Genomic DNA, 57,671 nt, shown 5'->3' with positions numbered 1-57,671 from the left:
TTGCCTGCGGATACACCTCTGTGACGGGCCGGCTCGGCGGTTTGTGACATGAGCGAGGGCGACATGGGCGAATGTGACGCGCGTCTCGGACCCGGAGCGTTCGGCAGCCAGCTCCTAGCGCCCCGCCGCCCCGTCGAGCCTCGCCAAGTCGGCCGGTGTCAGTGCCAGGTCCGCCGCCCCCGCGGAGTCCCGGATCGTCTCCGGGCGGCTGGCGCCCGGGATCGGGAGCACGGTCGGTGAGGTGGCCAGCAGCCAGGCCAGGCAGATTTGTTGGGGGGTGACGCCGTAGGCGCGGGCCAGTTCGTGGAAGGCGTTGAAGCGGGGATCGGGCTCCGGCTCGGACGGGCCGTCCAGGGAGCTGCGGGAGATGCCGCCGAGGGGGCTCCAGGGCAGGAAGGCGATGCCGAGGTCGGCGCAGAGGCGGAGTTCGGGGGTGCTGTCGCGGACGGCGGGGGAGTACTGGTTCTGGACCGAGGCCAGGCGGTCGCCGAGGATCGCGTGGGCCTGCTGGATCTGGGCGACGGTCGTGTTGGAGATTCCGGCGAGGCGGATCTTGCCCTCGTCGAGGAGTTCGCGCAGGGCGCCGAGCGAGTCCTCGAAGGGGACGGCCGGGTCGGGCTTGTGGAGTTGGTAGAGGCCGATCGCCTCCACGCCGAGTCGCTTGAGGGATGCCTCCGCGGCCGACTTGAGGTGGCGCGGGGAACCCGTCACCGTCCAGCTTCCGTCGGCCGGTCTGCCGCGCCCGCCCTTCGTGGTCACCAGTAGGTCGGCCGTGTCGCCGCCGTACGTCGCCAGCGCGCGGGCGACGAGCCGTTCGTTGTGGCCGGGCTCCTCGCCGGGCAGGTGGTAGGAGTCCGCCGTGTCCAGCAGCGTGACGCCCGCGTCGAGGGCGGCGTGCACGGTGGCGACGGCACGCGCCTCGTCCGGGCGGCCCTCGATGGACAGCGGCATCGCACCGAGGCCGATCGCGCCGACGCGGAGGTCTCCAAGAAGCCTGTAGTGCACGTCAGTTGTCCTTTCCGAGTGTTTCGGCGACCGCCCGCGGCAGCCATTCCCGCGCCTCGCCGAAGGTGAAACCGAGCTTCGTCGCACGGGAGTTGTCCATCCCGTACGACCGCGCGAACGAGAACGGCGAGACGTCCCCCACCTCGACACTCCGGAAGACCGTCCTGCCCTCCGGGAGGTGGACGGCCACCGCCGCGCACAACTCCTCGGTGGTGAGCACCCCGTGGGAGGCGGCGTTCACCGGACCGGTGAATTCGGCGCCCGCAGTCCAGGTGAGGAAGTCCGCGATCTCCTCTACGTGAATGTAGGTGGCGGGGTGGTTCGCGGCGGGTACGGCGATCGGCTCGCCGGTGCGGATGCGGTCGGTGTAGTGGTCCAGGCGGCCGGTGAAGTCGTCGTCTCCGCCCAGGACATGGGCGACGCGCACGGCCACGTACGGAAACCCGGGGCCGGCGGCCGCGAGGACCGCCTCGGCCTGCCGCTTGCCCTCGCCGTAGTGCGTGTCGAGGAACTCCGGTTCGTCCCAGGGGAGTTCGAGGTCGACGGCGACCGTACGAGGGTCCACGGCATCCTCGGACACGAGGGCCGCCGAGTCCTCGTACTCGTACACCTCGACGGTGGACGTCATGACGTACCGCCGCGTGCGGCCCGCGAACACGCGTCGCGCGATCTCGGCCTGCCTGGGTGTGTAGCAGACCTGGTCGATGACGACATCGAACGCACGCGAACCCAGCGCGCTTTCCAGGGACTTCTCGTCATTGCGGTCGGCGACGAGGTGAATTGCCCCCGGGGGCGGCGGCGACGAACCGCGGTTGATGACGGTGACCCGGTCTCCGGCGGCAATCAGCCGGGCGATCACCCGCTTTCCGAAATACCGGTTTCCGCCAATGACGCATACCTCGCGCACGCTGTGCCTCCCCGCAAAACAATCCCTGAGCTGTTGTGGTCATAATTCTCCCGAGGTGACAGTGAGGTCTGAAGGGGGAGTCATGGGAGTTCCGGCCGCGGCACCGAAGGAACCACGGCATCTGCGCGCCGCCGCCAACGAAACGTCGGCGGCCTTCGATGCGCTGGACCGGCAGATCCTGGAACTGCTGCAGAGCGACGGCCGGATCAAGCTCAGTGAGCTGGGCCGCCGTGTCCGGCTGAGCCCGGCTGCCGTCGCCGAACGCGTCCGGCGCCTGGAGTCGACGGGCGCCGTCACCGGCTACGGCGCCCACGTCTCGCCGCCCCGCCTCGGCTACGGCATCCAGGCATTCATCCGCGTCAACCCGCACGGCGGCTACACCCTGAAGCACCCCAGGACCCTCGAACTCCTCGCCCGCCCGGAGGTCGTCGAGGTCCACCACGTCGTCGGTGAGGACTGCTGGATCCTCAAGGTCGTGGTCGAGGACACCATCCACCTGGAGGACGTCCTGGAGCAGACCTCCGCCCTCGGCCGCACGACGACATCGATCGTCCTGTCGTCCCCGGTGGAACGGAAGCCGCTGCTGCCGCCCGCCCACGGGACACCCCCGACAACATCCTTGCCTTGACGTCGGCGTCAAGGATTACCGTCGCGGTATGCGAATCGGCGAGCTGGCCGCGCGGGCCGGGACCTCCACGCGGACTCTGCGGTACTACGAGTCGCGGGGGCTGCTGCCCGCGCGGCGGGGCGAGAACGGGTACCGGACGTACGACGAGGGCGATCTGCGGCTGCTGCAGCAGATCAGGACCTTGCAGGACTTCGGGTTCGACCTGGAGGAGACGCGGCCCTTCGTGGAGTGTCTGCGGGCCGGGCACCCGGAGGGCGACTCGTGCCCCGCGTCGCTCGAGGTCTACCGGCGCAAGCTCGGTGAACTCGACGCGGTGATCGACGAGTTGGTGGCGGTACGCGCGACGGTCGGCGAGCAGTTGGCGCGGGCGGAGCGGGCGCGTGACGAGCTGGCGGCCGACGCAGGGGTTCCGGGTGGCCCGGAACCCGTATGCGAACTGGGAGGGCGGACGCGGTGATCAAGGCAGCGGGTGTGGCCGAGGTGACGGACGCGGACTTCGAGGCGGAGGTGATCGGGGCGGAGCTGCCCGTGCTGGTGGAGTTCACGGCCGACTGGTGCCCGCCGTGCCGGCAGATGGCGCCGGTGCTGAGCGCCCTCGCCGCCGAGGAGGGCGACCGGCTCAAGGTCGTACAGCTGGATGTGGACAGGAATCCGGGGACCACGCTGGCGTACGGCGTCCTGTCGATGCCCACGTTCATGGTGTTCCGGGGTGGTGAGCCGGTGAAGTCGATGGTGGGGTCCAGGCCGAAGCGGCGGCTTCTGGAGGAGCTGTCCGAGGTGATGTGAGTCCGCCCGGCGGACCCGGCCGCGCAAAAGAAATCCCCCGAGCAATTGCGCTCGGGGGATTTCCTTGCGTATATTTAATGGTTCGCGACTTCAAGGGGATTGAATCGCGGAGAAGTTCACTGAGCAGAGTATATCGGGCCGGGAGTGGAATTGTCAAACAGAGGCTCAAACACAGACTCCACCACAGGATTCACCGACGACGAATTGCGGATCGAGCAGGAATTCATCGACGGGCTGTACACACGCGTGGACGCGCTGCGCGGTGTCACGGAGGCCTCCGTCGTGGACGCGCTCGGGCAGGGCAACACGCCCATGCAGGCGCGCCTTGAGCGGGACGTGCTCGTCGCCGAACGCTCGGGGCTGCTGGCCGCGCTGAACGCCGTGGACGGTTCGCTCTGCTTCGGCCGTATCGACCTCACCTCCGGCGTCAGCCACCACATCGGCCGTCTCGGCATCCGCGCCGACGACACCGAGCACACCCCGATCCTCATCGACTGGCGGGCCCCGGTCGCCCGCCCCTTCTACCTGGCCACCGGACACACCCCGATGGGCCTGCGCCGACGCCGGCACATCACCACCGACGGGCGGCAGGTCACCGACCTGCACGACGAGATCCTCGACCTCGGCGACCACGAGCGCACCGGGCACGAGGACCCGAGCGGCGACGCGGTGCTCCTCGCCGCGCTGAACTCGGCGCGCACCGGGCGCATGAGCGACATCGTGCAGACCATCCAGGCCGAGCAGGACCAGATCATCCGCGCGCCGTACCAGGGTGTGCTGGTGGTCGAGGGCGGTCCCGGCACCGGCAAGACGGCCGTCGCGCTGCACCGTGCCGCCTATCTGCTGTACGAGTACCGGGAGTTGCTCGCCAAGCGTGCCGTCCTGATCGTCGGTCCGAACCCCGCCTTCCTCGGCTACATCGGCGAGGTGCTGCCCTCGCTCGGCGAGACGGGTGTGCTCCTCGCGACGATCGGGGAACTCTTCCCCGGCGTGAAGGCGACCGCCACGGACACCTCCGAAGCGGCTGCCGTGAAGGGGCGCGCAGACATGGCCGAGGTGCTCGCCGCCGTCGTACGGGACCGGCAGGCCCTTCCCGACCCCGTCATCGCCATCGAGCACGACCGGGACATCCTCATGCTCGACGCCGGGCTCGTACGGGTCGCCCGCGAGCGCACCCGCGAGGCCCAACTGCCGCACAACGTCGCGCGTGAGCACTTCGAGGGCCACATCCTCAACACCCTCACCGACATGCTGGCCGAACGCATCGGCACGGATCCCTTCGACGGCTCGAACCTCCTCGACGCGAGCGACATCACGCAGATCCGTGACGAGCTGGCCGAGAACCCCGAAGTCTGGGACGCGATCGAGCAGTTGTGGCCGCGGCTGACTCCGCAGCGAGTGGTCGCCGACTTCCTCGCCGAGCCCGACGGTTATCTGCCGGACGGGGACGCGGACGCCGTTCGACGGGAGGTCACGCGCGCGTGGACCACCGCGGACGTTCCGCTGCTGGACGAGGCGGCGGAGCTGCTGGGCGAGGACGACCGGGTGGCCCGGGCCCTCGCCGACCAGGAACGGCGTAGTCAAATCGCTTACGCGCAAGGCGTGTTGGACGTCTCCTACGCCTCCCGTACGTACGAGTTCGAGGACAAGGACGAGGAGGACTCCGAGGTCCTCTCCGCGCACAACATCATCGACGCCGAGCGGATGGCCGAGCGCCACGAGGAGGACGACCACCGCAGCGCCGCCGAGCGGGCTGCCGGCGACCGGACCTGGGCGTTCGGGCACATCATCGTGGACGAGGCCCAGGAACTGTCGCCCATGGCCTGGCGGCTGCTGATGCGGCGGAGTCCTACGCGGTCGATGACGCTCGTCGGCGACCCCGCGCAGACCTCCGAAGCGGGTGGGGTCGGATCCTGGGAGGGGATCCTCTCTCCCTACGTCGGGGACCGGTGGGAGCACGTCCGGCTCGCCGTCAACTACCGGACTCCGTCCGAGATCATGGACCTTGCGGCGGGGGTGCTGCGGGCGGAGCATCCTGGGTTCGAGCCGCCTCGGTCCGTGCGGAGTACTGGCGTACGGCCGTGGGTGCGCGGCGTTTCTGATGACCTCCCGGGCGCTGTCGCCAAGGCTGTTGCCGAGTTGGCGCCTGCGGAGGGGCGGCTTGCGGTGATTGCGCCGCGGGGGCTGCACGGGGTCCTTGCCGGGGGGCTGGACGGGGTGACGGTGGGGGAGTCGCCCGATCTCACTCGTGCGGTCGTGCTTCTTGATCCTCGGCAGGCCAAGGGGTTGGAGTTCGACTCGGTGTTGGTGGTTGAGCCCGGGGGGTTCGGGACGAGTGATCTGTATGTGGCGCTGACTCGGGCTACGCAGGTGGTGGGGGTGCTTTATCGCGGGGAGCTGCCTGGGGTGTTGAGGGGGGCCGGGGTGGCGTAAGGGGTTTTTCGCCCCCTCCGCCCCTACCCGTCCCGTTTCTGGGGGCTGCCGCCCCCAGACCCCCGCTTTCGGCCTGGACGGCCTCGTCCTCAAACGCCGGACGGGCTAAATCCAGCCCCTCCGGCGTTTGAGGAGCGGGGGTTTGGGGGCGGAGCCCCCAAGGAACGGGAATGGGTAGGGGCGGAGGGGGCGAAAGAATGCCCTACGCGGGGCGGAGCCAGATCGTTGCCAGTGGGGGCAGGGCCAGTTGGATGCTGGCGGGGCGGCCGTGGGCGGGGTGGGGTTCGGGTTTGACCGGGTCGGGGTTGGTGACGTCGCTGCCGCCGTATTGGGCGGTGTCGGTGTTGAGGATTTCGTGCCAGGCGGGGATGTCTTCGGGGATGCCGAAGCGGTAGCCGTGGCGGACCACCGGGGAGAAGTGGGACACCGCCAGCAGAGGTGTGCCGTCGGCGTCGTGGCGGAGGAAGGCGAAGACGTTGTCGTCGGCGGCGTCGCCGGCGATCCAGGTGAACCCTGCCGGGTCGGTGTCGCGTTGCCAGAGGGCGGGTTCGTGCTGGTAGGTGGTGTTGAGGTCGCGGACGAGGTCGCGGACGCCGCGGTGGTCGGGTTCGGCGGGGTAGGCGGGGTCCAGGAGCCACCAGTCGGGTCCGTGGGCTTCGGACCATTCGGCGCCTTGGGCGAATTCCTGTCCCATGAAGAGGAGTTGTTTGCCGGGGTGGGCCCACATGAAGGCCAGATAGGCGCGGAGGGTGGCGCGTTGCTGCCACCAGTCGCCGGGCATCTTGGAGACGAGTGAGCGTTTGCCGTGGACGACTTCGTCGTGGGAGATGGGCAGGACGTAGTTCTCGCTGTAGGCGTACACCATCGAGAAGGTCATCTCGTTGTGGTGGTACTTGCGGTGGATCGGCTCGTGGGAGACGTAGTCGAGCGAGTCGTGCATCCAGCCCATGTTCCATTTCAGGCCGAAGCCCAGGCCGCCGAATCCGCCGGGGCCGATGTGATGGGTGGCCCGGGTGACGCCGTCCCAGGCGGTGGATTCCTCGGCGATGGTGACGATGCCGGGGTTGCGGCGGTAGACGGTGGCGTTCATTTCCTGGAGGAAGGCGACGGCGTCGAGGTTTTCGCGGCCGCCATGTTCGTTGGGGGTCCACTGGCCGGGTTCGCGGGAGTAGTCGAGGTAGAGCATGGAGGCGACGGCGTCGACGCGGAGGCCGTCGATGTGGAATTCCTCGCACCAGTAGACGGCGTTGGCGACGAGGAAGTTGCGGACCTCGCGGCGTCCGTAGTCGAACTCCAGGGTGCCCCAGTCGGGGTGGGCGGCCCGCAGCGGGTCCTCGTGCTCGTAGAGGGGGCGTCCGTCGAATTCGGCGAGTGCCCAGTCGTCGCGGGGGAAGTGGGCGGGGACCCAGTCCATGAGGACGCCGATGCCGGCCTGGTGCAGCGCGTCGACGAGGTGTCGGAAGTCGTCCGGGGTGCCCAGGCGGGCGGTGGGGGCGTAGAAGCCGGTGACCTGGTAGCCCCACGACCCGCCGAAGGGATGCTCGGCCACCGGCATCAGCTCTACATGCGTGAAGCCCAAGTCGGAGACGTACGCGGGGAGTTGCTCGGCGAGTTGGCGGTAGGTCAGGCCCGGCCGCCAGGACGCCAGATGGACTTCGTACACGGAGAAGGGTGCTTCGTGCGGCGCCCTGAGACCCCGCTCGGCCATCCACGCCTCGTCGCTCCACTCATGGTGGGACGCGGTGACGATCGACGACGTGTTGGGCGGCACCTCGGTGCGCCGGGCCATCGGATCCGCCCGCAGGGTCCGGGAACCGTCGGAGCGGGTGATGTCGAACTTGTAGAGCTCGCCCTCGCCGATCGTGGGCACGAACAGTTCCCACACCCCGGATGAGCCGAGTGACCGCATCGGATATCCCGTGCCGTCCCAGAAGTTGAAGGTGCCGGCCACCCGGACGCCGCGCGCGTTCGGCGCCCACACCGTGAAGCGGGTGCCGGTCACGCCCTGGTGCACCATCGGCTCCGCGCCGAGCGCCCGCCACAGCTGCTCGTGGCGGCCCTCGCCGAACAGATGCAGATCGAACTCGCCGATCGCGGGCAGGAAACGGTACGGGTCCTCGGTCTCCTGGACCGTCCCCTCGTACGCCACGAGCAGGCGGTACGAGGACGGTACGGCGCGCAGCGGCAGCAGGCCCGAGAAGAAACCGTCCCCGTCGTCGTGCAGTTCGGCCCGCAGCTCGTCCGTCACGACGGTCACCGTCAGCGCGTACGGGCGGAAGGCCCGGAAAGCCACACCGCCCGGCACGGGATGCGCCCCGAGCACCCCGTGCGGATCGTGATGCGTGCCGCCGAGCAGCCGCTCGCGGTCGCCGGGGTGCACACCGGCGAACACGGGAGTGCCCACCTCGACCGACTCCGGAGCGCTCACCTCGACCGACTCTGGAGCGTCTACCTCAGCTGACTCCGGAGCGCTCACCTCAACCGCCTCCGGAGCACCTGCCTCGACCGCCTCCGGAGCACCTGCCTCGACCGTCTCCGGAACGCCCACCTCAACCGACTCCGGAACGGACCCCGGTGTCTTCTTCGATGCCTTCACGGTCGCCTTGCCCCCAGCCTTCTTGTCGCCGGCCGCCTTCGTCTTCTTGGCCGTGGGCTTCCCCTCGGCGGAGGCGGCTTCCTTCGCGGGAGTCGCCGTCTTCTTCAAGGCATCCGACTTCTTCGCGCCGGTCTTCTCCGCACCGGGCTTCTTCGCGCTGGTCTTCTTCGGGCTGTCGTCGGACGGGGGGCGGGGCGTCACGGGCAGGGCCTCCTCGGGAGGTTGAAGGGCGGGGGCGGTCAGGGGGCGGTGGCGTCCGCCGCGAGCCTGCGCACCGCCGACAGCGGTACCGGGAGCCAGTCGGGGCGGTGCCGGGCCTCGTACAGGACTTCGTACACCGCCTTGTCCGTCTCGTAGGCGCGCAGGAGTACGGGGTCGGTGCGCGGGTCGAGCCCGGCGACCTCGGCGTAACCGGTGCAGTACGCGGCCCGGCAGGTGTCGGCCCAGCCGGGGACCAGGGGGCGGTGCGAGTGGGCCGCGTAGTCGAAGGAGCGGAGCATCCCCGCGATGTCCCGCGCCGGTGGCTGCGGCATCCGGCGTTCGGCGAGCGGCTTGGACGGCTCGCCCTCGAAGTCGATCAGCGACCACTCCCCGGACGGGGAGCGCAGGACCTGCCCGAGGTGGAGGTCGCCGTGGATGCGCTGCGCGGTCCAGGTGGCGCCCTCGGCGGCCAGGCCGGCCAGTGCCTCGAAGGCGGTGCGCAGGCCGGGGGCGTACGGACGCAGCGCGGGTACCGCCTGTACGGCCGCGTCCAGGCGCTGGGTCATGCCGTCGACGAGTGGCTTCATCTGCGCGTGGCCCAGGGTGACCGTGGGCAGTGCCCGGGCGAGCGCCGTGTGCACCTCGGCGGTGGCGCGGCCCAGCGCCCGCGCCTCGGCACCGAAGTCCTCATCCTTGGCCAGTTCGCGCAGGGCCAGCTCCCAGCCGTCCGTCGCACCCTGGACGAAGGGCTGCAGCACGCCCAGGGTGTACGTCTCCTCGCCCAGCTCGGCCACCATCCACGCCACCGGCTCCGGCACCCGCGCGCAGCCCTGCCGGGACAGCACCAGCGGTAGTTCCAGGTCGGGGTTGATCCCCGGCACGATCCGCCGCAACAGCTTCAGGATGAACGTATCTCCGTAGACGATCGAGGAGTTGGACTGCTCCGACGTCACCAGGCGAGGCACCAGATCGTCCCGGAACTCCTGGCCCGGGTCGTGCTCGAAGCGGAGCTCGCCGATACGGGCCTGAGCGCGCAGGGCTTCCAGGAGTACGTCGGCGGGGCGCGGGTCGTGCAGCGCCTCGTACACCGTGCGACCGGCCAGCGGTCCGTCCTCCAGATGCCCGATCAGCGCGGGCGCGAGCCTCGGTGGCAGCGCCTCGCGCACCCCGATCAGCAGCTGGTAGCAGTCGCTCGGGTGCGGGAGCGCACCCTGCGTCGGAGTGATCGGCTGATGGGCGCGTACGAGCAGATGGAGCAGACCCAACTGGCCGGTCGGCGGCAGCAGTTCGGTGGCCGCGACCAGCGAGAATCCGGTCACCGGACGACCCTTGCCCGCGAACCAGCGCTGCCGTGGCAGCCATTCCCGCAGCAGCGGATCGAGGGACGCGAGCAGCTCGGAATGTGCGACCGGGGCCGTGGACGAGTGGGTTACGGCTTCCGACATGACGTCGCGTCCTTTCCCCAGGGAACTCGGGACCCGGAGGCCGGGGGAGTCGGGGTGTTACTCATGCGTGCCCCGGGCGGGGCGGGGGAAACCGCCCCGCCTGGGTTCTAGGCGGCGTCCTTGCGGAGCCGGAACCAGTAGAAGCCGTGACCCGCCAGCGTCAGCAAGTACGGCAGGTCACCGATGGCGGGAAAGCGGACCCCGCCGATCAGTTCGACGGGATGCCTCCCGTTGAACGCGCTCAGGTCGAGTTCGGTGGGTTGGGCGAAGCGGGAGAAGTTGTGGACGCAGAGGACGAGGTCGTCCTTGTATTCGCGGAGGAAGGCGATGACGGCGGGGTTGGTCGACTGGAGTTCGGTGTAGGAGCCGAGGCCGAAGGCCATGTTCTGTTTGCGGATCTCGATCATGCGGCGGGTCCAGTGCAGCAGTGACGAGGGGGAGGACATGGAGGCTTCGACGTTGGTGACCTGGTAGCCGTAGACGGGGTCCATGATGGTGGGGAGGAAGAGGCGGCCGGGGTCGCAGGAGGAAAAACCTGCGTTGCGGTCCGGTGTCCACTGCATGGGGGTGCGGACGGCGTCGCGGTCGCCGAGCCAGATGTTGTCGCCCATGCCGATCTCGTCGCCGTAGTAGAGGATCGGGCTGCCGGGCAGGGAGAGCAGCAGGGCGGTGAAGAGTTCGATCTGGTTGCGGTCGTTGTCCAGGAGGGTGGCCAGGCGGCGGCGGATGCCGATGTTGGCGCGCATGCGCGGGTCTTTGGCGTATTCCGCGTACATGTAGTCGCGTTCTTCGTCGGTGACCATTTCGAGTGTGAGCTCGTCGTGGTTGCGCAGGAAGATGCCCCACTGGCAGCCCGACGGGATGGCCGGCGTCTTGGCGAGGATTTCCGAGACGGGGTAGCGGGACTCGCGGCGTACCGCCATGAAGATGCGTGGCATGACGGGGAAGTGGAAGGCCATGTGGCATTCGTCGCCGCCGGCGGCGTAGTCGCCGAAGTAGTCGACGACGTCCTCCGGCCACTGGTTCGCCTCAGCCAGCAGCACCGTGTCCGGGTAGTGCGTGTCGATCTCCTTGCGGACCCGCTTGAGGAACTCGTGCGTTGCCGGAAGGTTTTCGCAGTTGGTTCCCTCGACCTGGTAGAGGTACGGCACCGCGTCGAGCCGGAAGCCGTCGATGCCCAGATCGAGCCAGAAGCGGAGCGCGGAGGTGATCTCCTCCTGCACGGCCGGGTTCTCGTAGTTCAAGTCCGGTTGGTGGGAGAAGAAGCGGTGCCAGTAGTACTGCTTGCGGACGGGGTCGAAGGTCCAGTTGGAGGCTTCGGTGTCGACGAAGATGATGCGGGCGTCCTGGTACTGCTTGTCGTCGTCGGCCCAGACGTAGTAGTCGCCGTAGGGGCCGTCGGGGTTGGCGCGTGACTCCTGGAACCAGGGGTGCTGGTCGCTGGTGTGGTTCATGACGAAGTCGATGATCACGCGCATGCCGCGTTGGTGGGCGGCGTCGACGAATTCCACGAAGTCGGCGAGGTCACCGAATTCGGGGAGGACGGCGGTGTAGTCGGAGACGTCGTAGCCCCCGTCGCGCAGGGGGGACTTGAAGAAGGGTGGCAGCCAGAGGCAGTCCACGCCCAGCCATTGGAGGTAGTCCAGCTTCGCGGTCAGGCCCTTGAGGTCGCCGATGCCGTCGCCGTTGCTGTCCTGGAAGGAGCGGACCAGGACCTCGTAGAAGACGGCGCGTTTGAACCACTCGGGATCGCGGTCCTTGGCCGGGGTGTCCTCGAACGTATCCGGGACGGGCTCGTTGACGATCATGTGGTGGGTGACCCTCCGATCTGCGGTGAGGACGGTCGCAGGACGGTGAGGATGTGCGCGGGACTATGCCCTGGCTCGAGGCGCACATAATTCGCCCTGCCCCAGTAGTAGGTCTCGCCGGTGAGCTCGTCGCGCACCGGCACGGACTCGTGCCAGTCCAGGCCGAGTTGCGGCATGTCCAACGAGACCGTCGCCTCCTGGGTGTGGTGGGGGTCGAGGTTGACCACCACCACAACCGTGTTCGAACCGCGTGCGCCCGTGTCGTCCCCTGCATCCGTGACGGACTTCGAGTACGCGATCACCGACTCCTGGTCCGTGTGGTGGAAGTGGAGATCGCGCAACTGGCGAAGGGCCGGACTGCGGCGCCTGATCGCGTTGAGCCTGCCCAGCAGGGGCGCGATGCTACGACCCTCACGTTCCGCCGACTCCCAGTCCCGGGGCCGGAGTTGGTACTTCTCGGAGTCCAGATACTCCTCGCTCCCGGTGCGCAGCGGGGTGCCCTCGCAGAGTTCGAAACCGCTGTACACACCCCACGTCGGCGACAGCGTCGCGGCGAGCACCGCCCGCAGCTCGAAGGCCGGGCGCCCGCCGTGCTGGAGGAACTCGTGCAGGATGTCGGGGGTGTTGACGAAGAAATTGGGCCGCATGTACGCGGCCGCATCACCCGACAGTTCGGTCAGGTACTCGGTCAGCTCCTCCTTGGTGTTGCGCCAGGTGAAGTAGGTGTACGACTGCTGGAAACCGGTCTTGGCGAGGGTGTGCATCATCGCGGGCCGGGTGAACGCCTCGGCCAGGAAGATCACGTCCGGGTCGGTGCGGTTGATGTCGGCGATCACCCGCTCCCAGAACAGCACCGGTTTCGTATGCGGATTGTCGACGCGGAAGATCCGTACGCCATGACTCATCCAGTACCGCAGCACCCGCAGCGTCTCCTGGACCAGGCCCGGCATGTCCTTGTCGAAGGCGATCGGGTAGATGTCCTGGTACTTCTTCGGCGGGTTCTCGGCGTATGCGATCGTGCCGTCCGGCCGGTGGTGGAACCAGTCCGGATGCTTCTGCACCCACGGGTGGTCGGGGGAGCACTGGAGCGCGAAGTCGAGGGCGATCTCCATCCCTTCGCGCGCTGCCCGGCGTACGAACGCGTCGAAGTCGTCGATCGTGCCGAGATCCGGGTGGATCGCGTCGTGCCCGCCCTCCGGGGAGCCGATCGCCCAGGGCACGCCGACGTCCTCCGGACCCGCGGACAGCGTGTTGTTGGGGCCCTTGCGGAAGGTGCTGCCGATGGGGTGGATCGGCGGGAGGTAGACGACGTCGAAGCCCATCCTCGCGATGCCGGGCAGGCGCTCGGCGGCGGTACGGAACGTGCCGTGCGGCCGCTCGGGCGTGCCCTCGGAACGCGGGAAGAACTCGTACCAGGCGCCGTACAGCGCCCTTTCGCGCTCCACCTTCAGCGTCAACGGCTCGGAGGACGTGACGAGTTCGCGCAGCGGATGGCGGGCTAGGACCCGGTCCACCTCGGGGGTGAGGGCGGCGGCTAGGCGGGCCGAGGCGGGGCGTTCCACGTCGCGCAGCGCGTCGGCCGCCGTGAGGAGGGTCTCCCGGCGCCCCTTGCTCTTCGGCACTCCGGTGGCCGCCCGCTCGTAGAGACGCGCGCCCTCCTCCAGGACCAGTTCGGTGTCGATGCCGGCCGGGATCTTGATCCCCGCGTGCCGGCGCCAGGTGGAGATGGGATCGCCCCATGCCTCCACCGTGTACGTCCAGTGGCCCTCTTTCCCGGCGGACACCGTGGCGCCCCAGCGGTCGGTGCCGGGGGCCAGCTCGCGCATGGGGGTCCAGGGTCCTGTGCGGCCCTCCGGGTCGCGCAGGACGACGTTCGCGGCGACCGCGCCATGGCCCTCGCGGAAGACCGTGGCCGACACCTCGAAGGCCTCACCGACCACCGCCTTGGCGGGCCATCGGCCGTGGTCGACGACCGGGTGCACGTCGAGGAGGGGGATGCGGCCGATGGTCGCGACGGGTGGGACGGGCGCGACCGTCTCCCTGGCCTCCGTGGTCTTGATCGGTGCGACGGGTGCGACGGGTACGACGGGCGCGACGGGGGCCACGGGTGTGACGGGCGCCGTGGTCTCTTCGGTCTCCGGGATCGCGGCGGCTGCGGTGCTGCTGCTTCCGGTGCCGGGCCCGGTGTCGGTGCCGGCGGAGGGTTTCTCCGGCTTGCGGCGACCGGCGTCGGCCGTGCGTATGGGGGATGTGTCAGGGCTGGTCGTCGGGGGTGGCGACGTGTGGTGCGTGGCGGGCATGACCGCTCCTGTCCGCGTCAACGTGGGTGGGCGGATGAGGGTGTGGGGAGGTGAGGTCTGCGGGGCGTACCGGGGGAGCCTTCCCACCCTATTCGGGTGGGCAACCGGCACTTTGTTAACTACTCACGCGTATGTCTACACACAGGACCGGCCTCGTCCGGTGAGGGCGAGGCCGGTGCCTGTTCCCGCAGCGTGCTAGGGGGTGCCGACCTGGAGCAACCTGTTCGGCGAACCCAGACCCGCGCCAGAGATTTTGCCTGGAACCGCCTGCTTGACCAGTGCTTTGCCCACCTGTGCCGGGGTGGCCCTGGTGTGGTCGGCCAGATAGAGCGCGGCCGCGCCCGCGACGTGCGGGCTCGCCATCGACGTACCCGAGTAGGTCGCCTTCCCCGTGTCACTGGCGTACGACGCCGAGGTGATCGCCACTCCGGGCGCGAACAGGTCAAGGATGGCGCCGGTGTTCGAGAAGCTCGCCCGCGCGTCGGTCCTGTCGCTCGCGCCGACGGTGAGGGCCTGCTTGACCCGGGCGGGGGAGTAGAGACCGGCCGGCAGTCCGTCGTTGCCCGCCGCCACCGCGTACGTCACACCGGAGGCGATGGAGTTGCGTACGGCGGCGTCGAGCTGGGCGTTGGCGTACCCGCCGAGGCTGATATTGGCGACCGCCGGTTTCCTGGCGTGCTTCGTCACCCAGTCGATGCCCGCGATGACCTGCGCGGTCGTGCCGGCGCCGTTGTTGTCGAGGACGCGGACGGCGACGACCTTGGTCTTCTTGGCGACGCCGTACTTGGTGCCCGCGATGGTGCCGGCGACGTGTGTGCCGTGGCCGTTGCCGTCCTTGGCGGTCTTGTCGTTCCCCACGAAGTCCCAGCCGTAGCTGGCCCGGCCGCCGAAGTCCTTGTGCGTGATCCGGATGCCGGTGTCGATGACGTACGCCGTTACGCCCTTGCCCGCCGACTCCGGCCATGTGTAGCTCTTGTTCAGCGGCAGGCCCCGCTGGTCGATGCGGTCGAGGCCCCAGGTGGGCGGGTTCTTCTGGCTGTGGTCGAGCGCCACCCTGGTGTCCTGCACGACCGAGGCCACGCGGGAGTCGGCCGCGAGCCGCCGGGCCTGCTTCTCGTCCACCGTCACCGCGTAGCCGTTGAGGGCGGTGCCGTAGGCGTGGCTGATTCTCGCCCCGTACTTCTCCGCGATGCTTCTGCCCGCTGGGGACGGAGCGTTGGTTCCCCCCTTGAGTGTCACGATGTAACTGCCGCTGACGGAGCCGGGAGCGCCGGCGCCGACTATCTGCCCCTCCGGGGCGGCGTGCGCGGGCAGGGTGATGGCCGAAAGCACCGCGGCCGTCGCAACCGCGGTGAGACCTCCCGCCCAGCGCAGACGCCTCTTTTCCGTCTGTGCCATGACTTGAGTTCCCCTCCTCAATTCGGCGTACGCGGCCGGGGACGGCCCGGTGCGGGCCGAGGTCGGGAGGTACGCCAGTGGGCAGCCTCTCGTGCGGTGCGAATAGCCACAAGGCCGCCCATGCAGGCGGAATCAGCCATATCCGTCGTGGGGTACACGTGAACGTTGCGACGAATTTCCGCAGAAGTAACCGGGGGAGTGATTGCCGGGGCCCGGCCTTCGAGACCCTCGATGCGCCGTGGTTACGGAGGCCTTTGACCGCTACCGTCGAGGGCGGTGGCTTCATTGAGGACCACTCGGCGCAACCATCAGTTGAGGTACCCCGACGGCGAGCAACCGGGTCCGCGAGAGCGGCGCCGGTTTAGGCGCAAAGAGGTGCACACCAGTGAAGGCAATCCGCAGGTTCACCGTCCGACCCGTACTCCCCGAAGCCCTTCACCCGCTCAGTGACCTGGCGCGCAATCTGCGCTGGTCCTGGCATGCCGAGACCCGTGATCTCTTCCAGTCCGTCGACCCCGAGCGCTGGGCCGCCTCCGACGGCGACCCCGTGCGCCTGCTCGGCTCCGTGTCGCCCGGGCGTCTCGCGGAGCTCACGGAGGACCGGCGTTTCCTGCGCCGGCTCGCCGCGGCCGCCGACGATCTGCGCGACTACGTGACCGGCGACCGCTGGTATCAGACCCAGACCGGGACCCCCGAACTGCCCGCCGCCATCGCCTACTTCTCGCCCGAGTTCGGCATCACGGCAGCGCTGCCGCAGTACTCCGGAGGCCTCGGCATCCTCGCGGGCGATCACCTGAAGGCCGCCAGTGACCTGGGCGTTCCGCTGATCGGCGTGGGGCTGCTCTACCGGCACGGCTACTTCCGGCAGTCCCTGTCGCGGGACGGCTGGCAGCAGGAGCACTATCCGGTCCTGGACCCGAACGAGCTGCCGGTGGTGCCGCTGCGCGAGAGCGACGGCTCACCGGCCCAGGTCTCGCTGGCCCTTCCCGGCGGGCGGGCGCTGCGGGCCCGCGTCTGGCTGGCGCAGGTCGGCCGGGTGCCGCTGCTGATGCTCGACTCCGACGTCGAGGAGAACGACCTCGGCGAACGCGGGGTGACCGACCGGCTGTACGGCGGCGGCAGCGAGCACCGGTTGCTGCAGGAGATGCTGCTCGGCATAGGAGGGGTGCGCGCGGTACGGACGTACTGCAGGCTCACCGGCCATGCGCAGCCCGAGGTGTTCCATACGAACGAGGGGCACGCGGGGTTCCTGGGTCTGGAGCGGATCGCCGAACTGGCCGACGGGGGGCTGGACTTCGAGGCCTCGTTGGAGTCGGTGAGGGCCGGTACGGTCTTCACGACCCACACGCCCGTGCCCGCCGGGATCGACCGCTTCGACCGGGAGCTGGTGGCCCGCCACTTCGGTCCGGACGCCGAACTCCCGCGCATCGACGTCCAACGCATCCTGGGCCTGGGCATGGAGACCTACCCGGGCGGCGAGCCGAACCTCTTCAACATGGCCGTGATGGGGCTGCGGCTCGGCCAACGGGCCAATGGCGTCTCGCTGTTGCACGGCCATGTCAGCCGGGAGATGTTCTCGGGCCTGTGGCCGGGCTTCGACCCGGACGAGGTCCCGATCACCTCGGTGACCAACGGCGTGCACGCGCCGACCTGGGTGGCGCCGGAGGTCTTCCGGCTCGGCGCCCGGCAGATCGGCGCCCAGCGCGCCGAGGACGCGATGACGGTCGGCGGCTCGGAGCGCTGGGACGCGGTGGCCGACATCGCGGACCAGGAGATCTTCGATCTGCGGCGCGTGCTGCGCGAGCAGCTGGTGGTCGAGGTACGGGAACGGCTGCACGCCTCCTGGCGCCAGCGCGGCGCGGGTACGGCCGAACTGGGCTGGATCGAAGGGGTGTTGGACCCCGACGTCCTCACCATCGGGTTCGCGCGCCGCGTCCCCTCGTACAAACGCCTGACCCTGATGCTGCGGGACCGCGACCGGCTGATGGATCTGCTGCTGCATCCCGAGCGGCCGATCCAGATCGTCATCGCGGGCAAGGCCCACCCCGCCGACGACGGCGGCAAACGCCTGATCCAGGAACTCGTCCGGTTCGCGGACGACCCGCGCGTACGCCACCGCATCGTCTTCCTTCCCGACTACGGCATGGCGATGGCGCAGAAGCTGTACCCGGGCTGCGACATCTGGCTGAACAATCCGCTGCGCCCGCTGGAGGCGTGCGGTACGTCCGGCATGAAGGCGGCGCTGAACGGGTGCCTCAACCTGTCCGTCCTGGACGGCTGGTGGGACGAGTGGTTCCAGCCCGACTTCGGCTGGGCGATCCCGACCGCCGACGGCACGGCTGGGGGCACCCCCACGCTTTCGGCAGTGGGGGAGGACGACGACCGCCGTGACGAACTGGAGGCGGCGGCGCTCTACGACCTGCTGGAGCAGCGGGTGACCCCGCGCTTCTACGAGCGCGGCCAGGGCGGCCTGCCCGACCGCTGGATCGAGATGGTCCGCCAGACGCTGACCCACCTCGGCCCGAAGGTCCTGGCCGGCCGGATGGTGCGTGAATACGTGGAGCGCCTGTACGCTCCGGCCGCCCGCGCCCACCGCTCCCTCACCGCGGACACGGCCCGCGAGCTGGCCACCTGGAAGTCCCGCGTCCGCTCGGCCTGGCCGCACGTCACCGTCGACCACGTCGAGGCCGCCTCCGCCACGACCACCGCCGAACTCGGCACCACCCTCTCCGTCCGCGTCCGCGTCGGCCTCGGCGACCTCGGCCCCGACGACGTCGAGGTCCAGGCCGTCGCGGGCCGCGTCGACTCCGACGACCGCATCGCGGACGCGGTGGCCGTGCCGCTGAAGCCCGCGGGCGGCCCGGACCTGGAGGGACGCTGGGTGTACGAGGGGCCGCTGTCCCTGGACAGGACCGGGCCCTTCGGATATACCGTGCGGATCCTGCCCGCGCACCGACTGCTGGCATCCAGCGCGGAGTTGGGTCTTGTGGCGGTTCCGTCGGAGGAACTGGTGGAGGCGGCCGGGGTGTTGATGAGGTGAGCGAGTGATCCTCGACAAGAGGGGCGCCACCCTGGTGCTGCTCATCGGGTGCGGGGCCTGGCTGTTCGGCGGGCTGGGCGCGGCCGTGGTGGCGACCTCGTACGCCCCGCTTCCGGACGTGCCCGCCGCCGCTGCCGGGCTCGTCCTGGGCACGGCCGCGGCGGCGTTCTTCACCGGCAGGCCGGACATCGCCCGCTGGGCCACACTGCGCAGACGCGCCGGCCGCTGGGTGCCCCGCGTCCAGTGGGACCTCGTCCAACTGGTCTTCGGCGTCGTGGCGGCGTGGGGGACGGCCGGCGTGACGGTGCTCGTGGCCCGGCTGCTGTGACCGTCAGGGGTCCGGTGCCGGTCAGATCTGCTCGAACGGCGCGCACAGTCGCCGCAGCACCTTCCCGCACCGCTGGGCGTACGCGTGTCGGTCAGGCAGAGCGAAGCGCCCCGCAGGAACCGGCTCGGCGCCTGCACCGCGAGCGTGTCTCGATCTTCAGCGGCCCTTCCAAGCCCAACTGCCGGGCGTGATCCGCGATGCCGGCTGTATTGGAGAAGGAGTGCGCGCCCGCCTGACACGGCGCGGTTGGGCACGGTGACCTGTAAATCGGGGTGTTCGCGACAACTGTTCCCGCCCGCATCGCCACGCTTTTACCTTTCCCTTGACACTTGTTGACCCCTACATGTGTCATGAGCACCAACTGTGTAGATCATGTGTGGGCAAGGGGTGGGGCAGTGGGGGATGGTCGACAGCGTGCCCGAAGCAGATCTGGCAGGCGCCGGGGCGGCTTGGCGTGGCTGACAGTGGTTGCCGTACTGGCGACGGTTCCGACGGTGACGCCGATGCTGGCCTCGCAGACGGCAGTTGCCGCGGAGAGTGGCGATCTGACGGAGTCGGAGCGCGCGCAGGAACAGGCGGCCGAGTCGGGTAGTCAGGTCGAGGTGGTGGGGGAGCGCACCGAGCGGGAGACGGTATTTGCCAACCCGGACGGCAGGACGTTCACGCTTCGGAAGTCGATTGTTCCGGTGCGGGTGCAGAAGTCCGATGGTGGTTGGACTGCCCCGGATGCGACGCTCGTGAAGCGGGCTGACGGATCCGTCGGGCCGAAAGCGGCCACGGTGGACCTGTCGTTTTCTGGTGGGGGTAGCGGCAAAGATCTGGTGACGATCGCGGAGGACGGACAGTCGGTCACTCTGGGTTGGCCCGGGACGCTGCCGGAGCCGCGATTGGAGGGCACGCGCGCGGTCTACGAGGACGTGCGCCCGGATGTGAACCTGATCCTGACGGCGACGGTCGAAGGCTTCCGGCAGGTGCTGGAGGTCGAGACGCTGGAGGCTGCTAAGGATCCGGCGCTGGCATCGCTGGAGTACTCGATGGGCGTCGAGGGCCTGCGGGTGCGTGAGGGCTCGGCCGGGAGCATGGAGGCCGTCGACGGCAACGGGCAGGTCGTCTTCCGTTCGCCCTCGGCGCGGATGTGGAACTCCGCCGGTAAGGCCGCGGACAGTGAGGGCGTGAGCGCGCAGAGCCTCGCGGTGCGCCCGCTCGTCAGGGCCTCGTCGGCCGAAGTGCCTGCGGCGACCTCGGAGGAGAGCCCGTCGGCGGCCCCGGCCGAGGAGCGTCCCGCCGGGCCGGTCGAGGAAGGCGACCCGTTCGCAGGTCCCGGAGCCGGGGACGAAGCGGCGGTGATGGACGTGGACGTGACACAGACTCAGGTCACCGTCATCCCGGACGCCGGACTGATCGCGGACACGACGAGCTCCGAGCTGCCGCTCTATATCGATCCGTCGGTGGAGATGAACGAATCCGAGCGGACAGTGCTGTCCTCGGACGGTGACGTGTTCTACAACTTCTCCGGCGGTAACAACGGCATGAGTGTGGGCCGGTGCGGCCAGGCGGTGATCGGCGGCTACATCTACGCTTGTACTACCGGCAGCGCCTACACAAACCGCATGTACTTCGAGTTCGCGCCGGGCAAGCTCAAGGGCAAGCAGGTGCTGGACGCGACGTTCGCGGTGACGGAGACGTGGTCGTTCTCGTGTGACGCGCGCTGGGTGGACCTTGAGCGCACGGACGGCATCTCGTCCTCGACGCGTTGGCCGGGTCCGGGTGGCCCGAATTCGGACAACTCCTGGGATCAGATGGGTGACCGGAACGTCTCGGCCGGCCGCGGTGACGCATGCAGCCCGTCGCAGCCGCGTAAGCCGATCGAGTTCAACGACTATGCGCCTGAGCCGGACGAGAACCTCACCTCGACGGTGAAGGCGTTCGCGGACGGCAAGTTCAAGACGCTGACGCTGATGCTGAAGGCCAAGGACGAGTCGGACCCGATCGCGTGGAAGCGGTTCGACGACGACGCGGTCATCGACGTGGTGTACGTCGGCAAGCCGGCCGTTCCCACTGAGTACGGCCTGGAGACCGGCACCGACGAGATCTGCTCCAAGAGCTCCACGGCGCCGACGATGTGGCACGACCCCACCCCGAACCTTGCTGCCACGCCGCAGACGGTCGCGGGCGGTGAGGGCTCGGCCTCGCTGCGCGTCTACTTCGATCTCGACGTGAAGAACGCGGACGGCACCTGGTCGGACGCGAAGGAGCCGTCCACCGGCTCTGAGAGTCCCACCAGCGGGTATGTCGGTGACGGCGTCGATCAGAACAAGGTGTGGAACGCGGCGCTGGCGGACAAGGGGCAGTACCGCTACCGTGCGTGGACCCGCTCGTACTACAACAGTGGGGACAGCATTCTGGGTGGTACGGCGACGCAGTTCTGCTACTTCACCATCGACAGCACCGCGCCGAAGCCGCCGACGGTGACCTTCACCTCGACGTACTCCGTGTGTGTGACCGGTGGCGACTGCACCCCCAAGGGGCGTCCGGGTACGCCGGGGGACGTGACGTTCGGGCCCGCCAGCGGGGACACGAATACCGCCTACGCCTACAAGCTGTCCACGGACAGCGCCTGGCGGCCCTGGAAGACGGGGGCGACAGTGAGCGAGACCATCACCCCTGTCGACTCGGGCACCATCTTCCTGGAGGTGTTGGCCAAGGACTCGGCGGGGAGGACAGGGCAGAACAAGGTCCGTTTCCTGGTCGACGAGGGTGAGGGTCCTGTCGGCAAGTGGACGTTCAACGAGGCTTCCGGCGCCGCCGTCGACGTCTCCGCAACCTCCACGGCCCTGCGGGACGACGCGACCATCAGCGGTGCGACCCGCGTGAATACGGGCCGGCGTGGCGTGGTTACCGACAACGGCGTGACAGGCGAGGACAAGGCGCTGAAGGTCGGCGGCACCTCGTATGCCGCGACCACTGGGAAGGTCCTGGAGACGCAGGCGTCGTACACCGTCTCGGCCTGGGTGCGGCTGGATGCCGCCAGCACCACGGCGACCGTCCTGGGCCAGGACGGCACCTACTACAGCCCGTTCTTCCTCGGTTACTGCCTCGCGGCGGACCGGTGGTGCTTGCGCCTGGCCGATGTCGACGCGGCGACCAGTCCGATGGACAACCAGCGGGTGAACTCGCTGGACGCGCCGCAGGTGAAGGTGTGGACGCATCTGGCGGCGGTGGTCAACACCAGCGCCAAGACACTCACCCTCTACGTCAACGGCGTCGCGCAGGGCAGCGACACCCTCACCACTGGCAACTGGTCGGCGGCAGGCGCGCTGCAGATCGGCCGCGTGAAGTTCAAGGGCTCCTATGTCGACTACTTCCCCGGCGAAGTGGATGAGGTCACCGTGTGGCAGGACGCTCTGACGCCCGAGTTGATCGCCCGTGAGGCAAACCCGACCGACGCGGCGGGCAAGGCGTACGCCGAACTCGTCGCCCAGTACACCCCGGAAGGGGCGACTGGCACCACGCTGACCGACACATCCGGCTACGGCAACAACCTCACCCTCTCCGAGGGTGCGTCTCTGGACGGCGAAGCCCTCGTTCTGGACAGCGAAGCCCTCGTTCTGGACAGCACGGCGGGTACGGCGACGGCGTCGCGGCCGCTGGTCTCCGACAACGGCTCCTTCACCGTGGCCACCACAGCGAGCGTCAACACCGAGGCGTTGACGGACAAGCCAGTCGGCTACCGCGCCCAGATCCTGGGCCAGCGCACCGCGACCGGCTCTGCGTGGAGCCTGTGGGTGGAGAAGACCGGCACGGGCAGCGTGCCGGTGTTGGACGCTGACGGCTACCCGGTCCTGGACGACAACGGCCTCCCGGTTACCCGCACGTTCCCGACGGCCCGCTGGTACTTCGGCCAGCTCACCTCCAACGGCACCGGCACCTCCGTCGTCAGCGCCGATTTCGCGGTTCTGGACAGCGAGGTCGGTTTGGTCGGCGCCTACAACGCGCACACCCGCCAGATCACGCTGTTCGTCGGCAGCGACCGCCAGGGCGAGCCGCTCGCCTACACCGCCTCCGTCGGAAGCGGCGAGTTCGCCGTGGGCAAGGGCTATGCCGACGGCGCATGGGGCAACCCCCTGTCCGGCAAGATCACCGACATCCGCCTGTGGGCGGGCGCGGTGACCGACGCCACTCAGGTGGAAACGCTCGTCGGCTACTGACCTCGTCCTGTGCCCGCTCGCCCATCACAGAGCGGGCGGGCACAGGACGAGCCCCTCTGCCGACACACCTCATCTTCCAAGTTTCCTGCCGCACACCGGCTGCCCTTCACCCTCTGGAGAGCTCTCCCGTGTCCCTTCGCCTGTTTCCGTCCCGCCCACGTGGTCGACGGGCCGCGCTGACTGTGCTCCTTGCGGTGGTGCTGTCCGTTCCGGCTTCGCTCACACCTCTGGCGTCGGCGGCAGAGCTGCCGGGGCGCCCCGAGGTGCCCGGCGTCAAACCCTCCAAGGTACTGGAGGTCACCTCACCGCAGGCCAAGGCGGCCCGGGCCAAGGTGGCCAAGCAGAAGGAAGCCAACCAAAAGCTGGTGGAATCGGCCCGGGTGGAACGCCGGGCAGCGTGGCCGAACGGGTCCGTATCCACGAGGGATCTGGCCCTTGCGCCGGACGACAAGGCGCTCGTCACGGTGGAGGCGGTGAAGGTCAGCAGCACGTCGCGCCAGGCACGGTCGGTGGCCTCGGGCAAGGCGAAAGTCACTGTCCTGGACCAGCAGGCCGCCCGCCGCGCGGGTGTGACCGGCGTCCTCTTCACGGTCACGGCGGACCGCCCTGGAGCTGCCCAAGTCGCCGTCGACTACGGCTCTTTTGCCTCCGCTGTCGGCGGAAACTGGTCCTCTCGTCTGGGGCTAGTCACTCTGCCGGCATGCGCCCTCACGACGCCCCAGAAGGATCAGTGCCGTAGCACCGGGGTCGCGGCGTCGGACAATGATCTGCGCAGCCAGACCGTCACCGCCCGCACCAGCGTCGCGGGAACCTCGGACGACGTACCAACGGTCATGGCGTTGATGGCCACCTCGGCCACGACTTCCACTGCAGGCTTCGGCGACTTCAAGGCGACGCCGCTGGGGGCGTCCGCATCCTGGCAGGCCGGCAGTTCATCCGGGGCGTTCAGCTGGTCCTACCCGATCACCGCGCCTCCCGCGGCAGCGGGTCCGGCCCCCTCGCTGGCGCTGTCCTACAACTCCGGCAGCATCGACGGGCGTGCCGCGAACACCAACAACCAGGGCTCCCTCGTCGGTGAGGGCTTTGACCTGACCTCGTCGTACATCGAGCGCAAGTACGGCTCGTGCGAGGACGACGGCCAGACCGACAAGTTCGACCTGTGCTGGAAGTATGACAACGCCTCACTGGTGCTTAACGGCAAGGCAACCGAACTGGTCAAGGACGACACCACAGGTGTCTGGCACCTCAAGGACGACGACGCTTCCAAGGTCACCCAGCTCACCAGCGCGGACAACGGTGACGCCAATGGCGAGCACTGGAAGATCGTGACCAGCGACGGCACCGCCTACACATTCGGTCTGAACAAGCTTCCGGGTGCCGGGAGTGAGCGTACAAACTCGGTGTGGACGGTGCCGGTTTTCGGCGACGACAGCGGTGAGCCCGGCTACAGCTCGGGCAGTGAGTTCAAGGATCGTGCGGAGACACAGGCGTGGCGGTGGAGTCTCGACCTGGTCGAGGACGTCCACGGCAATGCTTCCACCTACTGGTATGCGAAGGAGAGCAACAGCTACGCCAAGAATGGTGACAAGACGGCCTTGGCCTCATACACGCGCGGCGGTTATCTGGAGGAGATCCGTTACGGCCAGCGCAGTGACACGCTGTTCACTGCTCCCGCCTCCGACAAGGTCACCTTCGCCTACAAGGAGCGCTGCACCGCCTCCGACTGCTCGTCCCTGACCGAGGACACGGCTGACAACTGGCCCGACGTCCCCTTCGACACCATCTGTGCGGCCAGCGAGGCCGATTGCAAGGCCATCGGTCCGGCCTTCTTCACCCGTAAGCGCCTGACGGGCATCGACACCTACTTCTGGTCGCGGGCCGCCGAGCCGGACGCCTTCATACCGGTCGACTCCTACGCACTGGCCCAGGAGTTCTTCGATGGGCAGGACATCGGCAACAGTTCCGACCAGGTCCTGGTCCTGAAGTCCTTGACCCGTACCGGCAAGAACGGCACGGCCATCACGGTGCCCCCGATCGACTTCACCTATCAGCAGCGCCCCAACCGGGTCGACTCCACCGGTGACGACATCGTGGCTCTGACTCGGCCTCGCATCGAGTCCGTCATCTCGGAGACCGGCGCGATCACTTCCGTCACCTTCTCCGAACCGGAGTGCGTGCGTGGCAATAACATGCCCGCCGCCGAGGACAGCAACAGCCTGTCCTGCTATCCGGTCTACTGGCCTGTCAACGGTGGCGACCCGCAGCTGGACTGGTTCCACAAGTACCGCGTCACCGCGATCACCACCAATGACCCCGGCGCCGGTAATCCGGGCACTCAGCTGTCCTACGAGTACTCAGCTCCCGGCTGGCACTACAACGACGACCCCTTCACCAAGGAAAGCGAGCGCACCTGGTCGATCTGGCGCGGCTACCAGATGGTCACCACCTACACGGGCGACCTCGGAACCACGCGCTCCAAGAACGTCAAGCTGTTCATGCAAGGGTTGAACGGCGACAAGCGCAAGGACGGCACGACCCGGACCGCAGTCGTGAAGGGCATTGACCTCGACAACGTCGCGGGCAACGATCCAGCGACGACGCTGGATGATCTCGATGTCGCCGACTGGACGGATCACGACCACTACGCGGGATTCGTCCGGCAGGAGATCACCTACGACGGGGCCACCGCGATCTCCAACACTGTCAACAACACGTGGGCCCAGCAGACGGCCAGTCAGCAGAAGTCTTACGCCAGCATCAAGGCGTACTTCCTGCAGACCGCCCGCACCTACAGCCAGACCTACCTCGCTGTCGCCAAGAAGTGGCGTGTCACTGCGGTCTCCAACACGTACGACAGCACGTACGGCATGACCACATCCGTCGAGAACCACGGCGACTGGTCGGTGACCGGGGATGAGACCTGCGCGCGTACCTGGTACGCGCGCAACGATGCCAAGGGCCTCACCGCGCTCGTCTCCCGCACCCGCACGGTCGCCAAGCCCTGTGCCAATACCGACGACACCGTGAACCTGCCTACCTCCTCGGGCAGCCGTGGCGACGTTCTGGGCGACACCGCCGTCGTATACGACAACGCCTCCACCACCGGGTGGAGCCCGGACCAGACCCCGACCCTGGGCCTGCCGACTTGGACTGGCCGTGCCAAGGCCTACCCGGCCGCCTCTGGTACCGCCGACCGCAACCCCTCCGCCGCCGCCGGATGGCAGACCGTCGCCAAAACCACGTACGACACCGCCACCGCGAAGCTCGGCCGACTGCTCACCGTTACTGACGCCAAGGGCCGCACCACAACCACTGCCTACTACCCAGCCGCTGCCGGCCCGCTGGCCACAAAGGTCTCCACCAACCCGAGGCTGTCCTCCAACAACCAAGCCCACCAGACGACCACGGTCTACGACCCGGCCCGCGGCACGGTCAACTATGTCCTCGATGCCAACGTCAAGCGGTCCGAAAACTCCTACGACGCACTTGGCCGCATCACTGCCACCTGGCTGCCCAACCGCTCCAAGTCCGCAGGTGACAGCCCCAGCGCCAAGTACGCCTACGGTCTCGTGCGTGACAAGGCTCCGTGGGCCTCCGCCGCGACGCTCAAGGCGGACGGCACCAGTTACGAAACCGCCTATGCCCTGTATGACTCGCAGCTGCGCCCGATTCAGACCCAGGTTTCCTCCCCACAGGGTGGACGGATTCTGACTGACACCCGCTACGACAGTCGCGGCCTGGCCTATGAGGCATACACGGACGTCTACGACAACACCACCGCCCCCAAAAGCACCTACACCCAGGTGCCTTACGGCGGGGCGACTCAGACAGGGACGCAGTTCGATGGCGTCGGCCGTGCCACAACGTCGACCCTGCTCATCGACGGGGTGAAGAAGTGGAGCACCACCGCGACTTACACCGGTGATTCGGTCGCCACCACGGCCGTCGAGGGCGGCAACGCCACGCGCACCATCGTCGACGCCCTCGGCCGCACCGCGGAGACCCGCACCTACGCGGGAACCCAGCCCAACGACACCGAGTACGGCTCCTCCTCCACCACCCCCTACACGCGGGTCCGCAACACCTACACCCGCGACGGCATGCCGAGCACCATCACCGCCCCGGACGACACCAAGTGGACTTACGAGTACGACCTGTTCGGCCGGGAGGTCAAGGCGATCGATCCTGACACAGGCACCACGAACACCACCTACACGGAACTCGACCAGGTCGACACCACGAAGGACAGCGAGAACCGGGTCCTCCTGTACGGCTACGACGAGCTCGGCCGCAAGACCGGCTTGTGGCAGACCAGTCGCACCGAGGCGAACCAGCTCACTGCCTGGACGTACGACACCGTCCTCAAGGGCCTGCCCACCGCCTCCATCCGCTACGAGAACGGCGCGACCCCGCCCGCCAAGGCCTACACCCAGCAGGTCACCACCTACGACAGCCTGAACCGAGCCACTGCCACGACTCTGACCCTGCCTGACGACGACCCGCTCGTCACCTCGAAAGCGATCGCGCCCACCACGATCTTCGAGACGACGTACCGGCTCGACGGCACGGTCAACACCAACAAGGAACCCGCCGCCGGAGGCCTGGCTGCGGAGACCCTCGAGTACCGCTACAACAGCTCGGGCCTGAACAACGAACTCTCCGGCGCCTCCGGCTACCTGCTTGCCACCAGCTACTCAGCGCTCGGCCAGGTGGGCCAACTGCAGCTCGGTACCTCAACGGCCGAAGGCACCAAGAGGGTCTTTCTCACCAACTTCTACGAGAAGGGCACTGGCCGTCTGACCGGGGCAGCCGTCGACGACCAGACGCGCGGCCCGATCCAGGACCTCACCTACAGATACGACCAGGCCGGCAACGTCACGGCCATAACCGACAGCGCGAATATCGGTACCGGCACCGACAACCAGTGCTTCACCTACGACGCCTACCGCCGTCTCACCGAGGCCTGGACCCCGAAGACCACGGACTGTGCCGCCTCTGGCCGCACCACGGCCAACCTCGGCGGCCCCGCGCCCTACTGGACGAGCTACACCTACACTGCCTCCGGCCAGCGCAAGACCGAGAAGCAGAACACCGGAACACCCGTCACCACGACCTCCTGCTACGACGCCGCACGCACGCACGCCCTGACCGCCACCACAACCACTGGCAACTGCACCGGGCTCACGCCCCAGTACCAGTACGACAACACCGGCAACACGAAGAAGCGTGTCAAGAAGGCCGGCTCCACCACCACCCAGACCCTCGCCTGGAACGCGGAGAGCAGCCTCACCCGCGTCACCGACGACACAGCGGCAACCGCCACCAACTTCGTCTACGACGCCAACGGCGAACTCCTCATCCGCCGCGACAACGCCACCAATGGTGAGACCGTGCTGTACCTCGGCTCTACCGAGGTCCACCTCAAGACCGGCAAGACATGGGCCAACCGCTACTACACGGCGGCCGGTGCCACCATCGCCCTGCGCACCAACGAGTCCGGCACCGAGAAACTGAGCTTCCTCGCCGCCGACCACCACGGCACCAGTTCCATCGCCGTTACCAGTGACTCCACTCAGGCTCTCACCAAGCGCTACACCACACCGTTCGGAACAAGCCGTGGCCAGACGACCGGCGTCTGGCCGGACGATAAGGGCTTCCTAGGAATGTCGGCGGACTCCGGCACCGGACTGACACACATCGCAGCCCGCGAATACGACCCCTCCACCGGTCAGTTCATCAGTGTCGACCCGCTGCTCACACCGGAGCAGCACCAATCTCTGAACGGCTACAGCTACGCCGGGAACAATCCCACCACTAGCAGCGACCCCACCGGTCTTTACTGCGACGGCTGCAGTGTGGACAACCCCGACAGCGCCTGGGCTCCGGCGCAAGGGAACGGGCCCGGCTGCACCACCCAGGGATGCTACGACCATGACGGCAAGAAGGTCAGTGGCAGCAACAGCGCAAGCTCCAGTGGCAGCAACGGCACATCCACTGGCGGCGGCGACGGTGACCCTCTCATTGTCAATGGCGTTCCTGTCCCCACCGAAGAGGAACTCATCGCCAGGGGGATGCTCTTTCCTGGCGACACCTATGACGAGGCGCTGCACACATGGGCAGTCGGCCTGTGCGGGAGCTCCAGCCCTTCAGACACCAAATACGGAGCATTCTGCGCCACGGCAGCAAATGCAGGCCTTCTTGAACTCGGACCCGATCCATTTGGTGTGACGGCGAACATCAACTGTCTCACGGGGAAAGGTGATTGCATTGAGGCAATCGTCACCGACGTCCTGGCACTTGTCGGTTGGGGCTGGGGGAGGATAGCGGCAAGGGGAGCCGCCGTGGGAGCCTCGGCGACGGGTACCAGCGTCCGGCAGCTTTTGAAAGACTGCATGTGCTTCCTGCCAGGAACCGACGTCCTCATGGCCGACCGGACAACCAAAGACATCGAGGACGTCAAGCCGGGCGACAAGGTACTGGCAACAGACCCTGAAACCGGAGACACCGGTCCTCGGGCGGTCACTCGGCTCATTGTCACCGACAGCGACAAGCACTTCAACGAGCTCTCCATCGCGGCGGAGGAGGGCGTTGAACATCTGACGGCGACGTATGAACACCCCTTCTGGTCCCCGTCCGAGAAGCGCTGGACTGAGGCCCAGCACTTCGAAGCCGGCATGACCCTCCTCACCGACGACGGCAGCACCGTCATCGTCACGGAGAACAGGCCATTCACCCAGCGTGCACGTACCTACAACCTCACGGTCGAAGGCCTGCACACGTACTATGTGCTCGCCGGGACCACCCCAGTTCTGGTTCACAACTCTTCCTGTGACCATATTGCACTCGGTTTGCAGGAGGTGGATGGAAATCCGATGGCGCTCGACGAATTTGGCATGGAGACTGGCGGCGTTACATACAGTGAGTGGCCGGGAAATGGTGCTTGGCACAAGAAGTTGGACACTTTCCTGTCTTCGGGCTCCAGAACTAGGATCTCGTTCAATTTGGACGGGATTGATGATCCGGTTGCATCCGCAGCCGCCGGTAAATCTGTCGATCCAAGCGGATTTGAAGGTCTGACGAACTGGGAACTGCATAGGGTTAGCCAGTCACCAGACACGTGGAGTCGGATCACTTGGTATCGAGGAGGGAGCGTCGTTGACAACCCGTTCAAATGAGACGCCTGGTGGCTCGATTACGTTCAGTTCCGAACGTACGTTCAGGGTGTGGCGATATGGGATCGGCCACTCCCAGCTGCTGCTAAGGGCAGTTCCCGACGAGGTGGATAGCATTTGCCTGGATCTGCTCTTCGAGGGAGTGAGTGCCATTAAATTGGCTACCCGGCATGAGTCGATAGAAATCGCTATTGCCAGCGAGGGGGAAACTCGCGAGATTCTTGAACTTTCCGGGCTCCCCAATAGCTGGGGTGAGCGGAGTCTTGCTCTTGCTCTTCGGTCCAGAAGAAGCACTGGGCTCGTGCTGTGCAAGAGGGCAAGCGCTTTGCTTGGCGGGGCTGTCCCGGTCGATACTCCAGGCGTATCTGTGGAGCAAAGAGTTGTTTGGAGTAGTCCTTGAGCAACTGCGCGAAGAATTCCTTTGGATTGATCCGGAAGATACAGATTTGCTAGTCTTGGCGGATGTTCAGAAACGCCGCTGTGAATGACAGAAGTCCCGCCGGACTATATTCCGGTGGGGCTTCTGGGGTGTCTGACGGCAGTATTTATCCGAAAGTGGCCTCTCGGGCGAATCGTGTTGCCGAGGGCGAATCCCTCATTGGGCGAACTCGCCGCTGAAGACCATCCCATCCCCGGAGCGTGTGGACCGTCCTGGTGGCGGCAATTCTGGCGGCGCGGGGGTGCTTCATCGAACCCGGAAGGATCGCGCCGCGATCTGCGGCGTTTCGGCTGATCAACTGGGCGCCGGGATTCGGGCCCACACCATTTTCCCCGTGCCGTCACGTGCGGGAGTCGTTCCCCAGCTTGTTGCCAGTGCCTCGATCAAAGGCAGGCCGCGGCCGTGTTCGTCGCGTGCGGGGTGGGAAGCAGCAGCAGTGGGGCGGGTGGGGGGAGTGGTCCGTTACGGCGACGCGTACTTCGTCATACCTGGAGTGCGAGACCTCGACCGTGATGTCTGGGCCGATTGTGTGGATGACTGCGTTGGTGACCAGCTCGCTGAGGATCAACTCGGCAGTCTGGGCCGTGTCTTCGGATACGTGCCACTCTGCGAGGCGTGCCCTGAGGGCGTGTCTGGCCTCCCGTACGAGAGCGGGGTCTGCCGGGAGCGTTGTGCGGTAGTGGTGTCGGGCGGGCTGCGTGAGCGTGCGGTATTCCGCGAACGCGCCGTGGGCGGTGAGGGTGGCGAGGTCCACGTGATGGCTGTCCGGCGTGACGACCCCGAGTACGTCTCGTGTAGCCAGGAGTTCGGTCACAGTGCGCCAGGCGAGACGTCGGGCCGGCGGGCGGGTTAGGGGGCCCGAGTCGTAGAGGGACGCTGCGACCCTCCAGCCGTGGTCGGTGGCCGTCTCGTACAGGGATCGCATGACGGTGACCGGGTCGGTCGCGTCGTGGATGCAGGCGTACAAGGCCACGGGCGTGGGTCGTACGGAGGGGGTTGTGTAGTTCATCTTGTGCTCCCGGCGCGGTAGTTGGCGTGCGGAGAGCGGATCCGCGTGCCAACCAGCGTCTGGCGTGTGGATCGTAATATGCAGTCGAACTTCACTCTGCTGAGATAACTGGTATATGCCGTAACTCATGCAAACGACTGCGCGCGTCGGACGCCGGACGTCACACTCGGTGCAGATCCGCTTACTAAGCGGGTAACTTCCGTCGGGAGGGCGGCAGATGGCGGCGAAGCGTGGGCCGACAGTACGGCGGCTGCAACTGGGCATCGAGCTCCGGAGGTTGCGCGAACGTGCCGGATTCACCATGGAGGAGGCTGTGGTCGGGCTGGGGTTCAGTCAGCCGAAGCTCTCACGCGTCGAGAAGGGTGACATCGGGCTCCCGAAGTCCGGCGACCTGCGAGCGCTGCTCGACCGGTACGGCGTGGAGGACCCGGACGACGTCGACTTCCTCATGGAGTTGCACCGGGACTCGCTCAGCCGGGGTTGGTGGTCGACGTACCGGACGTTTCTGCCATCCGGCATGGCTACGTACATCGGGCTGGAGACGGACGCCAAGGCCATCCAGGCGTGGGAGCCCAACTTCGTGCTCGGGCTGCTCCAATCCGAGTCCTACGCCAGGGCTCTGCTGGAGAGGGCCAAGGTTGTGGAGGAGACGACCACGGAATACGTGGAGCGCGGCATCACGCTGCGTATGGAGCGCAAGGAGCAGGTCACCCGGGATGAGAGCCCTATCGAGCTGTGGGCAATCCTTGACGAAGCCTTCCTGCGGCGTGTGATGGGGAGTTCTGACGTCATGCGGGATCAGTATCGGGAGATCCGTGAGCTCGCAGAGCGCGACAACATCACCGTGCAGATCTTCCCCATGGCCTCGGTCTCCTACCGATACGGGCGCGGGCCCTTCCAAGTGCTCGGGTTCGGCACCCGCTTTCCATCCGTGGTGCAGGCCGACGATGCCTCCGGTGCAGTATCCGTGATCGACAAGCCTTTTGAGGTGCTCAAGTACTCGCGTAGGTTCGAGGCCATGCGAGCGGGTGCCCTCGCCCCGGAGGAGACGCCCCGATTCCTGGACCAACTAGCCCGAGAGATCTGAGTGTTGAACATGAATGAGCATCGGTTGTCCGGCGCGCACTGGTTCAAGTCGTCGTACAGCAGCGACAGCAACAACGCCTGCATCGAGGTCGCGGTTCTCGGCCCCGCTGTCGGGATCCGCGACTCGAAAGACACGGGACGACGAGCCGTCACCGTCCCTCCGGCAGCCTGGCGGGCGTTCGTCGCCCACGTCGGCCGCCGCTAGGGATTCCGGAGGCAGCGGCGCAGCCGGTTCGGGCCGAGAGTGCGTCACACCGGCTCGAACGGCGCGCACAGGCGCCGCAGCACCTTCCCGCACCGCTGGGCGTACGCGTGCTGGAGCCCCCGGGTCGCCGGGCCGCCCGCGCGGGAGTACCACTTGGCGCCGCGGCTGAAGGCGGTGATGGTGAGCCAGACGGTGCCGTCGCCGGTGCGGGTGATCTCGAAGGCTTCCTCGCCGCATTCCGGGTGGCCGGTCAGGGTGCCGTACGCCCAGGCGGTGCGGCGGTACTCCTCGACCGTCCAGACGACGCGGCAGGGCGCCTTGAGGGGGCCGAGGCCGACGATGACGTCGACGCCGGGGGCCGCCTTGTCGGCGTCGGAGGTGATGCTGACGCCGCTCATCTCCCGGTGCATCTCCCAGGTCATGAGGGCCTCGGAGGCGCGGCGGAAGACGGCTTCGCCCTCGCCGATCCTGGTGCGGACATGCATTCGGTGGAAACCCGGCGGGCAGCGGTCCTCGCGGGTCGCGCCCACGTCCTTGTACGTGTAGGGCATGGGGCACAGCGTAGGGCGGTACCCGGAGTCGCCTTCCCGCCGGGTACCGCCCAGTCAGCCGGTGCCGGAGCGTCAGCTCACGTTGATCGCGGTCCAGGTCGCCGCCACGGTCGTGTACTCCGTGCTGGTGGACCCGTACAGCGCGGCCGTCGCGCTCAGGGTCGCCGTGCGGGCGCCCGCGTACGTGGTCGTCGACGTCATGTACTCGGTCAGCGCCTTGTACCAGATCTGGCTGGCCTTGGCCCGGCCGATGCCGGTGATCGTGGCGCCGTTGGACGTCGGGGAGTTGTAGCTCACCCCGTTGATGGTCTTCGCGCCGCTGCCCTCGCTCAGCAGGTAGAAGAAGTGGTTGGCCGGGCCGGACGAGTAGTGGACGTCCAGGTTCTTCAGCGTCGAGGACCAGTAGTTGGCCGACGCGCCGTCCTTGCTCGGCTGGTCCATGTAGCGCAGCGGCGTGCCGTCGCCGTTGATGTTGATCTTCTCGCCGATGAGGTAGTCGCCGACGTCGGAGGAGTTGGCCGCGTAGAACTCGACCGCCGTGCCGAAGATGTCGGAGGTGGCCTCGTTCAGACCGCCGGACTCACCGCTGTAGTTGAGGCCCGCGGTGTTGGAGGTGACACCGTGGGTCATCTCGTGGCCCGCCACGTCCAGCGAGGTCAGCGGCTTGACGTTGCCGGACCCGTCGCCGTACGTCATGCAGAAGCAGCTGTCGTCCCAGAAGGCGTTGACGTACGCGTTGCCGTAGTGGACTCGGGAGTACGCGGCGACACCGTTGTTCTTGATGCCGCTGCGGTTGAACGTGTTCTTGTAGAAGTCCCAGGTCGTCTGCGCGCCGTACGCGGCGTCGACGGCCGCGGTCTGGTCGGTGGTCGAGCTGGAGGCCGCGCCGGTGCCCCAGGTGTCGTCCGCGTCGGTGAACAGGGTGCCCGCGGACGAGGTGGTGGTGTGCGACTTGTTGTACGTCTTGTGGCTGCCGCGCGAGGTGTCGGTCAGCTGGTAGGTCGAGCCCGACAGCGTGGTGCCGAGGGTGACCGTGCCGGAGTACAGGCTCTTGCCGGTGCCGGTCTCGATGCCCTGGTACTCGTACAGCTTCGCGCCGGTGGCCGCGTCGGTGATGACGTGCAGCTCGTTCGGGGTGCCGTCGTCCTGGAGGCCGCCGACGACCGTCTCGTAGGCGAGCACGGGGGTGCCGTCCGCCGCCCAGATCACCTTGCGGGGCGCCGCGTCGGCCGCGGTCTTCTCCGAGCCGGCGGCCTTGGCGGCGGTCAGCGCCTGCTTCTCGGCCTTCGCGGAGGTGACGGTGGGCGTGAGGGAGGCCACCTTGATGGTCGCCTTCGTCGCCTTGGTGACGCTCTCGGTCTTGCCGGCCGCGGTCTCGTGGACGACCAGGTCGCCGCCGAGGACCGGGAGTCCGTCGTACGTGCGCTCGTAGCGCGTGTGGAGCGTGCCGTCCGCGTCCTGGATGACGTCTCTGACGACGAGCTTCTCCTTGGCGCCGAGGCCTATCTCCTTGGCGGTCTGGGGAGTTGCGGCGTCGGCCTCCTGGATCAGGGAGGTGCGTGCCGCCGCGGACAGCTGGATCTGGGCGCCGGGAAGCGTCGGCTTGGCGGTGGGGGCCGCGGCGACCTCGGCGGAGGCACCGGTGGTCATACCGGTGGCGAGCAGGGCTCCGGCGGCGACAGCGGTGGCGATGGCCAGAGTGGTGCGCTTGTGACGCGCGTAGAGGGGGGTCACAACGAACTCCTTCGTGGGGGCGACCGAACGGCATGGGGTGGCCGAACGGAAGGTGAAGTTGCGGTGCGGGTGAGCCGTGCGGTGGAAGAGTGACACCTGGGGCGCGTACATGTCAGGAGGCCGATTAAATCTTGGCCGAAAAACGTCCGTTGGGTGAAGATCGCTGTACGTAATGCGGACTCGATCTTCGTAAAGGAGACGTCAAAGCAAACCCCTGGCCGGGCAAAAGAGGGCGCCGCCCCGGGGAGTTGAACCTCCGGGACGGCGCCCTGTCTTCGGGACCCTCTACGGGAACGTGAGCTTCCAGCTGTTGATGTAGCCGGTGTCCACGGCCGCGTTGTCCTGGACCCTCAACAGCCAGGTTCCGTTGGCGACTTCGGAGGAGGCGTTCACCGTGTAGGTGGTGTTGATGTTGTCCGCGCTCCCGCCGGTGCCGTACGCCTTCAGCGTGTACGCCGTGCCGTCGGGGGCGACCAGCTGCACCTGGAGGTCACCGATGTAGGTGTGCACGATGTCGACGGCGACCGCGAGGTTCGTCGGCGCGTTGCCGGTACGCCCGGTGACCGCGATCGAGGAGGTGACCGCCGCTCCGTTGTCCGGAATTGATACGTCGGTCGTGCTCTCGAACGACGTACCACCGCCACCGCCGCCGGCCCGGGCGCCTACCGCGACGCCCGCCCAGGCGTTCTGCACCGCCGCGTACTCGGCGCTCGTGGTGCCGTACAGCTCACCCGCCACCGCGAGCGTGCCGGTGCGGGCCGCCGCGTAGTTGGTGGTCGAGGTGAACTTCGTGGTGAGCGCCTTGAACCAGATCTGCTCCGCCTTGGCGCGGCCGATCCCGGTGACCGGTAGCCCGTCGGCGGTCGGCGAGTTGTAGGTGACACCGTTGATGGTCTTGGTGCCGCTGCCCTCGCTCAGCAGATAGAAGAAGTGGTTCGCCGGACCCGAGGAGTAGTGGACGTCGATCGAGCCGATCCCCGAGTACCAACTGTCCTTGGACGCGCCGTCCTTGCTCGGCTGGTCCATGTAACGCAGCGGCGTGCCGTTGCCGTTGATGTTGATCTCTTCGCCGATGAGGTAGTCACCGACGTCGGAGGAGTTCGCCGCGTAGAACTCGACCGTGGAGCCGAAGATGTCGGAGGTCGCCTCGTTCAGGCCGCCGGACTCGCCGCTGTAGACGAGCCCCGCGGTGGCGGAGGTGAGGCCGTGCGTCATCTCGTGCGCGGCGACGTCGATCGAGGTGAGCGGGTTGGCGTTGCCCGACCCGTCGCCGTACGTCATGCAGAAGCAGCTGTCGGACCAGAAGGCGTTGACGTAGTTGTTGCCGTAGTGGACCCGCGAGTACGCGCCCACTCCGTCGCCCCTGATGCCGCTGCGGCCGTGCACGTTCTTGTAGTAGTCCCAGGTCAGTGCCGCGCCGTAGTGGGCGTCGGCGCCGGCCGACTCCAGGTTGGACGCCAGCCCGTTGCCCCACACGTCGTCGGAGCCCGAGAAGAGCGTGCCGGTGCCGGAGGTGCCGCGGTTCAGGTTGTACGTCTTGTGGCCGCCGCGCGTGCCGTCGGTCAGGTTGTACGTCGTTCCGGACTGGGTGGTGCCGAGCGTGACCGTGCCGCTGTACACCGTGTTGCCGGTGCCGGTCTCGATGGCCTCCCACTCGTACAGCTTCTTGCCCGTGGTGGCGTCCGTGACGACGTGCAGCTCCTGCGGGGTGCCGTCGTGCTGGAAGCCGCCGACGACCGTCTCCCACGCCACGGTCGGCGTGCCGCTCGCGGCCCAGACGACCTTGCGGGGCGCCCGGTTGACGTCGGGGCTCTTGGCCTTCTCCGCCTTCGCGGCGGCCAGGGCCTGCGTCTCGGCCCTGGCGGCGGGCAGCGCGGCGGTGGTCGTCGCCGGCTCGATGGCGGACCGGGTCGCCTTGACGACGCCCTCGGTCGCGCCCGACTTGGCGGTGTCGACCACCAGGTCGCCGCCGAGGACCGGGAGTCCGTCGTACGTGCGCTCATAGCGGGTGTGGACCGTGCCGTCCGCGTCCTTGGCGACGTCCCGGACGACGAGCTTCTCCTTGGCGCCGAGGCTCAGGTCCGCGGCGGTGTCCGCCTTGGCCGCCTCGGCGTCGCGTATCAGCGCGGCGCGCTGGGCGGGGGAGAGCTTCACGGGAACGGCGCCCGGGTTGACCTTGCCCGCTGCCGACGGTGCCTTCTCCGGGGCGGCGGTCGCGGCGCCCGACTGGACGGCCGTGGCGATCAGGGCGGCGACGCCCGCGAGGGCGACGGCTGCGGCGCGACGCCGCTGGGTGTGGGGGGTGCGTCTGTGAGGGGAGTTGCTTCTCAACACTGACTCCTTCTGCGTGGCCGCGGGTCGCACGGCCAGGGGAGACCGGACGAAGGGTGACCGTCCGGGCAGAACAGGGCGGTACGCGGAACCATGTGCAGGTGCGGAGGTGTTGCGGCACGGCACAGCGATGTTGCTGGTGTTGCTGTGGGGTTGCTGTGAAGTAGCCGTGGGAAGAGTGGCAGTGGAATGCGCTGTCTGTCAGGAGCGCATCAAGAAGTTGGCCGGAAATCGTTCGTTGTCCGGGTGGTCATGTTCGGTATGCGGAGGGTTGGTCGAGCCCTGCAGGCACACGCTCCTCCTCGCTCGGAAGCGTGGCCCGGGACCTCGCCCTGCGGACCTCAGCCGGCGGGCCGCCCCTCGCCGTGCCACGAGTGCCACAGCGCCGCGTACGCGCCGTCCGCCGCCACCAGGTCGTCGTGCGTGCCGAGTTCGGTGAGCCGGCCGTCCTCCATGACGGCCACCCGGTCCGCGTCGTGCGCCGTGTGCAGCCGGTGCGCGATCGCGATGACGGTGCGTCCCTCGAGTACGGCGGCCAGCGCGCGCTCCGTGTGGCGGGCGGTCGTCGGGTCGAGGAGCGCCGTGGCCTCGTCGAGGATGAGGGTGTGCGGGTCCGCGAGGACGACGCGGGCCAGGGCGAGTTGCTGGGCACGCGAGCCGTCCGTGGGGTGTCCGGCCGGGCCCAGCTCGGTGTCCAGGCCGTCCGGCAGCTCCCCGGCCCAGTCGTCCGCACCGACCGCCGCGAGCGCCGCCCACAACTCGGCGTCGGTGGCGGCCGGTTCGGCGATCAGCAGATTGTCGCGGACCGTGCCCAGGAACACGTGGTGCTCCTGGGTGACGAGGACGACCTGCCGCCGCAACTGCTCCGGATCGAGGCCGACGATCGGCACCCGGCCCACCGTCACCGAGCCCGAGCTCGGCGCGTCGACACCCGCGAGCAGCCTGCTCAGCGTGGTCTTCCCGGCGCCGGACGGGCCGACCACGGCCAGCCGCTCCCCGGGCCGCACGGTCAGGTCGACCCCGCGCAGCACCTCACCCCCGCGGTCGTACGAGTAGCGCACGTCCGTCACGTCGATCCGGTCGTCCACCGGGGCGGGCGAGCCGGCCGAAGAGGTGGCCCTCGGGGCTTGTGCGAGCCCCTCCACACGGGCGAAGGACGCGCTGCTGCTCTGCAACTGCTCGACCCGGTTCAGGATCGTGTCCAACGGGTCGACGAGCTGCATCAGATACAGCGCCGCCGCGACCACCGCACCCAGGCTCATCGCACCCCGCGCGTGCAGCGCGCCCCCCGCAAGCAGCACGGCGACCACGGGGACGGCGTACGAGGTCTCCACCAGCGGGAAGAACACGTTGCGCAGGAACAGCGTCCGCATCCGGGTGCGGCGGAGTGTCTCGATCGCGTCCCGGCTCGCCAGAGTCCGGCGCCGCTGCAGTCCGAAGGCCTCGACGGTGCGGGCGCCCGAGGCGGTGGCCCCGAGGATCTCCGCCACCTCCGAGGTGGCGGCACCCTCGGCGAGATAGGCGGTGCGCGCCCGGCGCAGATACCAGCGCGTGGCGAACCAGATGCCGACCAGGCCGAGGACCCCGCAGCCGCCGAGCAGCGGGTCAATGGCGAAGACCGCGCCGAGGATGAACAGCGACTGCACCGAGCAGATGAGCAGTTCGGGCAGGGCGTCGCGCAGGGTGGTGCCCACCATGGCGACGTCCGCGGTGCCGCGCGCCGTCAGGTCGCCCGTGCCGGCCCGCTCCACCACCGAGGCGGGCAGCGCGAGCGCCCGCTCGACGAACTCCTCGCGCACCCGCGCCAGCGTCCGCTCCCCGAAACGGTGTCCCACATACCGGGCGGCTCGCGCCAGCAGCACCTGCGTCAGCGCGCACCCCAGGATGACGAGCGCCAGCCGGTCCACGACGCCCACCCCGGCCCCGCCCCGCACCTCGTCGATGATCCGGCCGAGCAGCCACGGCCCGACCAGACCGGCCCCGGCGGCCAGCGTGTTGAGGGCGAGCACGACGGCGAAGGCCCGCCCGTCCGCCCTGATCAGCCGGACCGAGGCCCGGCGCACGTCGGCCTCCGCGGCGACCGGCAGCTGCCCGCTCATCGCACGGCCTCCTCGTTCTCTGCGTCCTCTGCGTCTTCTACGTCCGTGTCGCGGGCCACGAGCGCGCGGTACTCCGGCTCCCCGTCGAGGAGTTCGCGATGACTGCCGCTGGCCGCGACCTTGCCGTCCACCAGGTAGGACACGGTGTCCATCTGGTCGAGCATGAGCGGTGACGTGCTGGTCACCACCGTCGTACGGCCGCGGCGCGCAACCCGCAGCCGGGCGGCGACGGTCGCCTCGGTGTGGGCGTCGAGCGCGGAAGTGGGCTCGACCGCGAGCAGCACCTCGGGATCGGCGAGAAGCGCCCGCACCAGGCGTACGCGCTGCCGCTGGCCCCCGGAGAGACTGCGGCCCTGCGCGTCGACGGCCGAGTCGAGTCCGTCCGGCAGTCCGAGGACGATGTCGTCCGCGACGGCCGCGTGCACGGCCCCGGAGATGGCCTGTTCGTCGTGGTCGCGCCGGCCGGAGACCAGGTCGCGCAGGGTGCCCGCGAACAGATCGGCCTCGTTGTCCGCGACCAGGATCCGCTGCCGCACCTGGGACAGGTCGATCTCGTCCAGGCGTACGCCGCCCCAGGTCGCCGCCGACTCCGCGTACCGCCCGAGCCGGTCGACCACCGCGGCGGAGTCCGAAGGGCGGGCGCCGACCAGCGCGGTCAGCTTCCCCGGCGCCACCCGCACACCGGACTCCGGATCGAGGAGCGCCGACGGTTCCGCCGGGGCGTCCCGTGCGGCGCTGTCGGTGGCCAGCGGCTCCAGGGCCAGGAACCGCACAACGCGCCGGGCGGCCACCAGCCCCCGGCTGACCTGGTAGCCGCACTCGATGAGGAACGCCACCGGCATCACGAGGACCGCGACATAGCCGTACACGGACACCAACTCGCCGATGGTGATGGACCCTTGAGCGGCCAGCCGGGCCGCCAGCCAGGTCACGACGGCGAGGAACACCGTCGGCAGCCCGAGCCCCAGCGACTGGATCCAGCTGGTCACCGCCCCGACCCGGTACCCCTGCGCCCGCAGCTCCTGCGAGTCGCGGCGGAAGGAGTCGGCGAACAGCCCTTTGCCGCCGAGCCCGTTGAGGACACGCAGGCCGCCCGCGAGGTCGCCGATCCGGGCGGTCAGCACACCCTGCCGTTCGCGGTACTCGGTCTCCGCGCCCTGCAGCCGCCCCATCATCGGCCCGAGGAGCACGGTGATCACCGGCACGCCGAGCAGGATCACCACGGACAGCTGGACAGAGACCGACAGCAGCAGCGCGGCCACCACGCCGTAGGTGAGGACCCCGGCCACGCCGGGGCCGACGACGGTCAGCGAGGTGGCGATGGTCTGGACGTCGCCGACGCCGATCGTGACGACCTCACCGGCCCCCACCTGGCGCGACAGCGCGGCCCCCAGCCGGGTCGCCTGCCCCACCACGACCTTGACCGTACGGAAGTGGGCGTCCATCCGGACCTTGGTCATCGTGCGGTGCCGCAGGACGCCCAGGAAGGCGTTGAACACCCCCGCGCCCAGCATGGCCGCGGCCCAGCCCACCAGCGCCGCCTCGTCGCCCGGCTCCAGACCGTCGTCGATCGCGCGCGACAGCAGATACGGCGTCAGCGCGAGCAGCCCCATCCAGACGCTCGCCAGCAGCGCCCCCGCCACCGACCGGCCCGCCTGTCTGGTGCACAGCCACCACAGATACCGGCCGCCGCCACGGCAGTCGGGCGTGCCCGGGTCCTCGTACGCGTCGATCATCCGTTCCATCCTCTGACTCGAGCTTTCCGACGCGCTATACGAGACTGTCCTGCCACGCCTGATGCAGATCGGCGAACTTGCCGCGGTTCGCGACGAGTTCGGCCGGAGTACCGTCCTCGACGATGTGGCCGTGCTCCATCACAAGGACCCGGTCGGCGATCTCCACCGTCGACAGCCGGTGCGCGATGACCACCGCCGTACGGCCGCGCAGGACTGTCGACATGGCGCGCTGGACAGCCCGTTCGCCGGGGACGTCCAGCGAGCTGGTCGCCTCGTCGAGGATGAGGACCGCCGGGTCGGCGAGCAACGCCCGCGCGAAGGCGACCAGTTGGCGCTGGCCCGCCGAGATACGGCCGCCCCGTTTGCGTACGTCCGTGTCGTAGCCCTCGGGCAGGGAGCTGATGAAGTCGTGGGCGCCGATCGCCTTCGCGGCGCGCTCGATGTCCTCACGGGTTGCGTCGGGGCGGCCGATGGAGATGTTCTCGGCGACGGTGCCGGAGAACAGGAACGCCTCCTGGGTCACCATCACCACCCCGCGCCGCAGCTCCGGCACGGACAGCTCGCGCAGGTCGACGCCGTCGAGGAGGACCCGGCCGTCCGTGGGGTCGTAGAAGCGGGCCAGCAGCTTGGCGAGCGTCGATTTGCCCGCGCCCGTCGAGCCGACGACGGCCACCGTCTGCCCGGCCGGGACCGTGAGGTCGAAGGTGGGCAGGACCTCGCCGCCGGTGCGGTAGGCGAAGCGGACGCCGTCGAAGACGACCTCGCGGCCGGGGTGTTCGGAGGCGAGAGCGGGCAACTGCTTCGGCGCGGCCGGCTCCGGCACTGAGGGGTCCTGGGCCAGCAGGCCCGCGATCTTCTCCAGCGAAGCCGCCGCGGACTGGTAGGAGTTGAGGAACATGCCCAGGCGGTCGATCGGGTCGTACAGACGGCGCAGATACAGCACGGCGGCGGCCAGCACACCCAGCGCCAGCGAGTCCGTGGCCACCCGGTGTGCACCCCACAGCACGATCCCCGCGACGGCCGTGTTGGCGACCAGGCGGGAGCCGATGACATAGCGGGCCATCTCCAGGATGGCGTCGCCGTTCGTCCGCTCGTGGTGCCGGTTGAGCGTCCCGAACTCCGCGTCGTTGGTGGCCTCGCGGCGGAACGCGCGCACCGGGCGGATGCCGTTCATCGTCTCCGCGAACTTCACGATGACGGCGGCGATCGCGGTCGAGCGCATCGCGAAGATACGGCCCGCGCGGTGCTGGTAGAGGCGGATGAGCAGATACAGCGGCACGAAGGACACGACCGCCACCGCGCCCAGACCCAGGTCGAGCCAGAGCAGCATCGCCGAGATGTAGACGAACGACAGGATGACCGTGACGAGCTCCTGCAGGCCCTCGCTGAGGAGTTCACGCAGTGACTCGACGTCCGTCGTGGAACGGGAGATCAGCCGGCCCGAGGTGTAGCGTTCGTGGAAGTCGATGCTGAGCGCCTGCGCGTGCCGGAAGATACGGCCGCGCAGGTCGAGCAGCACGTCCTGGTTGACGCGGGCGGACGCGAGGATGAAGGCGTACTGGAGCGCGCCGGAGGCCACCGAGCAGAGCAGGTACGCGACCGCCACCGCGATCAGCGGGCCGTTGTCGTGGCTCCTGAACGCCGGTACGCCGCGGTCGATGGCGTACGCGACGAGCAGCGGGCCCGCCTGGACCGCGGCCTGCTGGAGCAGGAGCAGGACGGAGGTCAGGACCACGCGGGACCTGAGCGGGGCGAGCAGCGAACGCAGTAGCGCGGCGGTCGCGCCCGGGGGCGTGGGGAGGGCGTCGCGGTCGAAGGGGTCCGTGTACTGCGGGGGTTGTGGTGCGGGCGTGCCCTTGCCTTTTGCCTTGTCCCTGCCTTTGTCCCTGCCCTTGTCCTTGCCCGGCGCGGTCGTCGTGGGCGCCGTCATCGGTCGTCCTCCTCTGTGCCCTCTGTGCCCTCGGTGCCTGACATCAGGTGGGCGTACTCGGCGTTCGTGCGCAGTAGTTCGTGGTGGGTGCCCACCGCGGTGATGCGGCCGCCGGAGAGCAGGGCCACCCGGTCCGCGAGCAGGACCGTGGACGGGCGGTGCGCCACGATCAGGGCGGTCGTGTCCGCCAGTACGCGGCGCAGTGCCGCCTCTACCGCGGCCTCCGTGTGCACGTCCAGGGCCGACAAGGGGTCGTCGAGGACCAGGAAGCGGGGGCTGCCTACGACCGCTCTCGCCAGGGCGAGGCGCTGCCGCTGGCCGCCGGAGAGGCTCAGGCCCTGTTCGCCTACCTGGGTGTCCGTGCCGTGGGGCAGCGCGTGTGCGAAGTCCGCCTGCGCGACGGCTAGCGCCTGGTCCAACTCTGTTTCGCCCGCGCCGTCCTCGGCGCCCATGAGTACGTTCTCGCCGACGCTTGCGGAGAAGAGGGTGGGCTCCTCGAAGGCCATGGCTACGCGGGTGCGGAGTTCCTCGCGGGGGATCGCTGTGATGTCCTCGCCGTCCAGCGTGATGCGGCCGGACGTTACCTCGTGGAGGCGGGGGACCAGGGCGGTGAGGGTGGTTTTGCCGGTGCCTGTTGCTCCGACCAGCGCCATCGATTCGCCGGGGCGGATGTGCAGGTCGATGCGGTCGAGGATGGGTGGGGTGTTCTCGGGGGCGTCGGGGTAGCGGAAGCGGACGTTGTGGAACTGGAGTCCGCCGGGGCCTGTTGAATCTGCCGGCGGGGTGGGGGCTGGGGTCGGGGTGGGTGCGCTGCTCGGCGCTTGCGAGGTGCCGCTGTGCCCACCCGTGCCGCCCCTAGCGGCACGCATGCCCACAGCGGGGGCGGGGGCGGTGGCGGCGGCACGCATGCCCACAGCTGGGACCGTTTCTGCCTCCGGCTTCTCGTCCATTACCTCGAAGTACCGTTCCGTCGCTGTCGCTGCCTCCTGGCTCATTGCCAGGAGGAAGCCGATCGAGTCGACCGGCCAGCGCAGGGCGAGGGCGGTGGAGAGGAAGGCGACCAGGGTGCCGGCGGAGAGGTGGCCGTCGGCGACCTGGATGGTGCCGAGGACGAGGGCGGTGCCGATGGCGAGTTCGGGGAGGGTGACGATGACAGCCCAGATGGAGGCGAGGAGACGGGCCTTGGCGAGTTCCGTGCCGCGCAGGGTCCCCGACAGCTCGCGGAACGCGCGGGCCTGGCTGCGATGGCGCCCGAAGCCTTTGATGATGCGGATGCCGAGCACGCTCTCCTCGACGACCGTCGTCAGGTCGCCCACCTGGTCCTGCGCCCGCCGCGCCACCTTTGAGTACCGCCGCTCGAAGAGCCAGCAGACGAACATCACGGGGACCGCAGGAGCGAGCAGCACCAGCCCGAGCGTCCACTCCTGGGCCAGCATGATGGCCATGCCCGCGAGGATCGTCACGGAGTTGACCAGCAGGAAGGTCAGCGGGAAGGCCAGGAACATGCGCACCAGCATCAGGTCCGTGGTGCCCCGGGACAGCAGCTGACCAGAGGCCCAGCGGTCGTGGAAGGCGACCGGCAGCCGCTGGAGATGCCGGTACAGATCCGCTCGCATCGCCGCCTCGACACCCGCCAGGGGCCTCGCCACCAGCCACCGCCGCAGCCCGAACAGCAGCGCCTCCGCGAGCCCGAACAGCAGCAGGTACAGCGCCCCGAGCCACACCCCCGCGGAGTCCCGGTCGGCGACCGGCCCGTCCACCATCCACTTCAGCACGAGCGGAATCACCAGCCCCGTACAGGAGGCGAGCACCGCGACGAACGCGGCGGTGAACAGCCGCCCGCGCACCGGCCGGACGTACGGCCACAGCCGCAGCAGCGTGCGCACGGCCGACCGGCCACCGGTCTTCTCAGGGTCCTTGGTGGTTACAGGTGTTGTCGCCATCAGCACGGAGCCTACGGATCGGCACTGACAACGCCCACTGAGTTTTGGCCGTACCAGGATCGGCCGCTGGTCCTACGACCGGCCGATGGCGGCGGGCATCAGCGAGGCGACCGTGAAGGCCAAGCTGATCAGGAGGCGGGGTACGGCAGCAGGCCGGCCGCGGTCTTCTCCCAGGCGGTCCTGAGCTTCGCGAGCAGCTCCGGCCGGTCCGCCGCGAGGTCGGCCTGTTCGCGGGAGTCCGCGGTGAGGTCGTAGAGGTGGTCGACGCCGTCGGAGGCCTGGTGGTACTTCCAGTCCCCGCGCCGCAGCGCCCGGTTGCCCCGGACCCGCCAGAAGAGGTCGCGCTCGGCCACCTCCTCGTCGCGCAGCAGGTACCCGGCGAGGCTGGTGCCGTCCAGCGGGTACGCCGGGTCCGGCCGCGCCCCGCCCAGCTCCAGCAGGGTCGCCGTCCAGTCCGGTGAGAACGCAGGCTCGTGGCTGACCTGCTTGCCGTCGAGGCGGGCGGGCCACCGCAGGATGGTCGGCACCCGGATACCGCCTTCGAGCAGCGAGGCTTTCTCCCCGCTGAGCGGCCAGTTGTACGAGAAGCGCTCGCCGCCGTTGTCACTGGCGAACAGCACCACCGTGTTCTCCTCCTGACCGGCCCGGCGCAGCGCGGTGAGCACCTCCCCGACGGCGGCGTCGAGGCTCTCCACCAGCTGCGTGTATTTCTCGACCGAACCGCCGTCGTTGTGGAGGAGCGCGGCGGTCACCTGCGCCTGACTGCTCGCGGCCCGTATCTTCGCCGCGATCTCGGCGCCGGTCTCCGCGTCGTCCTCCGCGAGCCAGGGCCAGTGCGGGGTGGTGAAGTTGAGGTTGAGCAGCCACGGCTTGTCGTGCTCGCGGCTCACGTACTCCACGGCCCGCTCGGTCAGCACCTCCGTGTAGTAGCGCAGGTCCTTGTACTCCGCGTCGCCCTCGTACAGGTCGTAGGCGCCGAGCTGCCCGAGCTTGGAGAAGTACTCCAGTACGCCCCCGAAGTTGCCGAAGAACTCGTCCCAGCCCGACTTGGTGGGCCCGTAGTCCGGCAGGAAGCCGCAGTGCCACTTGCCGATGAGCGCGGTCGCGTATCCCGCCTTCTTCAGCAGGGAGGCGAGAGTGGGGTGGCTGGGGTCGAGCCCCTGGGTCTTGTTGGCGATGGGCTCGGCGAGACCGCCCTTCGTACGTCCCGGATAGCGCCCGGTGTACAGACTGAACCGGGTCGGCGAGCAGGTGGCCGACCCGGAGTACGCGTCGGTGAACCGCACCCCTTGCCGGGCCAGCCGGTCCAGGTTCGGCGTCTTGATGTGCGGTGCGCCGTACGAGGACAGGTCGGCCCAGCCGAGGTCGTCACCCAGGATGACGAGGAGGTTGGGACGCCGACCCGAACCGGAGGCGGCGGTCCTGGCCCGGAACGGGCGCTCGGCGGCGGCTGCTTCGGTGGCGGCGGCCGTACCGGCGACGGCGGTCACGGCACCGCCACCGATCAGACCACCGAAGACCCGACGGGATATTTCGGACATGCGGGTTCCTCAGAACAGACGTGTCCCACGACGGGACACGCAGAAAGGATTAAGGGGAATTAAGGAGAAAGGAGGGCAGCGGAGACCGCGGGCTCAGCGACAGATGGCGCTGGACTGCCGGCACAGATCGACGTGACGCCGCTCCACGAGCGCGACGAGCGCGCACGGGTGATCAGCGGGAATCCTCATGACGACGGACGTTGCCAGCGGTGAGGTTGAGCGTCAAGAAGCCGTCCAAGCGCTGGACAAGTCAGCCCGTCCGGCGTTTGAGGACGAGCGCGCAGCGCGACACGGGGGTCTGGGGGCGGAGCCCCCAGGAACGGGACGGGAAGGGGCGGAGGGGGCGAAAGAACATCACCCCACCACCCGCAGCAACAACACCGCCCGAGCCGGCACAGTAACCCCCGCCCCCGCCCGATGCACCACCCCGGGAGCCTCCGCCTGCGACTCCCGCGAGGTGTCCACGACCACCTCGTACCGCGAGGCCCAGGGAGGCCCGGGCAGTACGAAACTCACCGGCCGGTCCCCGGCATGCAGCACGGCGAGAAAGCTGTCGTCCACGACAGGCACCCCCCGCGCGTCCCGCCCGGGAATGTCCCGCCCGGACAGATACATGCCCAGCGTCGCGGCCGGCGCGTACCAGTCCCGCTCGGTCATCTCCGTCCCCCGCGCGGTGAACCACGCCAGGTCCCGCAGCCCGTCCACGGAATGCGCCCGTCCGGAGAAGAACGCCCGCCGCCGCAGCACAGGATGCTCGTGCCGCAGTGCGATCAGCCGCGAGGTCAGCTCGAACAGGGCCCGCCACCCGGGGTCGTCGAGATACGACCAGTCGACCCAGCTGATCTCGTTGTCCTGGCAGTACGCGTTGTTGCTCCCCCGCTGGGTCCGCCCGAACTCGTCCCCGGCGACCAGCATCGGCACCCCGGTCGACAGCAGCAGACTCGTCAGCAGGTTCCTCAACTGCCGCCGCCGCAGGGCCCGTACGCGCTCGTCGTCCGTCTCTCCCTCGGCCCCGCAGTTCCACGACCGGTTGTCGTCCGAGCCGTCCCGGTTCCCTTCCCCGTTCGCCTCGTTGTGCTTGCGCTCGTACGAGACGAGATCCCGGAGCGTGAACCCGTCGTGCGCGGTGACGAAGTTCACCGAGGCGTACGGACGCCGCCCGCCCCAGGCGTAAAGATCACTCGACCCCGAAAGCCGGTATCCCAGATCCCGCACATCCGGCAGCGCCCCCCGCCAGAAGTCCCGTACGGCGTTGCGGTAGCGGTCGTTCCACTCCGTCCACAGAGGTGGGAAGGCCCCCACCTGATAACCCCCGGACCCCACGTCCCAGGGCTCCGCGATCAGCTTCACCCGCCGCAGCACCGGGTCCTGCGCGATGACGGCCAGGAACGGCGACAGCATGTCGACGTCGTGCATCGACCGGGCCAGCGCGGCGGCCAGGTCGAAACGGAAGCCGTCCACCCCCATCTCCTGCACCCAGTACCGCAGCGAGTCCGTGATCAGCCGCAGCACATGCGGCTGCACCACGTGCAGCGTGTTCCCGCACCCCGTGTAGTCCGCGTACCGTCGGGCGTCGGACTGCAGCCGGTAGTACCCGCGGTTGTCGATACCGCGCAGGGACAGCATGGGCCCCAACTCGCCCGCCTCGGCGGTGTGGTTGTACACCACGTCGAGGATCACCTCGATACCGGCGGCGTGCAGCGCCCGTACCATCCGCTTGAACTCGCCGACCTGCTGACCGGTGGTCCCGGAGGCGGCGTATCCGGCGTGCGGCGCGAAGTACCCGATGGAGTTGTAGCCCCAGTAGTTCTTGAGGCCCTTGCGCAGCAGATGGTCCTCGTGCGCGAACTGGTGCACCGGAAGCAGCTCCACGGCCGTCACCCCCAGCCGCACCAGGTGGTCGATGGCGGCAGGGTGTGCCAATCCGGCGTACGTGCCCCGGAGTTCCTCCGGGATCCCGGGGTGCAGACGGGTGAATCCGCGCACATGCAGCTCGTAGATCACCGAGTCGGCCCACGGGGTCTTGGGGCGGTGGTCGTCCGACCAGTCCTCGTCGTCATGGACGACGACACCCTTGGGGACGTACGGCGCCGAGTCCCGGTCGTCGCGCACGGTGTCCGCGACCTGCTGCTGGGGCCAGTCGCGGACGTGCCCGTACACCTCGGGCGGCAGGCTGAAGTCGCCGTCCACGGCACGGGCGTACGGGTCCAGGAGCAGTTTCGCCGGGTTCCAGCGGGCGCCGGTCCACGGGTCCCAGCGGCCGTGCACCCGGAAGCCGTAGCGGCGGCCGGGGAGCACGCCGGGCACGAAGCCGTGCCAGATCTCGTGGGTCAGCTCGGTCAGCGGGACCCGGATCTCGGCGCCCTCCTCGTCGAAGAGGCACAGCTCGACGGCCTCCGCGCCACCCGCCCACAGGGCGAAGTTGGTGCCCGTGACGCCGTCGGGGCCGACGCGGAAGCGCGCGCCCAGCGGGGTCGGGGCACCGGGCCACACGTGCACGGCGGGCGCCGCACGCGACGCGCCGTTCATCAGAGGGGCGGGCTGCGCGGGCAGCACGTCGCCCGCCGTACGCCCCTCCTGTACTGCCTCCTGCTCGGGTGCGCTCGACACCGGTCAGCCTCCTGCGGCTCGATGGAACGACGCGAAAAGGGCCGTTGGCGTCCCGGCCACCGCTCTCCGTCGAGTCGTTCTCCCCACTGTTCTGCCCAGCGCTTGGCTCGCACTCACGTTTCCCCAGAGAGGCACAGTCGTTGGGCCCCTCGTGAAGCACGTACAGACACGCGCGCGGCGCGCAGGGGCCGCGCTGGCCGCCGTACTGACCTGGGCCGGCCTGCTGGCCGGAGCCTCCGGCTGCACCTCGAACGGGATGGACGAGGTGCTGGGCAAACCGCCGTCGCCCGAGGACGTCATCCGCGTCTCGCCCGACGACCACAGCAAGGCCGTGGGCCCGGAGAAGTCGATCCGGGTACGGGTGTCCAGCGGGCGCCTGGAGTCCGTGCAGGTGGTCAAGGAGCAGGACGCGCAGGAGTCCCCGGTGCCGGGGAGCATCTCCGAGGACGGGCTGCGCTGGCGGCCCGACGACGAGCGGCTCGCCCTCGCCGCCCGGTACACCGTCGACGTGGTGGCCCTCGACGGGTACGGGCGGCGCTCGGCGCGGCACACGACGTTCACGACGTTCGTCCCCGACGAGCGGTTCATCGGATACGTCACCCCGGAGGACCGCTCCACCGTCGGCACCGGGATGATCGTCTCCCTCGAGTTCAACCGGGAGATCGAGAACCGGGCCGCCGTCGAGCGCGCGGTCCGGGTGGTCGCGGAGCCGGCGGTCGAGGTCCGCCCGCACTGGTTCGGCAAGGACCGCCTCGACTTCCGGCCCCAGAAGTACTGGAAGCCGGGGACGAAGGTCACGGTCACGCTGGGGCTGCGGGACGTCGAGGCGGCCCCGGGCGTGTACGGGCTGCAGTACAAGACCTTCTCGTTCACCGTCGGCCGCAGTCAGGTCAGTCTCGTGGACGCCGCCGACCACACCATGGAGGTACGCCGCGACGGCGAGCTCCTGGCCACCGTGCCGATCACCGCGGGCGCCCCCAAGAGCACGACGTACAACGGGAAGATGGTGGTCACCGAGATGCTCGAGGTGACCCGGATGAACGGCGCCACGGTCGGTTTCAAGAAGGCCAACGGCAAGGGCGAGTACGACATCCCGGACGTCCCCCACGCGATGCGCCTCACCAGCTCCGGGACCTTCCTGCATGGCAACTATTGGGCGGAGGGCGTCTTCGGCAGCACCAATGTCAGCCACGGCTGCGTGGGCCTCAGGGACGTGAAGGGCGGCAGCTCGGACACCCCGGCGGGCTGGTTCTTCGACCGCAGCCTCATCGGTGACGTCGTCGAGGTCGTCAACAGCAAAGACAAAAAGGTCGCTCCCGACAACGGGCTCGGCGGGTGGAACATGACCTGGAAGCAGTGGAAAGCGGGCGGCGCGGTGAAGTAGGGCGACAAAGGGGTACGCGCACGACGGCCCCCGGCTCGCCCACGCACGGCTGAAGTTGGGACTGAACAGTGACAATCCCGGGGAGCCATCGCTTCAGGCCGTGTGATTAATTAGCGCGATGTGCGCGTGGGACGCGTTGGGGTGCGGGCCTGGACCAGGCCGTGCGAGGGGAGAACGAACTTGAACGGGCGACCGATATCGGGGCCGTCGGTTGGCGCGCGGACACGCGGAAGCAAGGGGATCCTGGCGCTGCTGCTGGGGGTGCTGTTGCTTGTCGTGACCGCGTGTGGCGGGGGAGGGGACTCGGATTCCGGGTCCGGGGACGGTAAGGGCAAGAGCACGGGGAGCTCGGAGACGGCGGACACCAAGGTCTCGGAGGCCGTCGTGTCCATCGTCCCGAAGGACGGTGCGGGCGGCGTGGCCACCAGCGGCGCCCTCAAGGTGACGGCGGCCAAGGGCAAGCTGACCGAGGTGACTGTCGAAGACACCAAGGGCAACGATGTCGAGGGCGAGATAACGGGCGGGGGCGCCACCTGGACGCCCTCGACGCACCTCGCCTCATCCACCAAGTACAAGGTCCACGCGGTGGCCAAGGACTCCGGCGGTCGTGAGGCCGCCGAGGAGTCCGCGTTCACCACGCTGACCCCGAAGAACACCTTCGTCGGCATCTTCACGCCGGAGGACGGTTCCAAGGTCGGCGTCGGAATGCCGTTCTCCGTCAACTTCACCCGGGGCATCACGCACCCCGAGGACGTCGAGAAGGCGATCACCATCAAGACCGAGCCCGCGGTGGACGTGGAAGGCCACTGGTTCGGCAACGACCGCCTCGACTTCCGTCCCGAGGAGTACTGGAAGCCCGGTACGAAGGTGACGGTGGAGCTCAACCTCGACGGTGTCGAGGGACGACCCGGTGTCTACGGCGACCAGGCCAAGACCGTGTCCTTCACGATCGGCCGCAGCCAGATCTCCACCGTCGACGTCAAGACCAAGACGATGACGGTCAAGCGCGACGGCAAGACCATCAAGACCATCCCGGTGACCACCGGCAAGCCCGGCTACGACACCTGGAACGGCCAGATGGTCATCACCGACCGCCTCGAAGTGACCCGCATGAACGGCGAGACGGTCGGCTACGCCGGCGAGTACGACATCAAGGACGTACCGCACGCCCAGCGCCTGACCACCTCCGGCACCTTCATCCACGGCAACTACTGGGGCGGCAGCGCCTTCGGCAACTACAACGCCAGTCACGGCTGCATCGGTCTGAAGGACGTCCGCGGCGGCTACGACGGCAAGGTGGCCGCGGCCTGGTTCTTCAACCAGTCCATGACCGGTGACGTGGTGGTCGTGAAGAACTCCAACGACCGGATCGTCGACCCGGACAACGGCCTCAACGGCTGGAACATGTCCTGGGAGAAGTGGAAGGCGTAGGTTCCTTCCGATGGTTCCTTCGGACCGGTAGTTCCGATGGTTCCTTCGGACCGGTAGTTCCGATGGTTCCTTCGGACCGGTAGTTCCTTTGGATCCTTCCGACGTACGGGCCCGGTGTGCTGTGACTCAGCACACCGGGCCCATTGTCGTTAACCGCCGCTAACCTGCTGCCATGACTGTGCATCTCGAAGTGGCCGATGGCGTCGGCACCATCCGTCTCGACCGTCCGCCCATGAACGCGCTGGACGTCGCCACACAGGACCGGCTCAAGGAGCTCGCCGAGGAGGCCACGGGCCGCGACGACGTGCGCGCGGTGGTGCTGTACGGCGGGGAGAAGGTGTTCGCGGCGGGCGCGGACATCAAGGAGATGCAGGCCATGGACCACGCGGCGATGGTCGTACGGTCCCGGGCCCTGCAGGACTCCTTCACCGCCGTCGCCCGTATCCCCAAGCCGGTCGTCGCGGCGGTCACCGGCTATGCGCTGGGCGGGGGCTGCGAGTTGGCGCTGTGCGCGGACTACCGCATCGCCGGCGAGAACGCGAAGCTCGGGCAGCCCGAGATCCTGCTCGGTGTGATCCCCGGCGCGGGCGGCACCCAGCGGCTGTCCCGGCTGATCGGCCCCTCGCGAGCCAAGGACCTCATCTTCACCGGGCGCATGGTGAAGGCCGACGAGGCGCTGTCGCTCGGCCTTGTGGACCGGGTCGTACCCGCCGAGGAGGTGTACGCCCAGGCGCACGCGTGGGCCGCGAAGCTGGCGCAGGGACCCGCGATCGCGCTGCGTGCCGCGAAGGAGTCGATCGACGCGGGTCTCGAGACCGACATCGAGACCGGGCTCGCGATCGAACGGAACTGGTTCGCCGGGCTGTTCGCGACGGAGGACCGGGAGCGGGGGATGCGGAGCTTCGTGGAGGAGGGGCCGGGGAAGGCGAAGTTCCGCTGACTCCCGCGGCTCGGGTGCACTGAGTCCGACACCTCGGGTTCACTGAATCCCGCACCTGAGTTCGTTGAATCTCACACCACAAGTTCCGCTGATCCACTTGCAGTTGACGCGATGTCTTACCCGGCGTCCCCCGAAGGGCTGGTTTATGCGAGCCTTAAGGCAACCTTAAGGCTGCCTTGTCGGGGGAGGTCGGGGATTGCCCTGCGGTGGGCGGTTCTGCCAGGTCAGACGGGCTGTGGTGAGCGCCGAACTGCCTGTGGCATATGCCGATCGGATGCTGCGGAACAGGGGGTTCCGGGGGGCGTATTCCTTCGGAACAGCCCCGAAGGGCGCTTTGGGCGGCCATGATGGGGTCATGGCGGGGCTGGAGGGTATCGAACCGCCGCGGCGGCACGGGGGTGCGACCGCGGCGCGCTGGACGCCTGCGGTCGAGGACGAACAGGCGCTCAAGGCGCTGGAGTTGTTCGGCAATCCGACCGAGGCGGAGGTGCCCTTACCTTCCCGCCCGGAGTCCGCGGCCACCGCGCGGCGGCTCACCCAGGTCGTGGTCCTGCGGCACTGGGGCCTCTCACCGAAGATGACGGAAGACGCCGTGTTACTGGTCTCCGAACTCGTCGGCAACGCCGTACGGCACACCGGCGCCCGCGTCTTCGGGCTCCGGATGCGCCGCCGCCGGGGGTGGATCCGCATCGAGGTCCGCGACCCCTCGCGCGGCCTTCCCTGTCTGATGCCGGTCCAGGAAATGGACCTGAGCGGCCGCGGCCTCTTCCTCGTCGACAAACTCTCCGACCGCTGGGGCGTCGACCTCCTCCCCCGCGGCAAGACCACCTGGTTCGAAATGCGCGTCGCCGACCGCTGATCCCCGCCCTGCCCCGCTCACGCAGAAACCCCGGCCGCTCAACGGCCGGGGCTTCCGGGGGCGCCGCGGAACTATTTGGGGTGTGAACCACGGCACCGGCGACAACCAACGCCCGGGTCAATGGGTGGAGGTCGCACCGCTGACTATCTCAGACGCCGTTGAGTGATCCAAAAGGCGGTGGGGGCTGGTTACGGCACGGGGTGTTGCCGCTTGCGGGGCGGTGACGTGGAGTTTCTGGGCATCCCCAGGCATCCTCGCCCCCGCGACCCGCCCCCCAATAGGTGCAATCGCCCTTTTTGTGGGCAACTCCCCTTAAATGGTGCGGGTGACCACGCCCGATCACCCCCCTCAGCCGCCCCCCGAAGGAATCGCCGCGCGTGCCGCGCCCCATCGGCGGGCGGTGTTGCGTTCGGGGGGCGCGTTCGCGGCCGGGGCCTTCGTCGCCGGGTGTTCCGCGAGCGGGGCCGTCGCGCACCCGGTCGCCCGCGCTCGCAGCAGCGGCGCACCCCCTGCCGCCCCCGCCGCACCCGCGCCGCGCCGGTTCCCGGACCAGCCCGTGGAGATCGCCCACGGACCCCGCACCCGGCCCCAAGTCGCCCTCACCTTCCACGGCCAGGGCGATCCCGCCATCACCAGGGCGGTCCTCGGCGAGGCGGAGAAGGGTGGGGCCCACATCACCGTGCTCGCCGTGGGGAGCTGGCTCGACGAGCACCCCGATCTGGCGCGCCGCATCCTCGACGGGGGCCACGACCTCGGCAACCACACCCTCCGCCACCTCGACATCAACGCGATGTCGGAGACGGAGGCGGACGCCGAGATCCGGGGCTGCGCGGAGCGGCTGCGCAGGCTGACCGGGTCCATCGGCAGCTGGTTCAGACCCTCGCGTACCGCCCGAGCCTCCCCGCTCGTCGAACGCCTCGCCCGCGGCGCGGGCTACCCGCACGTCCTCTCCTACGACGTCGACTCGCTCGACTTCACCTCGCCGGGCGCCCCCGCCGTCACTCGCAAGATCACCGGCGAGATCCGCAACGGATCCGTGGTGAGCCTGCACTTCGGGTACGCGGACACCGTCGCCGCGCTGCCCGCCGTCCTGGAAGAACTGAACCGTCGCGGTCTGCGCGCGGTCACCACCACGGAGCTGCTGAGCTGATGCACCCGAACCTCACGAAGCGCGCCCTGGTCGCGGGCGCGGTCCTCGCCGCCCTGGCCGCCTGCGGCACCGAGCCCAAGGACCACGCGAACGAAGCGCTCGGCACCAAGGGCGTGCAGCAGCCGGCCCAGCCCACGAAGCCGCCGGCCGCCAGGGGCCTGCCCGGCATGCCCCCCGTGCTCGACCCGACGGACGTCTACGCGGCCGACCGTGCGGGCAAACTCTCCCCGGTGGTCAAGGACTTCCCGTCCCGCGTCTACGTCCCCAACACCGAGTCCGACACCGTCTCGGTCATCGACCCCAAGACGTACAAGGTCGTCGAGACCCTCCATGTCGGCCGCCAGCCCCAACACGTCGTCCCCTCCTGGGACATGAAGACGCTCTGGGTCAACAACAACCGCGGCCACACGCTCACCCCCATCGACCCGAAGACGGGGAAGGTGGGCAAGGAGGTCGAGGTGCACGACCCGTACAACCTCTACTTCACGCCCAACGGCAAGTACTCCATCGTCATGGCCTCCCTCGACCGCGAGCTGGTCTTCCGCGACGCCCACACCATGAAGCGCGTCAAGACCGAACCGGTCAGCTGCTACGGCGTCAACCACGCCGACTTCTCGGCCGACGGCCGCTACTTCATCGTCTCCTGCGAGTTCAGCGGCGAACTGCTCAAGGTCGACACCGAGAAGATGAAGGTGATCGGTCAGCAGAAGCTCCCGTTCGACGGCGCGATGCCGCAGGACGTGAAGATCTCGCCGGACGGCAAGAAGTTCTACATCGCCGACATGATGGCCGACGGCATCTGGGTCCTGGACGGCGACAAGTTCACCGAGCCCAAGCTCCTGCGCACCGGCAAGGGCTGCCACGGCCTGTACGTCAGCCGCGACTCGCGCGAGATGTACATCTCCAACCGCGGCGAGGGCTCCATCTCCATCTTCGACTTCACCCTGAACAAGCTGACCAAGAAGTGGCGCCTGCCCGACGGCGGCAGCCCCGACATGGGCGGCGTCTCGGCCGACGGCAAGGTCCTGTGGCTGTCCGGGCGTTACGACGCCGAGGTGTACGCCATCGACACCCGCACCGGCATCCAGCTCGCCCGCATCAAGGTCGGCAGCGGCCCGCACGGCCTCGCCGTGTACCCGCAGCCGGGCCGCTACTCGCTCGGCCACACCGGCATCTTCCGCTGACCACAGACCAGTTGGGACACGCCTCGTACGAGTGACGGTCCCCGGCCCGCCGCCGCAGAACCGAGATGGTGATCACCATGATCACAACTCGCCTGCGGCGGCGGGCCGCTGCCGTCGTCCTGTCCCTGGCCGCCGTCTTCGCGACCTCCGCCGCCACCGTCCCCGCGTCCACCCCGGCCAAGGCCGCCGCCCCCGCCTGCCCCCAGTTCGCCGATCCGGTCGAGGCCGCCGCCGACCACCGCGTGGACGTCGACCGCATCACCCCGCAGCCGGTCTGGCGAAAGACCTGCGACACGCTCTACCGCAGTGACGGCCGAGGCCCCGCGGCAGTCTTCGAGCAGGGCTTCTACCCGAAGGACGTCCTCACCGGCCAGTACGACATCGAGAGTTACGTCCTCGTCAACCAGCCCTCCCCGTACGTCTCCACGAGCTACGACCACGACCTCTACAAGACGTGGTGGAAGAGCGGCTACAACTACTACATCGACGCGCCCGGCGGCGTCGACGTCAACAAGACCATCGGCGACACCCACAAGTGGGCCGACCAGGTCGAGGTCGCCTTCCCCGGCGGCATCGCGCGCCAGTACATCATCGGTGTCTGCCCGGTCGACAAGAAGACCAAGACCGAGATCATGAGCGACTGCGAGAGCAACCCGTACTACGAGCCCTGGCACTGACGCCTATCGGGCGATGAGCAGCGCCTCCGAGCCCACGATCCGGTAGCCGGCCGCCTGGAACGTCCGCATGCTGCGGGCGTTCCCCGGCGCGACCTGGGCCCACAGCGGCTCCGTGACGAGATGCCGGGCGGCGGTCACCAGCAGCCGCCCCAGCCCCCGGTGCCGTACCTCCTCGTCCACCTCGACGGAGACCTCGAGGCGGCCGGCGATGCCGCGCCCCATCACCAGCACGCCGCCTTCCGCGGTCCACGCGCGCACGTCGTCGCGCCGCCTGCGGGCGTACACGATCCGCGGATGTCCGCCGTCCGTGATCTCCTTCAGCGGGAGCGGCGGCTCGCCGGGCAGCGGTGAGCCCACCAGCATCGCGTCGATCGTCTCGGACGTACGCCCCGTCCGCTCCAGCAAGGCCGTCAGGAACCGCGCGTTCATCGGCGCCGCGAGGGCGTCGCACTCCACGGCGGCCAGCGTGTCGTACACCCACTGCGGATCCTCGTCCGTGAAGACCACCGCGTGCGCGGTGAAGGCGAGCACACCCGCGTCCCGGTGGGACGCCTGCGCCACGACGGTCGTACGGCCG

General features: G+C 68.8%; 36 protein-coding genes (1 of these 36 cut by a window edge). 17 read left to right on the top strand and 19 right to left on the bottom strand.

Annotated elements, in window-relative coordinates; all coding sequences use genetic code 11:
• Nucleotides 1-114 precede the first annotated feature (114 nt).
• Both OG266_RS13290 and OG266_RS13285 read right to left on the bottom strand, forming a co-directional pair.
• The gene (locus OG266_RS13290; RefSeq protein WP_371545762.1) at nucleotides 115-1,005 is read right to left on the bottom strand and encodes an aldo/keto reductase; all 891 of its coding nucleotides are present in this window, start codon (nucleotides 1,003-1,005) and stop codon (nucleotides 115-117) included.
• 1 nt (nucleotide 1,006) lies between these two features.
• Nucleotides 1,007-1,912 (bottom strand): NAD-dependent epimerase/dehydratase family protein, encoded by a 906-nt coding sequence (locus OG266_RS13285; RefSeq protein ID WP_371545761.1) that lies wholly within the window; start codon nucleotides 1,910-1,912, stop codon nucleotides 1,007-1,009.
• Nucleotides 1,913-1,994: 82 nt separating this feature from the next.
• Here OG266_RS13285 and OG266_RS13280 point away from each other — a divergent pair, with 82 nt between their 5' ends.
• The 4 genes from OG266_RS13280 to OG266_RS13265 all read left to right on the top strand — a co-directional run bounded on the left by OG266_RS13280 (nucleotide 1,995) and on the right by OG266_RS13265 (nucleotide 5,759).
• Nucleotides 1,995-2,540 carry an Lrp/AsnC family transcriptional regulator gene (locus OG266_RS13280; RefSeq protein WP_266454077.1) on the top strand — a complete coding sequence of 182 codons (546 nt, stop codon included), beginning with the start codon at nucleotides 1,995-1,997 and terminating at the stop codon, nucleotides 2,538-2,540.
• A gap of 28 nt (nucleotides 2,541-2,568) precedes the next feature.
• Nucleotides 2,569-2,997 carry a MerR family transcriptional regulator gene (locus tag OG266_RS13275; protein WP_329545405.1) on the top strand — a complete coding sequence of 143 codons (429 nt, stop codon included), beginning with the start codon at nucleotides 2,569-2,571 and terminating at the stop codon, nucleotides 2,995-2,997.
• A 14-nt stretch (nucleotides 2,998-3,011) separates the two neighbouring features.
• Nucleotides 3,012-3,326 (top strand): co-chaperone YbbN, encoded by a 315-nt coding sequence (locus tag OG266_RS13270; RefSeq protein WP_266463702.1) that lies wholly within the window; start codon nucleotides 3,012-3,014, stop codon nucleotides 3,324-3,326.
• A gap of 150 nt (nucleotides 3,327-3,476) precedes the next feature.
• Nucleotides 3,477-5,759, top strand: a complete 2,283-nt coding sequence (locus tag OG266_RS13265) for a UvrD-helicase domain-containing protein (RefSeq protein ID WP_371545758.1) — start codon at nucleotides 3,477-3,479, stop codon at nucleotides 5,757-5,759.
• A gap of 202 nt (nucleotides 5,760-5,961) precedes the next feature.
• On the opposite strand, the gene glgB is transcribed toward OG266_RS13265, so the two are convergent.
• The 5 genes from glgB to OG266_RS13240 form a co-directional block, all read right to left on the bottom strand.
• The gene (gene glgB / locus OG266_RS13260) at nucleotides 5,962-8,556 is read right to left on the bottom strand and encodes a 1,4-alpha-glucan branching enzyme (RefSeq protein WP_371545757.1); all 2,595 of its coding nucleotides are present in this window, start codon (nucleotides 8,554-8,556) and stop codon (nucleotides 5,962-5,964) included.
• A gap of 38 nt (nucleotides 8,557-8,594) precedes the next feature.
• Nucleotides 8,595-10,001: a phosphotransferase gene (locus OG266_RS13255; protein ID WP_371545755.1), complete on the bottom strand. Its 1,407-nt coding sequence runs from the start codon at nucleotides 9,999-10,001 to the stop codon at nucleotides 8,595-8,597.
• Nucleotides 10,002-10,108: 107 nt separating this feature from the next.
• Nucleotides 10,109-11,809, bottom strand: a complete 1,701-nt coding sequence (gene treS, locus OG266_RS13250; RefSeq protein ID WP_371545753.1) for a maltose alpha-D-glucosyltransferase — start codon at nucleotides 11,807-11,809, stop codon at nucleotides 10,109-10,111.
• Entirely contained in the window at nucleotides 11,806-14,109 is a 2,304-nt protein-coding gene (locus OG266_RS13245; RefSeq protein WP_371545751.1) for an alpha-1,4-glucan--maltose-1-phosphate maltosyltransferase, read from the bottom strand. The genes treS and OG266_RS13245 overlap by 4 nt, the downstream gene beginning before the upstream one ends.
• A gap of 195 nt (nucleotides 14,110-14,304) precedes the next feature.
• A complete protein-coding gene (locus OG266_RS13240; protein WP_371545749.1) occupies nucleotides 14,305-15,507 on the bottom strand; it encodes a S8 family peptidase in 1,203 nt (400 codons plus the stop codon).
• Nucleotides 15,508-15,892: 385 nt separating this feature from the next.
• Between OG266_RS13240 and OG266_RS13235 the strand changes: the two genes are divergently transcribed.
• The 4 genes from OG266_RS13235 (at nucleotide 15,893) to OG266_RS13220 (ending at nucleotide 30,258) form a co-directional block, all read left to right on the top strand.
• On the top strand, nucleotides 15,893-18,547 hold the full coding sequence (locus tag OG266_RS13235) for a glycosyltransferase family 1 protein (protein ID WP_371545747.1): 2,655 nt from the start codon (nucleotides 15,893-15,895) through the stop codon (nucleotides 18,545-18,547).
• A gap of 4 nt (nucleotides 18,548-18,551) precedes the next feature.
• Nucleotides 18,552-18,875, top strand: coding sequence for a hypothetical protein (locus OG266_RS13230; protein ID WP_266474868.1), 324 nt, complete (start codon nucleotides 18,552-18,554; stop codon nucleotides 18,873-18,875).
• 449 nt (nucleotides 18,876-19,324) lie between these two features.
• On the top strand, nucleotides 19,325-23,083 hold the full coding sequence (locus OG266_RS13225; RefSeq protein ID WP_371545745.1) for a LamG-like jellyroll fold domain-containing protein: 3,759 nt from the start codon (nucleotides 19,325-19,327) through the stop codon (nucleotides 23,081-23,083).
• A 128-nt stretch (nucleotides 23,084-23,211) separates the two neighbouring features.
• Nucleotides 23,212-30,258 (top strand): polymorphic toxin-type HINT domain-containing protein, encoded by a 7,047-nt coding sequence (locus OG266_RS13220; RefSeq protein ID WP_371545743.1) that lies wholly within the window; start codon nucleotides 23,212-23,214, stop codon nucleotides 30,256-30,258.
• A gap of 776 nt (nucleotides 30,259-31,034) precedes the next feature.
• Here the strand turns inward: OG266_RS13220 and OG266_RS13215 are convergent.
• A complete protein-coding gene (locus tag OG266_RS13215) occupies nucleotides 31,035-31,703 on the bottom strand; it encodes an ATP-binding protein (protein WP_371545741.1) in 669 nt (222 codons plus the stop codon).
• Nucleotides 31,704-31,920: 217 nt separating this feature from the next.
• Between OG266_RS13215 and OG266_RS13210 the strand changes: the two genes are divergently transcribed.
• Together OG266_RS13210 and OG266_RS13205 are read left to right on the top strand one after the other, a co-directional pair.
• The gene (locus OG266_RS13210; protein ID WP_371545740.1) at nucleotides 31,921-32,790 is read left to right on the top strand and encodes a helix-turn-helix domain-containing protein; all 870 of its coding nucleotides are present in this window, start codon (nucleotides 31,921-31,923) and stop codon (nucleotides 32,788-32,790) included.
• A 9-nt stretch (nucleotides 32,791-32,799) separates the two neighbouring features.
• Entirely contained in the window at nucleotides 32,800-32,994 is a 195-nt protein-coding gene (locus OG266_RS13205; protein ID WP_371545738.1) for a DUF397 domain-containing protein, read from the top strand.
• 44 nt (nucleotides 32,995-33,038) lie between these two features.
• On the opposite strand, the gene OG266_RS13200 is transcribed toward OG266_RS13205, so the two are convergent.
• The 10 genes from OG266_RS13200 to glgX all read right to left on the bottom strand — a co-directional run bounded on the left by OG266_RS13200 (nucleotide 33,039) and on the right by glgX (nucleotide 49,469).
• Nucleotides 33,039-33,545 carry a DUF1990 family protein gene (locus OG266_RS13200; protein ID WP_371545736.1) on the bottom strand — a complete coding sequence of 169 codons (507 nt, stop codon included), beginning with the start codon at nucleotides 33,543-33,545 and terminating at the stop codon, nucleotides 33,039-33,041.
• A 72-nt stretch (nucleotides 33,546-33,617) separates the two neighbouring features.
• Nucleotides 33,618-35,279 (bottom strand): M4 family metallopeptidase, encoded by a 1,662-nt coding sequence (locus tag OG266_RS13195; protein WP_371545734.1) that lies wholly within the window; start codon nucleotides 35,277-35,279, stop codon nucleotides 33,618-33,620.
• A 285-nt stretch (nucleotides 35,280-35,564) separates the two neighbouring features.
• The gene (locus tag OG266_RS13190) at nucleotides 35,565-37,610 is read right to left on the bottom strand and encodes a M4 family metallopeptidase (protein ID WP_371545733.1); all 2,046 of its coding nucleotides are present in this window, start codon (nucleotides 37,608-37,610) and stop codon (nucleotides 35,565-35,567) included.
• Between the two features lie 341 nt (nucleotides 37,611-37,951).
• Complete coding sequence (locus OG266_RS13185) at nucleotides 37,952-39,709, bottom strand: ABC transporter ATP-binding protein (protein ID WP_371545732.1); 1,758 nt, start codon at nucleotides 39,707-39,709, stop codon at nucleotides 37,952-37,954.
• The gene (locus OG266_RS13180; RefSeq protein WP_371552772.1) at nucleotides 39,706-41,445 is read right to left on the bottom strand and encodes an ABC transporter ATP-binding protein; all 1,740 of its coding nucleotides are present in this window, start codon (nucleotides 41,443-41,445) and stop codon (nucleotides 39,706-39,708) included. Before OG266_RS13180 ends, OG266_RS13185 begins: the two co-directional genes overlap by 4 nt.
• Nucleotides 41,446-41,479: 34 nt before the next feature.
• A complete protein-coding gene (locus tag OG266_RS13175) occupies nucleotides 41,480-43,375 on the bottom strand; it encodes an ABC transporter ATP-binding protein (RefSeq protein WP_371545730.1) in 1,896 nt (631 codons plus the stop codon).
• On the bottom strand, nucleotides 43,372-45,318 hold the full coding sequence (locus OG266_RS13170) for an ABC transporter ATP-binding protein (RefSeq protein WP_371545728.1): 1,947 nt from the start codon (nucleotides 45,316-45,318) through the stop codon (nucleotides 43,372-43,374). The genes OG266_RS13175 and OG266_RS13170 overlap by 4 nt, the downstream gene beginning before the upstream one ends.
• 128 nt (nucleotides 45,319-45,446) lie before the next feature.
• Complete coding sequence (locus tag OG266_RS13165) at nucleotides 45,447-46,859, bottom strand: sulfatase (protein WP_371545727.1); 1,413 nt, start codon at nucleotides 46,857-46,859, stop codon at nucleotides 45,447-45,449.
• A gap of 93 nt (nucleotides 46,860-46,952) precedes the next feature.
• Nucleotides 46,953-47,048 (bottom strand): putative leader peptide, encoded by a 96-nt coding sequence (locus tag OG266_RS13160; RefSeq protein WP_353962481.1) that lies wholly within the window; start codon nucleotides 47,046-47,048, stop codon nucleotides 46,953-46,955.
• A gap of 165 nt (nucleotides 47,049-47,213) precedes the next feature.
• The gene (glgX, locus tag OG266_RS13155; RefSeq protein WP_371545725.1) at nucleotides 47,214-49,469 is read right to left on the bottom strand and encodes a glycogen debranching protein GlgX; all 2,256 of its coding nucleotides are present in this window, start codon (nucleotides 49,467-49,469) and stop codon (nucleotides 47,214-47,216) included.
• A gap of 151 nt (nucleotides 49,470-49,620) precedes the next feature.
• On the opposite strand from glgX, the gene OG266_RS13150 reads away from it, so the two are divergent.
• From OG266_RS13150 to OG266_RS13120, 7 genes are all read left to right on the top strand, one after another.
• Nucleotides 49,621-50,853, top strand: a complete 1,233-nt coding sequence (locus OG266_RS13150; protein ID WP_329545384.1) for an Ig-like domain-containing protein — start codon at nucleotides 49,621-49,623, stop codon at nucleotides 50,851-50,853.
• A 180-nt stretch (nucleotides 50,854-51,033) separates the two neighbouring features.
• Nucleotides 51,034-52,284 carry an Ig-like domain-containing protein gene (locus OG266_RS13145; RefSeq protein ID WP_371545723.1) on the top strand — a complete coding sequence of 417 codons (1,251 nt, stop codon included), beginning with the start codon at nucleotides 51,034-51,036 and terminating at the stop codon, nucleotides 52,282-52,284.
• Between the two features lie 172 nt (nucleotides 52,285-52,456).
• Complete coding sequence (locus tag OG266_RS13140) at nucleotides 52,457-53,224, top strand: enoyl-CoA hydratase-related protein (protein WP_326720557.1); 768 nt, start codon at nucleotides 52,457-52,459, stop codon at nucleotides 53,222-53,224.
• A 355-nt stretch (nucleotides 53,225-53,579) separates the two neighbouring features.
• Entirely contained in the window at nucleotides 53,580-54,083 is a 504-nt protein-coding gene (locus tag OG266_RS13135; protein ID WP_266474855.1) for an ATP-binding protein, read from the top strand.
• 316 nt (nucleotides 54,084-54,399) lie between these two features.
• A complete protein-coding gene (locus OG266_RS13130; protein WP_371545722.1) occupies nucleotides 54,400-55,233 on the top strand; it encodes a polysaccharide deacetylase family protein in 834 nt (277 codons plus the stop codon).
• Entirely contained in the window at nucleotides 55,233-56,417 is a 1,185-nt protein-coding gene (locus tag OG266_RS13125) for a YncE family protein (protein WP_266474852.1), read from the top strand. The genes OG266_RS13130 and OG266_RS13125 overlap by 1 nt, the downstream gene beginning before the upstream one ends.
• Nucleotides 56,418-56,494: 77 nt before the next feature.
• Nucleotides 56,495-57,094, top strand: a complete 600-nt coding sequence (locus OG266_RS13120; protein ID WP_266474851.1) for an ADP-ribosyltransferase — start codon at nucleotides 56,495-56,497, stop codon at nucleotides 57,092-57,094.
• A gap of 3 nt (nucleotides 57,095-57,097) precedes the next feature.
• Here the strand turns inward: OG266_RS13120 and OG266_RS13115 are convergent, their stop codons facing one another.
• Nucleotides 57,098-57,671: the 3' portion of a GNAT family N-acetyltransferase gene (locus tag OG266_RS13115; protein ID WP_266475078.1), read on the bottom strand. It continues 59 nt past the right edge of the window; the window shows 574 of its 633 coding nt (coding positions 60-633); the start codon falls outside the window, past its right edge; its stop codon occupies nucleotides 57,098-57,100.

Origin of the sequence: Streptomyces sp. NBC_00554 (assembly GCF_041431135.1) — a bacterium.
Taxonomy (GTDB): Bacteria; Actinomycetota; Actinomycetes; order Streptomycetales; family Streptomycetaceae; genus Streptomyces.
This window is presented reverse-complemented; position numbering and strand designations above follow the sequence as displayed.

Bases quoted from the DNA above. Each gene is read 5' to 3' on its own strand.
- OG266_RS13280 (WP_266454077.1), top strand. From the start codon at position 1,995: ATGGGAGTTCCGGCCGCGGCACCGAAGGAACCACGGCATCTGCGCGCC.
- OG266_RS13275 (WP_329545405.1), top strand. From the start codon at position 2,569: ATGCGAATCGGCGAGCTGGCCGCGCGGGCCGGGACCTCCACGCGGACT.
- OG266_RS13255 (WP_371545755.1), bottom strand. From the start codon at position 10,001: ATGTCGGAAGCCGTAACCCACTCGTCCACGGCCCCGGTCGCACATTCC.
- treS (WP_371545753.1), bottom strand. From the start codon at position 11,809: ATGATCGTCAACGAGCCCGTCCCGGATACGTTCGAGGACACCCCGGCC.
- OG266_RS13245 (WP_371545751.1), bottom strand. From the start codon at position 14,109: ATGCCCGCCACGCACCACACGTCGCCACCCCCGACGACCAGCCCTGAC.
- OG266_RS13240 (WP_371545749.1), bottom strand. From the start codon at position 15,507: ATGGCACAGACGGAAAAGAGGCGTCTGCGCTGGGCGGGAGGTCTCACC.
- OG266_RS13215 (WP_371545741.1), bottom strand. From the start codon at position 31,703: ATGAACTACACAACCCCCTCCGTACGACCCACGCCCGTGGCCTTGTAC.
- OG266_RS13210 (WP_371545740.1), top strand. From the start codon at position 31,921: ATGGCGGCGAAGCGTGGGCCGACAGTACGGCGGCTGCAACTGGGCATC.
- OG266_RS13205 (WP_371545738.1), top strand. From the start codon at position 32,800: ATGAATGAGCATCGGTTGTCCGGCGCGCACTGGTTCAAGTCGTCGTAC.
- OG266_RS13200 (WP_371545736.1), bottom strand. From the start codon at position 33,545: ATGCCCTACACGTACAAGGACGTGGGCGCGACCCGCGAGGACCGCTGC.
- OG266_RS13185 (WP_371545732.1), bottom strand. From the start codon at position 39,709: ATGAGCGGGCAGCTGCCGGTCGCCGCGGAGGCCGACGTGCGCCGGGCC.
- OG266_RS13180 (WP_371552772.1), bottom strand. From the start codon at position 41,445: ATGATCGACGCGTACGAGGACCCGGGCACGCCCGACTGCCGTGGCGGC.
- OG266_RS13175 (WP_371545730.1), bottom strand. From the start codon at position 43,375: ATGACGGCGCCCACGACGACCGCGCCGGGCAAGGACAAGGGCAGGGAC.
- OG266_RS13170 (WP_371545728.1), bottom strand. From the start codon at position 45,318: ATGGCGACAACACCTGTAACCACCAAGGACCCTGAGAAGACCGGTGGC.
- OG266_RS13165 (WP_371545727.1), bottom strand. From the start codon at position 46,859: ATGTCCGAAATATCCCGTCGGGTCTTCGGTGGTCTGATCGGTGGCGGT.
- OG266_RS13160 (WP_353962481.1), bottom strand. From the start codon at position 47,048: ATGAGGATTCCCGCTGATCACCCGTGCGCGCTCGTCGCGCTCGTGGAG.
- OG266_RS13140 (WP_326720557.1), top strand. From the start codon at position 52,457: ATGACTGTGCATCTCGAAGTGGCCGATGGCGTCGGCACCATCCGTCTC.
- OG266_RS13135 (WP_266474855.1), top strand. From the start codon at position 53,580: ATGGCGGGGCTGGAGGGTATCGAACCGCCGCGGCGGCACGGGGGTGCG.
- OG266_RS13130 (WP_371545722.1), top strand. From the start codon at position 54,400: ATGGTGCGGGTGACCACGCCCGATCACCCCCCTCAGCCGCCCCCCGAA.
- OG266_RS13125 (WP_266474852.1), top strand. From the start codon at position 55,233: ATGCACCCGAACCTCACGAAGCGCGCCCTGGTCGCGGGCGCGGTCCTC.
- OG266_RS13120 (WP_266474851.1), top strand. From the start codon at position 56,495: ATGATCACAACTCGCCTGCGGCGGCGGGCCGCTGCCGTCGTCCTGTCC.